The following is a 56078-nucleotide window of genomic DNA, read 5'->3' on the forward strand; positions in this document are numbered from 1 at the left end:
ACTGCAGGGGGGACCCTGTGGGAGAGTAGGACGCCGCCGAACTATTATTAACGGGAAACCCCCGCACCCTCTGGGTGCGGGGGTTTTCTGCGTTCCAGGCCCCCGCAAGGGGGCTTTTCTGCGTTTAGGGTCGAGTTATGCGATACGACCTGGTCATCTTCGACAATGACGGCGTCCTTGTGGACAGCGAGCCGCTCTCCAACACCATCCTTGCCGCCTATCTGACGGAGCTCGGCCACCCCACCACGTACGAGGACTCCCTGCGTGACTACATGGGGGCCGCCGTCCATCGCGTACACGACCTTGTTCTCGAGCGCAGTGGGCAGCGGTTGCCCGGGGATTTTGATGTGACCTTCCACGCTCGTGTCTTCGCCGCCTTCGAGCGGGAGCTGGAGCCCGTGGCGGGGGCGGTGGGCGTACTGGAGGAGTTGGTGGCCGACGAAGTGCCCTACTGCCTGGCCTCGTCCGGGAGCCATGAGCGGATCCGGGTCGGACATCGGCGGACCGGGCTCGATCGGTGGTTCGACGACGAGCGGATCTTCAGCTCCGAGGACGTGGGGCGGGGGAAGCCGGCGCCGGATCTCTTTCTGTACGCCGCCGAGCGGATGGGAGTGGCGCCCGAGAAGTGTGTGGTGGTCGAGGACAGTCCGCTGGGGGTGCGGGCCGCTGTGGCGGCGGGGATGGACGTCTACGGGTTCACCGCCATGACGCCGGCGGAGCGGCTCTCGGAGGCCACTGAACTCTTCGGGGACATGGGGGAGTTGGCTGACCTGCTCGTATGACGGGGGCCTGGGGTTCGGGCTGACATTTGTCACTGCCAGGTCCGGACGATCGTTTCTGTCGGCCGATGGGTGGTCGCGGCGAAGCTGAGTACGTCGAGAACGAACGGGACGACGCACACAGTGACAGAGCCAGTGACAGAGCCGACGGAGGACCGATCACCATGAGCCAGCTCGCCGCCACCGCCACCAGGACCACCAGCACCGCCACCAGGACCACCAGCACCGCCACCAGTACGACGGACACAGCAGCAGCCCGGCGGTCGCGCTGGGAGTCGCTGAAGCCGCTCGTGCTCGACGCGGTGGTGCCCACAGCCTCGTACTACCTGCTCAGCAAGGGCTTCGGTATGGGCACGATGGCGGCGCTCGCCTGGAGCAGCGTGGTGCCCGCGGGACGGACGGCGTGGAGCGTGGTCAAGGACCGGCGGGTCAACGGGCTCGCGGCGCTCATCCTGACCGCCAATCTTGTCGGGCTGCTGCTCAGTCTCCTTGCCGGTGACCCGCGGCTGATGCTCGCCAAGGACAGCGGGATCACCGCGACGATCGGTATCGCCGTGCTGGTGTCCGTGGGCGCCGGGCGGCCGTTGATGACCGCCGGGCTCAAGCCCTGGGTCACCAAGGGGAACGCGGCGCGGACCGCGGTGTGGGAGCGGTTGATCGCCGAGCGGGGGCGGTTCGCGCGGATGGAGCGGATGTTCTCGGTGATCTGGGGCGTGGCGCTGTTCGGCGAGGCAGTGGCGCGGGTCCTGGGGGCCTACACGCTGCCCGTCGACACCATGGTGTGGCTCGGTGGCGCGATCGCCGGGGTCACCATCACGGCGACGGTCCTGATGAGCGGTCGCCTGGTCGTCGCCCCGATGGAGGAGATGGTGAGCGAGGAGGTCACCGCGCTCGGGCGGTGACGGGGAGCCTGCCGTGCGCCCCCTTGCGGGAGAGGCGTAGGAAATTGAATGGGTGATCTATCTACCCACCGGTAGTCAGGGGTCCTACGCTCAGCAGCCATGACAGATGAGCTGCGGCGCGGCAGGGCCTCTTTGGCGTTCAGCTTCCTGGTGCAGGGCGTCACCTTCGCGTTGCTGGTGACGCGGATCCCCGCCATTCAGGATCAGTACGGGATATCCGACGGCCTGCTGCCCGTCTTCCTGGCCGCCGTGCCGATCCTCGCCGGCGTCGGGAGCGTGGGCACGGAGTGGCTGGTCAAGCGGGTGCCGCCCAGCCGTGTGCTGCGGTGGGCGCAGCCCGTGGTGCTCCTGGCGCTGCTCGGGGTCGGCGCGGGCGACACCCTGTGGCAAGTGGCTGTGGCGCTCGGATCGTTCGGGCTTGCGGTGGGGGCGCTCGACGCCTCCATGAACATGCTCGGGGTGAGTCTGCAGCGGACGTACGGGCGCAGCATCATGCTGGGGTTCCATGCGGCGTACAGCCTGGGCGGGATCGCGGGGGCTTCGCTCGCGTGGGCGGGGGCGCACTGGGATCTTTCGCTCTTCGTGTCGTATCTGCCGGTGGTCGTGGTGCTCCTTCCGACCGCGTTGGTGGGGAGTCGGTGGTACGTCGATGCCGGGTCCTCCCGTGTTGAGGACAGTGACGGCGGTGCGGGGCAGGGCGGGACCGTCGTCTTCAAGTTGCTCCTGCCGCTCTGCCTGGTGATGACCTTCGCGTACATCGGGGACTCGACGGTCTCCAACTGGAGTGCGAAGTATCTGCAGGACGTGCTCGGGAGTTCGGAGGAGGTCTCGACCGTCCCCTATAACGTCTACATGGTCATGACCCTGCTGGGGCGGGGCCTCGGGGACCTGGGTGTGCGGCGGTTCGGGGCCGTGGCGGTGGTGCGGGTCGGGTCGGTGGTGGCCGCTCTCGGGTTCGCGGTCGTGGCGGTGGCGCCCGGGGCGTGGACCGGGATTCTGGGCTTCACGGTGCTCGGGCTCGGTCTCTGTGTGATCGTTCCGCAGACCTTCGCCGCGGCGGGGCGGCTCTTTCCCGGGGCGTCGGACGCCGCTGTCGCGCGGCTCAACGTCTTCAACTACGTGGGGTTCCTGATCGGGTCGCCGCTCGTGGGTGCGCTCGGGGACGCCTGGAACTACCGCGCGGCGATGCTCGTACCCATGGTCCTTGTGCTCATGACCTTGTTGTACGCCCGCTCTTTCGCTCCGGAAGCGGACCGATACGGTGACGGGCATGAGCGGCCGCGCACAGCTGATGTGGGACGAGGCAGTAACGGGCTATGACTTCGGTCCTGAGCACCCCATGGACCCGGTCCGGCTCGCGCTGACCAGAAGTCTGGTCAGCGCCTTCGGGCTCGACCGGGATCTCGACGTGGTCGCGGCCAAGCGTGCCGGTGACTCGACCCTGCGGCTCGTGCATCGCGAGGACTATGTGGAGGCGGTCAGGGCCGCGTCCGCCGATCCGGCGTCGGCGGACGGCAGCTATGGCCTGGGGACCACGGATGATCCCGCCTTCGCGGGGATGCACGAGGTGTCCGCGCTGATCGCCGGGCAGTCGGTGGGAGCGGCCGAGGCGGTGTGGCGCGGGGAAGCGCTGCACGCGGTGAACTTCGCGGGCGGACTGCACCATGCGATGCCGGGGTCCGCTTCGGGGTTCTGTATCTACAACGACGCCGCGCTTGCCATCGCGCGGCTGCTCGAACTGGGCGCCGAGCGGGTCGCGTACGTGGATGTGGACGTGCACCACGGGGACGGGGTGCAGGCGGCCTTCTGGGACGATCCACGGGTCCTGACGATTTCGCTGCACGAGCATCCGCGGACGCTGTTTCCGCAGACCGGGTGGCCCGAGGAGACGGGTGCGGCCTCCGTGGCGGAGGGGTCGGCCGTCAATGTCGCGCTGCCTGCGGGGACGGGGGACGCGGGGTGGTTGCGGGCGTTCCACGCCGTGGTGCCCGAGCTGCTCGCGGACTTCCGGCCGCAGGTGCTCGTCTCGCAGCACGGTGCCGATACACACTTCGAGGATCCGTTGGCCCATCTTGCTGTTTCGCTTGATGCGCAGCGGGCCGTGCAGGTGGCCTGCCATGAGCTGGCGCACTCGTACGCCGATGGGCGGTGGGTCGCGTTGGGCGGGGGTGGGTACGCCGTGGTGGATGTGGTGCCTCGGTCCTGGACCCATCTGACCGCCATCGCCGCGGGGCGGGAGGTGCTGCCTTCGGCGGACATCCCTGAAGCCTGGCGGCAGGAAGTCTTCGCGCGTACGCGGCAGTTGGCGCCTGCTCGGATGAGTGACGGCAGGTGGCCTGTCACCTGGGCGGACTGGTCCGAGGGGTACGACCCCGCTGATCGGCTTGATCAGGCGGTGGTCGCGGCGCGGCGGGCGGCGTTTCCGCTGCGGGGGCTGTTGCCGTAGGCGCGGCGATGACCCGGGCTGAACAGCTGTAGCCCCGTTAGCCCAACTGTGGGGCATTTCCGGGGTTTTGGGGGCACGGAACGTTTCTCTGCGGCACGCTCACAGCGTGTTGAGCACCGGAGCATTGCGTGCGCATCTGTTGGCCGCCCGGCTTGCCGGGCCCGTGGCCACCACGCGGGAAGAGAGCCTGCGGAGCTATCGGCTCTTCGCGGCCCGGGATCCGCGGATACTGCTCGGGCTCGATCCCGAGTGGAGCTGGGGCTGCGGTGACTTGCTGGGGCTCATGGCGGACAAGTGCGGGGTATCCGCCGACCCTCGGCACACCCAGGGGGCCGATGTCATCGACCCCGAGCGGACGTTGGCGGCGCTCGACGCCTATGCCGAGAGGCTCGCGGACGCGGCCCGGAGGCGGCTTCCCGTGCTCTTCGGGACGGGGCATCCGCACCGGCTACTCGGCTTCTACGCCGCTCTGGCGGACGCTTTGTCGGCGGCGGGGTGCACCGTTCTCACCCCTGCGCAGGGCAACAGTGTCGACATAACGACCCGGTTCGGTCTACGCACGTACAACCTTGACTACGTACAGGGAGTCGCGCTGGTGCGGGAACCCGGCGCACGTCCGACCGGGAGTGAGACCGGCGCACACACCCATTCCCCGCTCCCGGTTCGAGCCGCGCTCGCAGCCGCAGCGGAGGGTGAGGGACCGCTTCCCGAGCTTGTCATCGGGGACCACGGATGGGTGTGCGGGGCAGGTCAGCTGGGGTTCGAGGCGATCGGCCTCGCGGATACGGACGATCCCGCGCTGTTCGTCGGAGAGGCCGAGGGGCAGGTGTCCGTCGTCGTTCCGCTTGATGACGCTGTGCGGTCTGATTACTACCGACCGCTTACTCGCTATGTACTCAATCGAGCGTGTCTGTCACAGTAGGCGGCCGATCGCTACTCCTCTTCCCCACTCGCATCATCCGCCCCTAGTCTGGGGAGTGAGCGCGCAGAGACGAAGAGTCACCGGAAGGGGAAGCCGGTGCCCGTCATGTGCGGAAGGTTCAGGTGGGGTGTCATGGCTGCAGACCAGAGGCCGCTGAACGAGGTTCAGTTCTTGACCGTGGCGGAAGTCGCCTCGGTGATGCGAGTGTCCAAGATGACCGTGTACCGCTTGGTGCACAGTGGTCATCTGCCCGCCATCCGGGTCGGAAGGTCCTTCCGGGTTCCGGAGCAGGCGGTTCACGAGTACCTCCGCGAGTCCTATGTAGGAGTCGAGGCGGGCTGATCGGAGCCGATCGATCCCCCTCGATTACGTCCCTCACCCAGGGGCGGGTAGGCTAGGGCCGACGTAGGTCGTGTGGGCCCAGTCAGCTGCCCCGCACCGAGTGAAGAGAAGTGAGCGAGGGTAGTCGTGGGCTCTGTTATCAAGAAGCGGCGTAAGCGGATGGCCAAGAAGAAGCACCGCAAGCTGCTGAAGCGCACCCGCGTTCAGCGTCGTAACAAGAAGTAAGCGACAGCTGGATTGCGCGTCCCGAAGCCCTCCCGTCATCCGACGGGAGGGCTTCGGTGTTTTCCGGGTACCCGCCGTGGTGGCTTCCGGCCGGTTTTCGGGCTCTACCGGACCGCTCGGGGGCTTGTTTCGAACGTACGCTCTGGGCAGGATGTGCGTCCCGATCCGGCGTACGTCCTGGTCTGGGCATAGGGCCAGGTCCGTGCGCGTGCGTCGTGGCTGTCGTCACTTGCTGCATCGGGCGGTCATCACAGCGCAACATCGACCCGCTAGCGTGTGCCGGGAGGGACATGATGGGGCGCGGCAGGACTTCGAGGGCTGGGGAAGGCAGGCGCTGATCTTGGGCAAGGTCGTGCTCGTGACCGGAGTGGCCCGTCAACTGGGCGGGCGGTTCGTCCGACGCGTGCTGAGGGACCCCGAGGTCGACCGGGTGGTCGCCGTCGACGCGGTCCCGCCCGAGCACCATCTGGGCGGCGCCGACTTCGTCCAGGCGGACATCCGGCAGCCCGCGATCGCCAAGGTGCTCGCCGAGTTCTCCGTCGACACGGTCGTGCACATGGACGTCACGGGCACCGCGCTTGCCGGCGGAAATCGCGGCTCGCTCAAGGAAACCAACGTCATCGGCACGATGCAGCTGCTCGGCGCCTGCCAGAAGTCGCCGACGGTCAGGCGGCTCGTGGTGAAGTCGAGCACCAATGTGTACGGCTCCGCGCCGCGCGACCCCGCGGTCTTCACCGAGACGACGCCGCCGAAGTCGCTGCCCAGCGGTGGCTTCGCCAAGGACACCGTCGAGGTCGAGGGATACGTACGCGGATTCGCGCGCCGCCGCCCGGACGTGGCGGTCTGCGTGCTGCGCTTCGCGAACATCCTGGGTCCCGCCGCGGACTCGCCGCTCGCCGAGTACTTCTCGCTGCCGGTCCTGCCGACGGTTTTCGGCTACGACCCGCGGCTGCAGTTCGTGCACGAGGACGACGCGATCGAGGTTCTGCGGATCGGGGCGCGCGACCCGGAGCGCGGGACGCTCAACAGCGGTACGTTCAACATCGCGGGTGACGGTCTGCTGCTGCTCTCGCAGTGCTCGCGGCGCCTCGGGCGTCCGACGCTGCCGGTGTTCATGCCCGCGGTCACCTGGGTCGGCCAGGCGCTGCGCACCCTGGGCATGACGGACTTCTCGCCCGAGCAGATCAGGCTGCTCACCCATGGCCGGGTCGTGGCCACCCGGCAGATGCGCGAGACACTGGGCTTCAGCCCCAAGTACACGACCGCGGAGACCTTCGCGGATTTCGTACGCAGTCGGGGTCCGGGACTTCTGCCGCCGCAGGCCGTCGCGGGGGTCATCGACCGGATCGCCACGCTGCCCTTCGCGGGCAACCAGAGCGTTAACTGAGGAGAGCGTCAACGATGGCGGACGCCAAGGTCATTCCGTTCGATGACGACCGGTCGCGCGCGGGTGCGCAGCGCCCGGCGCGGCGCAGGGGCGCGGCCCGGCGCAAGAACGATCCGGCAGCGGTGCGTGAGGTCACGGCCATGCCGGGCAAGCAGGACGGGGATCCGCAAGTGGAGAGGCCCGAGCCGCAGGCTTCGCGGCAGGGGGCTGCCGGGACGGGGGCGGGCGCCGGGGGCGTACCGCAGCCGCGGGACGGTGGCGGGGGCCTGGAGCGGCGTATCGCGGGTGGTCTCGCGTTCCTGCGCCGGCGGCTCACGGGTGACTACGAGGTCGACGACTTCGGTTACGACGAGGAGCTCACCGACCAGGTCCTGATGTCCCTTTTCCGGCCGCTGTACGACAAGTACTTCCGCGTCGAGGTGAAGGGCATCGAGAACATCCCGTCGGACGGCGGGGCGCTGATCGTCTCCAACCACTCCGGGACGTTGCCGCTCGACGGCCTGATGATGCAGGTCGCCGTGCACGACAACCACCCCGAGGGGCGGCATCTGCGGCTGCTCGCGGCGGACCTCGTCTTCATGCTGCCGGTGGTCAATGAGCTGGCGCGCAAGGCGGGGCACACGCTGGCGTGCGCGGAGGATGCCGAGCGGCTGCTCGAGCGGGGTGAGCTGGTCGGGGTGATGCCGGAGGGGTTCAAGGGCATCGGGAAGCCGTTCAGCGAGCGCTACAAGTTGCAGCGGTTCGGACGGGGCGGGTTCGTCTCCACCGCGTTGCGGGCGGGGACGCCGATCGTGCCCTGCTCGATCGTGGGGGCGGAGGAGATCTACCCCATGATCGGGAACGCGAAGACGCTGGCGCGGGTGCTCGGTATCCCGTACTTCCCGATCACGCCTACGTTCCCTTGGCTCGGGCCGCTCGGGGCGCTGCCGTTGCCCACGAAGTGGACGATTCAGTTCGGGGAGCCGATTCCCACGGACGGGTATCCGCCTGAGGCGGCCGAGGATCCGATGCTGATGTTCAACCTGACCGATCAGGTGCGGGAGCAGATTCAGCACACGCTGTACAAGCTGCTTGTGCAGCGGCGCTCGGTGTTCTTCTGACTCGGTGTTCTTCTGAGACGAGCACATATTTCTTGGGCATGAGGGAGGGGCCGGATCCGAGGATCCGGCCCCTCCCTCATGCCGTACCGCTACTTCGCGTCCTCTCCGTCGATCCCCAGGCCCGGCAGCAGGCCGGGGAGGATCGGAGGCACCGTGACGTCCGGCTTCGCCGGTGGGGACTGCTTGTCGGACGAGTCGTCGTCCGACGGGCTGCTCGGGTGGGTCGTGTCGGACTTCGGGGGGTCCAGGAGGCCGCCCGTGTTGCCGCCGAGCAAGCCGTCGCTCTCGCCCTTGTCCGGTGCCGACGGGTGGGGTTTGCCCTTGTCGGCGCTCTTGCCGTCCCTCGGCGACGAGTCCGGGGCCGAGGGGCTGTCCGGTGCCGAGGAGCCGGAGGAGCTGCCCTGGCTCGGTCGGCCGGGGGCGTCGCCCTTCTCCGGGGCGCGGGGGAAGAGGGAGCGGAGGGGGTCCACTTCCTGGTCCATCGCGTCGAAGACCGAGTTCACCTGCTCGCCCACGTCGCCGAGCTGGACGGGCAGCCTGCTCTGCAGGTCGCGCCAGCTTCTGCGGTGCGACTCCGAGAAGGCGGACAGGGTCTGCATGGGGCCGAGCGAGCCGTCCCGCTCATACGCCTCGTGCAGCAGACGGTGGCCTTCCGATGCGTCGTACCGCATGCCCGAGAGGGCCCGCCTGATCTCGCCGAGGGATTCGTGGTCGAGGTCGCCGGAGCGGCCCCGCTCCATGAGGCGACGGGCTTCGTTCAGGCGCGTCGAGGCGTGGTCGAGATAGATCCCGCCCTTGTCGCTCTCGCCGTCGGCCATGCCGAGCTTGAGGTCCTCCATGCCGCGCTTCAGGCCGTACAGCGAATCGCCCGGCAGCGCGTCGGAGCTGGCCGCGGCCACCCCGCTGAACGCCCCGGCGGCCACACCGACGGTGAGCCCGCCCGCGGCGATGCCCTTCGACAGTCTGGAGCGTGGCTTCAGTCTGTGCAGTCCCGTGGCCCGGTGGGCGCCCTTGCGGGAGCGCTGTTCGGGCACCGAGGTGCCGATGGTCCCAGCGCCCGCGGCCGTGCCCTCGAGGAGCATGGCTTCCATGGCGGCTACGAGCTGGGCCCGCTGGACCACTTTGACCTCGGGATCCAGCTCCGGCTTCGGCAGCTCGCCGAGTTCGGTCGCGAGGGTCAGCATCCGGTCCGGGGCCGTCTGTTCGGACGGCCCGGAATCGGGTGTGACGGAACCTTCGGACTGCTCGGCCGCCGGGTCCTGGTCGGATCGCTCCTCCAGGTCCTGGGCGAAGGCGTTCGCCCGCCGGTGTGCCGATACGTTCGCGATCACTGGCGGCACCTCCTCTCGTCATGACGATCGACTCCCTAGGGGGTCCTGAGGGTTGCACGACCTGAGTACTTCCACACGATCGAGTGAGCGGAGGTGTTCAGGGGCGACCACAGGGAGCCTGCATCCCGCACAACGAGCGTCGCGGCACTTGGGTTACGGACGGAGGATGATCGGACCGCCCTAATTCCGCGACGGCCATCTGGCCGCCACGGAGGGTGAGTTGAGGACTCCGCACGGCTACAGAGGGCTATCGACGGTGCGCGGCGCTAGCGCGCGTCGTCCGGCAGGAGCCGGGCGAGTGTGCGGACCGCGCGGTACTGGAGGGTCTTGATCGCGCCCTCGTTCTTGCCCATCACCCGAGCGGTCTCGGCGACCGAGAGGCCCTGCAGGAAGCGCAGGGTCACGCACTCCTGCTGCTGGGGGTTGAGGCGCCGCACGGCGTCCAGCAGTGCGGCGTTCGAGAGGGACTCCAGGACAGAGTCCTCGGGGCTGCGCTCGACCTCGTTGGCGTCGAGCATTTCGCCGGTGGTCACTTCGAGGCGGAAACGGCTCGATTTGAAGTGGTCGGCGACCAGGTTGCGGGCGATCGTGACAAGCCAGGCGCCGAAGTCGCGGCCCTGCCAGGTGAACGTGCTGATGCGGCGCAGGGCGCGCAGAAAGGTCTCGCTCGTGAGGTCTTCGGCGGTCGCTTTGCCGCCGACGCGGTAGTAGATGTAGCGGTAGACCGTGTCGCTGTACTGGTCGTAGAGACGGCCGAAGGCGTCGGACTCGCCCGCTTGGGCGCGTTCGACAAGATCCATCATGCGGGCGCTGTCGCTGTCCGCGGCGGGACGGCGATGGGTGGGGGTTGAGGTAGCGGTAGAGGCGGAACGAGCCCGTCTGCTGACCGCCGCGCCGCTGTCCGCCAGGGCATAGACGGGCCCGGCGGGTGTGGGGACGGCAAATGCGGGGACGGCGGGGCCGGCGTACGCGGTGGGGACGAAGCCGCGCAAGCGGTCAGCGACCGTTGCGCGCAGCGTAGCCAGGCCCGAGGCGTCAACCCCGACGTGTGGGTACACGGGACTCCCAGAGGCAGAGCTTCCATCACGTGCAGTGCGGAACCGTTCACCCGTCGTAGCGACGTGTGGGGTCCGTAATGCGTCTGAGGAGAATAACGCTTCGTACAGGCAGCACTACACCCAGTTGCTCAAATCACCGATTACGTCGCTTCTGTAGCCGGACGATGCCCGTTCAAGTAGCGGACAGTGATCAGTTGTTGATCGAAATGGTTCACATTCCGGCTAAGCGCGAGGCGTGTTGTGGTCGGGTGCTACCAACGTGACTGGCGGGAGCCCGGGCGGGGTATGACCGAGAGAATGTTCAGTGGCGGCGGCGGTGCAGGGCGATGGCCGCAGCCGTACCGCCTGCGAGGGCTCCCACGCCCGCGGCGGCCGGGATGCCCACCTTGGCGGCCTTGCGGCCCGTGCGGTAGTCCCGCAGGCGCCAGTCCCGCTCGCGTGCGTGCTTGCGCAGTTTGGCGTCGGGATTGATCGCGTAGGGGTGCCCGACGAGCGAGAGCATCGGGATGTCGTTGTGCGAGTCGCTGTACGCGGCGCAGCGGGCCAGGTCCAGGCCCTCGCCCGAGGCGAGCGCGCGGACCGCCTCGGCCTTCGCGGGGCCGTGCAGGGGTTCGCCGACGAGCTTTCCCGTATAGATGCCGTCCACGGACTCGGCGACCGTGCCGAGCGCGCCGGTCAGGCCGAGGCGCCTGGCGATGATCGTCGCGGTCTCCACCGGGGCGGCCGTGACGAGCCAGACCTTCTGGCCCGCGTCGAGGTGGGCCTGGGCCAGGGCGCGCGTCCCCGGCCAGATGCGCTCGGCCATGTACTCGTCGTAGATCTCCTCGCCGATGGACATCAGCTCGGCGACCCGGTGGCCCTTGACGATGGACAGGGCGCTGTCGCGGGCGTCCTGCATGTGCTCGGGGTCCTCGACACCGGCCAGTCTGAACCACGCCTGCTGCCAGGCGAATCGGGCCAGCTCCTGGCGCTCGAAGAACTTCCGCTTGTAGAGGCCGCGGCCGAAGTGGAAGATCGCGGCGCCCTGCATCACGGTGTTGTCGAGGTCGAAGAAGGCCGCGGCCTTGTCGTCGCCGACGACCGGGAACTCGGGCTCCTCCGGTTCATCGGGCGCGGCCTGAGCCGCCAGATCGTCCAGTGCCTCCATTTCCTGCGAGGACTTGCGCGCTGCCTCAGCCGAGGCCTCGCCTGCCAGCACGCTCCGCGCGGTGGCGGAGCGCCTACGGGGTGTGAGCCATCCGAGAGCGGCCATGTCGTGAGCATAGCTAGTTCGTTCGGTCGATCCGGAGTCGGCAGGATTCGACGCTGTGAACTCTCCGCGACCACACCGTTAAACAGGCGGGTACTCGGGCCGGTACTCAGGCGGCCCGCGCGGCGCGTCGAGGGGGCGAGAATGGGGTCATGAGCCCGATTTTTCGCCGTACGGAGAAGAAGAAGCCCCAGGACCGGACGGTCACCTTGATCGGTAAGCCCGGCTGTCATCTGTGCGATGACGCACAGCTGGTGGTCGAGAAGGTCTGCGGCGACCTGGGAGTGCCCTGGGAGAAGAAGGACATCACGCGGGACGAAGAGCTCAACCGCGCCTACTGGGAACAGATTCCGGTGGTTCTGGTGGACGGTGAGCAGCACACGTTCTGGCGCGTCGACGAAGATCGACTGCGCCGCGAGCTCGCCCCGTAGTCCGAATCGAGACTGACTGAGTAGTCCAAGTGGCCCGAATGGTCCCTTAGGATCGTGGGCGGTTTGGTCTCGGGGGCGATGATCGTGAGGAGAGTGTGCGGTTTTGCCCCCTTCAACTGAGCAATGCCGCTGCCTGCGCGCCGGTTCCAGGAAAGCGCGCCGGGGGCGCGTGACCCCGGTCACGTTGGGCGGGCAAATCGGACACCATCTTTGTGCACGCGTTCACAAAGACATAGCCTGCAGGAGACGGGGCGGTCTGGGGACGTGTGACCGCCTGCAGCCCCGCTCTACCCGCAGGAGCACCGTGGCAACTGGCCGAACTCACCGACCGGCGACCCGCAGCCGAGGGATTCCCGAGGCCACCGTCGCCAGGCTTCCGCTGTACCTCCGAGCCCTCACCGCTCTGTCGGAGCGCTCGGTGCCCACGGTCTCCTCCGAGGAGCTCGCGGCCGCCGCGGGGGTCAACTCCGCGAAGCTGCGCAAGGACTTCTCCTACCTCGGTTCCTACGGGACGCGCGGTGTCGGCTACGACGTCGAGTACCTCGTCTACCAGATCTCACGCGAGCTCGGCCTGACCCAGGACTGGCCCGTGGTGATCGTCGGTATCGGTAACCTCGGTGCGGCTCTTGCCAATTACGGCGGGTTCGCCTCGCGCGGCTTCCGTGTCGCCGCGCTGATCGACGCCGACCCGGCGATGGCGGGCACGCCCGTCGCGGGGATGCCGGTGCAGCACACGGACGACCTCGAGAAGATCATCAGCGACAACGGCGTCTCCATCGGCGTCATCTCGACCCCGGCGGGCGCCGCCCAGCAGGTCTGCGAGCGGCTCGTCGCCGCCGGTGTGACCTCGATCCTGAACTTCGCGCCCACCGTTCTCTCCGTGCCCGACGGCGTCGACGTACGCAAGGTGGACCTCTCCATCGAGCTGCAGATCCTCGCCTTCCACGAGCAGCGCAAGGCCGGCGAGGAAGCGGCGGCCGACGAGGTCGCGCCGCCCGTCGCCGCCAAGCAGCAGCGGAAGGGACCCGACGGGGACGTCCCCGCCGTGATGCCGGCATGAGTCTCCTCGTCGTAGGGCTGAGCCATCGCAGCGCTCCGGTGAGCGTGCTCGAGCGGGCCGCCCTTGCCGCCGACGCGCAGGCCAAGCTCCTGCAGGACGCCCTCGCGGCCGAGCCCGCGGCCGAAGCGGCCGTGCTCGCCACCTGCAACCGCATCGAGCTGTACGCCGACGTGGACAAGTTCCACGCGGGCGTCGCCGAGCTTTCGACCCTGCTCGCGCAGCACAGCGGCGTGGGTCTGGAAGAGCTCACCCCTTATCTCTACGTCCACTACGAGGACCGGGCCGTCCACCACCTGTTCTCGGTGGCCTGCGGCCTGGACTCGATGGTCGTCGGCGAGGGGCAGATCCTCGGCCAGATCAAGGACACCCTCGCGCGCTCCCAGGAGCTGCACACCGCGGGGCGCCTCCTCAACGACCTCTTCCAGCAGGCCCTGCGGGTCGGCAAGCGCGCGCACTCGGAGACCGGCATCGACCGGGCCGGTCAGTCGCTCGTGACCTTCGGACTCGAACAGCTCGCCGGGCGCGAACCCGTCGAGACGTGGGCCAAGGGCAAGCGCGCCCTGGTCATCGGCGCCGGATCCATGTCCTCGCTCGCCGCGGCCACGCTCGCGCGGGCCGGGGTCCACGAGGTCGTCGTCGCCAACCGCACGCTCGACCGGGCACACCGTCTCGCGGAGATCCTCTCCGAAGGGGGCACGGGCACCATCGCGCGCGCCGTGCCGATGGACGAAGTGACGGCCGAACTGACACGTGCAGATGTCGCCGTGTCCTGCACCGGCGCCACCGGACTCGTCCTGACCGCCGACGCCGTCGCGGCCGCCGTCGAGGACCGTGCGGGCCTGCCCGTCGCGGTGGGCGCACCCCGCGCAGCGGCGGCAGGTTCCTCGGCTGCCTCCACTTCGTACGACACCGCCCCCGACACCGACGAGGCCTGTCCGCTCGGGCTCTCCGGCGACGGAGCCGCCGTACCCCGCGGGGTCGGGTTCTCCGTCATGGGTGAGGACGCCGTGGCCGGGATGGACGCCGCGACCCTGGAGCAGCACGCCGCCTGGGTGGACAACGCGCCCGCCGCGCGCCGCGACGACCCGCAGAGCGAGGCCGACACCATCGCCGCGCTCGCCGCGGCCGTGGCCGCCGGCGCGCGGATGCCGGACGAGCGCCGCCGCCGTCCCTCGATCGTCGAGACCGGCAACGTCCTGCTCGCCCTGCTCGACCTGGCCATGCCCCGCGACATCGACGGCGCCGCGCACCGCATCGACGGCGTACGCCTCGTCGACATCGAGTCGCTCGCCGACGCGTCCGCCGACGCCCCGATGGCCGACGACGTGGAGCAGGTCCGCGGACTCGTCTCCGACGAGGTCGCCGCCTTCGGCGCGGCGCAGCGGGCCGCACACATCACGCCGACCGTGGTCGCCCTGCGCACCATGGCCGCCGACGTCGTCGCGAACGAGATCGCGCGGCTCGACGGACGGCTCCCCGGACTTGCCGAGAAGGAGCGCGCGGAGATCACCCAGACCGTCCGCCGCGTCGTCGACAAGCTGCTTCACGCACCCACCGTGCGGGTCAAGCAGCTGGCGGGCGAGCCCGGCGGCGCCGGGTACGCGGACGCGCTTCGCACCCTCTTCGACCTCGACCCGCAGACGGTCGCCGCCGTCAGCAGGGCCGACAAGCTCAATGACTCCGAATCCACCGATCAGAACGCACCGCAGATCGCACAGCAAACAGACCCGAAACGAGGCCGGGCATGACCGAGAGGGCACTCAGGCTCGGGACACGGCGCAGCAAGCTGGCCATGGCCCAGTCCGGGCAGGTGGCAGACACAGTGAGCCGCGTGACCGGCCGCCCCGTAGAGCTCGTGGAGATCACGACGTACGGCGATACGTCCCGTGAGCAGCTCGCACAGATCGGCGGCACCGGCGTCTTCGTGACCGCCCTGCGCGACGCGCTGCTCGGCGGTGAGGTCGACTTCGCCGTGCACTCGCTGAAGGACCTGCCGACCGCGCAGCCGGACGACCTGGCGCTGGCCGCCGTGCCGCTGCGCGAGGACCCCCGCGACGTACTCATCGCACGCGACGGGATGACGTTCCCGGAGCTGCCGGGCGGCGCGCGCATCGGCACGGGTTCGCCACGGCGCATGGCGCAGCTCAACGCCTACGCACGCAACCACGGGCTCGCCATAGAGACCGTGCCGATCCGCGGGAACATCGACACCCGCATCGGATTCGTGCGCAAGGGTGAGCTCGACGCCGTCGTGCTCGCCGCCGCCGGACTTCACCGCGTCGGCAGGATCGACGAGGTGACCGACTTCCTGTCGGTCGACACAGTTCTGCCCGCCCCCGGCCAGGGGGCACTGGCGATCGAATGTGCCGCGTCCAACGCGTCACTGACCGCCGCGCTCGCCGAGCTCGACGACCCGTACACCCGGGCCGCCGTGACCGCCGAGCGATCCCTGCTCGCCGCCCTGGAAGCCGGTTGCAGCGCGCCTGTTGGCGCGCTGGCCGACTTGCTGGCCGACGGGCAGATTGTCAAGGAAATGCGCCTGCGCGGCGTCGTCGGGGCAACCGACGGCTCGACGCTGGTGCAGCTGTCCACCACCGGTCCCGTGCCCGAGACGCATGACCAAGCCTTGGCGCTCGGCCGTGAACTCGCTGCCGAGATGCTTGCCAAGGGCGCGGCCGGTCTGATGGGGGAGCGAGCACTTTGAGCCCCACCTCGAACCTTGCCGGCCTTCCCGCACACGGGCACGTCACCTTCCTGGGTGCCGGACCCGGAGATCCGGGACTACTAACGCTGCGCGCCGTAGAGGCGCTGGCCCGAGCGGACGTGTTGATCGCCGAGCCTGATGTGCTCGACGTCGTACGCGCGCATGCCAGGGGAGGTGTGGACACACCTCGGCCAGGGACAGTTGACGACGCGTCAGCGATCGCCGAAGCGTCGTCGTTGCGAGCTGCCACCAATCTTGTCATGGAGGCGGCGAGGGGCGGCAAGCGGGTCGTACGAGCCGTCAGCGGCGACGTGGGCCTCGACACCTACGCCGCAGAGGAGATGCTCGCCTGCGCCGCGGACGGCATCCCCTTCGAAGTCGTGCCCGGCATCGCGGCGGCGGTCGGTGTGCCCGCCTACGCGGGTGTTCCGCTGCGCGACGCCCACGGCACGGACGTGCGTTTCATCGACGCGCGCACCGCGTCCGACCGCTGCTGGAGCGAGGTGGGGGCGTCCGACGGAACTCTGGTCGTGTCGACCGCCCTGGACTCCGTGGCCTCGGCCGCCGGTGAACTCGTCTCCTGCGGGCGCAAGCCGGACACCCCGATGACGGTGACCGCCGCCGGTACGACGACACGTCAGCGCACGTGGACGGCGACCCTGGGCACCATCGCGCAGGTCCTCAAGCAGGCGAAGGTCCTCCCGTCGCCCGAGGGGGGCCAGCCCGTCATAGCCGTGGTCGGCGAGCGGTCCGCAGCCGCCCAGCGCGACCAGCTCTCGTGGTTCGAGTCGAAGCCGCTCTTCGGCTGGCGGGTGCTCGTTCCGCGTACGAAGGAGCAGGCGGCCTCGCTCTCCGACCAGTTGAGCTCCTACGGCGCGGTGCCTCACGAGGTGCCGACCATCGCCGTGGAGCCGCCCCGCACGCCCCAGCAGATGGAGCGCGCGGTCAAGGGACTCGTCACGGGTCGCTACGAGTGGATCGCCTTCACCAGCGTGAACGCCGTCAAGGCCGTACGCGAGAAGTTCGAGGAGTACGGGCTCGACGCGCGTGCCTTCGCCGGGATCAAGGTCGCGGCGGTGGGCGAGCAGACGGCCGCGGCGCTGATCGCCTTCGGCGTGAAGCCCGACCTGGTGCCCAGCGGTGAGCAGTCGGCCGCCGGTCTCCTTGAGGACTGGCCGCCGTACGACCCCGTCTTCGACCCGATCGACCGGGTCTTCCTGCCCAGGGCCGACATCGCCACGGAGACGCTGGTCGCCGGGCTCATCGATCTCGGGTGGGAGGTCGACGACGTGACCGCCTACCGGACGGTGCGTGCGTCGCCGCCCCCGGCGGACACGCGTGAGGCGATCAAGGGCGGCGGCTTCGACGCCGTGCTCTTCACGTCGTCGTCGACCGTGCGGAACCTCGTCGGTATCGCGGGCAAGCCGCACAACGTGACCGTCATCGCGTGTATCGGCCCCGCCACCGCCAAGACGGCGGAGGAGCACGGGCTGCGGGTGGACGTGATGGCTCCGGAGCCTTCCGTCCACAAGCTGGCGGAGGCGTTGGCAGAGTTCGGTACGCGGCGCAGACTCTCCGCCCTGGAGGCGGGGGACCCCGTCACCAGGCCGAGCGAGCGTCGGCCCGGATCACGCAGGCGGCGTGCGGCACCCTGAGGGTGCCGGCACCGTTGAGCTAGTTACTCCCTGGCCCCGGCTGAGATCCTTCAGCCGGGGCCGGATTCTTTCGTGAGGTGAGAGAGACAGTGACCAAGTACGGATCGTTCCCCGGGGCGCGGCCCCGCCGCCTTCGCACCACGCCCGCCATGCGGCGCATGGTCGCCCAGACGCGGCTGCATCCCGCCGACCTGATCCTGCCCGCGTTCGTGCGCGAGGGAATCAGTGCGCCCGTGGAGATCGGCGCCATGCCGGGCGTCGTCCAGCACACCCGCGACAGCCTGAAGAAGGCCGCCGTCGAGGCGATGGAGGCCGGGGTCTCCGGGATCATGCTCTTCGGGGTGCCGGAGGAGGACAAGAAGGACGCCGCGGGGACCGTCGGCACCGATCCGGACGGGATTCTCCAGCTCGCCCTGCGCGATGTGCGCGCCGAGGTGGGCGACGACCTCATCGTCATGTCCGACCTGTGTCTGGACGAGTTCACCGACCACGGCCACTGCGGTGTCCTCGACTCGCAGGGGCGCGTCGACAACGACGCCACTCTGGAGCGGTACGCGGAGATGGCGCAGGTCCAAGCCGACGCGGGCGCCCATGTGGTGGGGCCGAGCGGCATGATGGACGGTCAGATCGGTGTCATCCGGGACGCGTTGGACCAGGTCGGGCACGAGGACGTCTCCATCCTCGCCTACACAGTGAAGTACTCGTCCGCTTTCTTCGGCCCCTTCCGCGAGGCCGTCGGTTCGTCCCTCAAGGGCGACCGCAAGACCTACCAGCAGGACCCGGCCAACGCCCGGGAGTCCCTGCGGGAGCTGGCGCTCGACCTCGAAGAGGGCGCCGACATGGTGATGGTGAAGCCCGCGGGGCCCTACCTGGACATCCTCGCGAAGGTCGCGGACTCGGTCGACGTGCCTGTCGCGGCGTACCAGATCAGTGGCGAGTACTCGATGATCGAGGCCGCCGCCGAGCGCGGCTGGATCGACAGGGACAAGGCGATCATGGAGTCGCTCACCGGCATCAAGCGTGCGGGCGCGAACATGATCCTCACGTACTGGGCGACCGAGGTGGCGCGACAGCTCTGAGGCTCTGCCCGGGGTCCCGGTCAGGCTTGCGGTTTGACCTCAAGCTTGGTTGAGGTCGCAGAGTGGTGTGCATCGACGTTCCGACGTTCTGAGGAGCACACCATGCACGCTGTCGTCCTGCACGAGTTCGGGCCCGCCGAGAACCTGACGTACGAGACCTTGCCCGACCCCGTAGCGGGGCCGGGCCAGGTGCGGATCGCCGTGCGGGCGGCGGGAGTTCACTTCGTCGAGACCGTCATGCGGCGGGGCGCGTCGAGTGACATGGCGCCGCCGCTGCCCGAGCTGCCCGCCGTCCTCGGCGGGGAGGTCGCCGGGGTCGTCGACGCGGTGGGGCACGGTGTGGATCCCGCGTGGCTCGGCCGGGCCGTCGTGACTCCGCGCAGTGAACCCGGCGGGTACGCCGAGCTGGCGGTCACCGAACTCGCGCAGCTGCACGAGGTGCCGGACGGGCTCGGGTTCGAGGCCGCCGCGGCCATGGTGATGACCGGGGCGACTGCCATGGGCCTCCTGGACGCCGCTCGACTCACGTCCGACGACGTGGTGTTGGTGACGTCCGCCGCCGGTGGTGTCGGGCGGCTCGTGGTGCAGTACGCCGTCGCGCTCGGGGCGGTCGTGATCGGAGCCGCCGGTGGGGCCGACAAGGTCGAGGCCGTCCGGGGTCTCGACGCCGACCTCGCCGTCGACTACAACGAGCCCGGCTGGGCGGACGTCGTGCGCGAGCGGCTCGGTGGGCGGCAGGTGAGCGTCGTACTCGACGGGGTGGGCGGAGAGAAGTCCGCCGCCGCGTTCGGTCTCATCGGCGAGGGCGGGCGCTACGTGGTCATCGGCTGGTCGTCGCAGGAAGGGTTCGAGCCGGACGCGGGTGTGGTGGAGGAGCGGGGGATCACCGTCACCAACGCCCTGCTCGAGCTGATCGCACGGCCCGAGGGCGGGGCCGATCGTGAACGGCGGGCTCTGGAGGCCGCCGCCAAGGGGGAGTTGGCCCCCGCGGTGCAGACGTTCCCGCTGGCCCAGGCGGCTCGGGCCCATGCGGCCATGGAGCGGCGCGAGACCACGGGGAAGGTCCTGCTCGTGCCCTAGCTCTGCTTGAGCAGCTCCGCGAGGCGCGAGAGGCCGTCGGCCGCGTGACCCTCGGCGATCGCGCGGTCCAGGAGCCCCTGGAGGGGCTCGAACAGGGCGCCGCTGATGCCCTGTTCGGCGTAGGCGCTCAGGAAATTGGGCAGCGCGGCCTGATTGACGGCGAGGCTGGACACGTCCGTGAGGTGCTGCCCGGAGTCGAGCGCCTCGGCGGTGCCCGGCACGAGGCTCTGCGTCATGGCGACGACGAAGTCGGTCAGGAGCGGCGCGAACTCACGGGCGGGGATGCCCTCCGTGCCGATCAGCGCGTACGCCTGCGCGACGCCCATCACCATCCCGTACATCCCGGTCAGCAGGGACAGGTCGTACAGCGCGGCGAGGCCGGGGTCCTTGCCGACCCACTTGGTGTCCGCCAGTGCCCGCAGCGTGGGGCGGTGCGTCTCGAAGGCGGCCTCGTCGGTGCCGCTGTAGAGGATGTACGCGCCGGGCGTCGCGATCATCTGGGGTACGGCCATGATGCCGCCGTCGATGTACGTGATGCCGTGGGCCGCCGCCCAGTCGGCGAGCTCCCTGGCCTGGGAGGGCGAGCCGTTCGTGAGGTTGACGAGCGTGCGGCCCGCGAGGGCGTCGGCCTCCGGCTCCAGGAGGGCGCGGACGTCGTCGTTGGTGGTGAGGCAGACGAGGGTGAGCGGGCTCGCCGTGACGGCGTCTCGCGCGGTGTCCGCCGGGGTCGCGCCCTGGGCTGCCAGGGGGCCCGTCTTGGCGGCGGTGCGGTTCCACACGGTGGTGGGGTGGCCCGCCTTGAGGAGCGCGGCGGCGAGCGCGCTGCCCATGAGGCCGAGACCGAGGACGCTTACGGGGGGCTGCACGGGCTGTGCGGGCATGGCTGGGAGACTCCGATCGGAGGCGTGTGGTGGGGACGCCTCCGATCCTTGCCGTGCACGGAGAAGCGGACAAGTACCTACTTTTTTGTGCGTACTTACCGGGAGGTTGGTGAGGGGCGCGGCACAGGCGGGGTTTCCGGCGTCCCAGAGCGATGTTCCAGGGCAGCGGAATTCGCGCAGGTCAGATGGGTGGAAGCGTTCCAGCGTTCCAGATCGGCCGAGGTTCCTTGTACGGGTCGGGCAGGGGCTGTTTCGCTTTTGGCCGTGCCGCCGCCGCGGCACGGCCATTCGCACCACAGTCTTTCCTGACCCCGGGGGCTCCACTCTCATGAAGTTCACGCGCACCACGACCCGTTCGATCCTCGCCGGCCTCTCCCTCGTCGCCGCGCTCTCGCTCACCGCGTGCAACGACGACGACGGCACCGGAGTGAGGGACTCCTCGTCCTCTGCCGCGTCCGAGCCGTCGTCGAGCGGCGGTTCGGAGCAGGGCGGCGGTTCGGAGCAGGGCGGCGACAAGGACTCCGGTTCCGGCTCCGACGAGGGCGGCGAGCTCGGCAAGTGCCGCGCCGACGACCTGGACATCACGGCGCAGGACAGCACCATCGACGGCGACAACGACCGCACCGTCGCGGTGACGCTGACGAACGGCAGCGGCAAGGAGTGCGCGATCTCCGGGTACGCGGGCGTCGACCTGAAGACCAGCGAGGGCGACCTGTCCGCCGAGCGCACCGGTGAGCAGCCCACCCCGGGCACCCTCAAGGACGGCGAGTCGGTGTCCTTCGGCGTCAACTACCCGATGAACGACTCGGGCGGCTCCGGCGTCAGCGTCACGAGCCTGGTGGTGACCCCGCCGGACGACACGAAGTCCGTCACCCTCGAATGGCCGGGCGCCAAGACCCTGCCCGTCACCGACGGCGCTGGCTCCCCGGTCAAGGTCGGCCCGATCGGCAGCGCGGGACAGGGCGAGTCGAGCTGACCCGCCCCTGACCTGGCTCCCTCCAGCTGCCCCCGGCCTCGTTGTGCCCCCGCACGAGGCCGGGGGCGTTTGTCGTTCCCGGGGTTCTTCCCGGGGCCCCGGCCTCGCGGTCAGCGGCCTGCGCTCACCACATCAGCGCGTCCGACGCCGACGTCTGCCAGTACGTGACGAACGCCGAGTCGTCCAGGTACACGCCGCCCGCCGGCAGCTTGGCCGCCGCCGTGCCGCCCGCGCCGCCGTTCATCCCGCGGTTGGAGAAGGTGACGCCCAGCTTGTCGGCCTGGTAGCCGTTCGAGCCCTCCGGCGACGACGTGGCGATGCCCGCGTACGCGCTCTGGCCCGGCTCCAGCGTGACGACCGCCTGCGGCACGCTGTCGTCCAGCCACTGCGTGGCGGCCTGTGCGTCGTCGAAGCGGAGGTACGGGGCGCCGTACGCGTAACAGGCCTTCGTGCCGGTGTTCTTGGCCTTCAGGAGCAGGTGGTTGATGGGGTTGCTCACCTGCTCGACGGTCACCTTCGTGGTGGCGGCGGTGCAGGTGACCGGCGCCGACTTGGCGGCGGGCGTCGCGGCCGACGCGGCGCTGCCGAGCGCGGTGAGCGAGAGAGCGGCGGTGAGGGCCGCGGCGGCGGCGGTTGCCTTGGTGGTGAGTCGCATGGCTTGTCTCTTTCGGTGTGACGCGGGAGACGTGAGTCGCGCCCGAAGGCTCCCGGATGCGGCGTGCTTGGATGACCCAGAGCTTGTGCGGGGTTCTGTCCCGGCGGCCAGCGCGGCACGGCAGTTGGGGACGTCGGGACGTTCCTACGGCTGTGGTCTGCGAAAACTCCGTTCCTCGGAACGGATGGACGGGATGGGAGAGAGCGTGGGGGCGGGTGATCTCGCGGAGTTGCTGCGAGAGCTGAAGGAGAGGTCGGGGCTCAGTTACGGGGCACTGGCCAAGCGATTGCATGTGTCGACGTCGACTCTGCACCGATATGTGAGCGGTTCGGCCGTACCGACGGAGTTCGCTCCGCTGGAGCGGTTCGCCCGGGTGTGCGAGGCCTCGCGGGAGGAGATGGTCGAGGTCCACCGGCGGTGGATCCTGGCCGACGCGTCGAGAGGCGAGCGCAAGGAGGGCGAGCAGTCATCGCCCGCCGCGACGCCCGACCCCGTGGTCGCCCCCGACCCCGTCACCCCGGCCGCCGACGCCGCGGCGCCCGGCATCGTGATCGGCGCGGCACCCACGGCGGGGCGGCGCGAGGGGAGAAGGCTGCCCAGGGCGCGTGTGCTCGTCGCCGCCGGAGTCGTACTCGCGCTCGGAGCCACCGCCGTCGCCGTACAGGCCGCCGACGACAAGGGGGGCCGCGACCACGTGGCCACCGACACCCCGAGTGCTTTCGACGGCGGGGAGGAGGGCCCGGACGGCGCCAAGTCCGCCTCGCCCTCCGGGAAGAAGTCCGCGAAGGAGTCCGAGAAGGGCAAGGCGGGCAAGGAGGCGACGGGCTCCGACAAGCCGGAGGGCGATGAGGGCAAGGGCTCCGGTGGCGAGACCGGGGCCCCCACCACCGGGGACGGCGGCAAGGGCGGGGCAGGCGAGGGCGGTGTCCCGGTGACCGTCTCCACCCAGGCCCAGTACTGGGACGAGCCCTGCGGCCACCCCTACCTCGTCGACAAGGACCCCGCCGGCCTCTCCCCGCCCCCCAACGAGCAGGACGCCCCCGGCTGGGTGTCCGCGAACGGCGCGGTCTCCGCACGGGACCAGACCGTGAAGCTGACCGTCCAGGGCACGGGCAAGGACACCGTCGTCCTGGAGTCCCTGCACGTCCGCGTCGCGGGAACCAGCGCGCCGCTCGCGTGGAACAACTACAAGATGGGGTACCTCGGCGTCGGCTGCGGCGGCAAGGTGCCCCAGCACTCCTTCGGCGTCAACCTGGACGCGTCGGTGCCACGGCCGACCCCGCTGGAAGGGGACAGCGGCTTCCCCTACACGGTGAGCGCGAGCGACCCCGAGGCGTTCTACATCAACGCGACCGCCAACACCCGCTACGTGCGCTGGTACTTGGAACTGGAGTGGTCGAGCGGCTCCCGGCACGGCACGGTGCGCATCGACGACACGGGCAAGCCGTTCGCCACGAGCGGCGACAAGGGCCGTTCCGTCTACGCGTTCTCGCTCAACAGCAAGAAGTGGACGAAGACGAATCGGGACAACGACAACGTGCCTGACCCGCCTGCGTAGAGGCGGGGTGTAAGGGCGGGACGTCCGGTCACGTCCGGTCACGTCCGGTCACGTCCGTATCCCGGAATGATGCTTGTAAGCGGCATACGGTTCCTTACGCTGCCGGGAAGCAAAGGAGCCGCAGATGACCTTCACCGACGCCCCCGTTCCCACAGCCGGGGGAGAAGAGCAGGAACAGGCCCAAGCCCCGGCCCCCGTCCCCGCGTTGGCGGCCCGCGCCGCCGCCGTCGGGGGCTCGCCCGTAAGGGAGATCCTCGCGGTCACCGCGCGCCCCGAGGTCATCAACTTCGCGGGCGGGCTCCCGGCGCCCGAGCTGTTCGACGCGGCGGGGGTCGCCGCCGCGTTCCAGGCGGTCCTGACGTCGACGCCCGGCACGGCGCTGCAGTACTCCACGACGGAGGGCGAGCCCGCTCTCCGTACCGCCATCGCCGCCCGGACAGCGGCGCGCGGGCTGCCCACCGACGCGGACGACGTGCTCGTCACCACCGGCTCGCAGCAGGCGCTCTCGCTGCTCGCGACGGCGCTCGTCGAGCCCGGCGACACCGTTCTCGTCGAGAGCCCCTGCTACCTGGCGGCACTTCAGGCCTTCGCCTTCGCGGGCGCCCGCGTGGTGCCCGTGCCGTGCGACGAGGCGGGCATCGACCCTGCCGCTCTCGACGAACTCGTCGCCGCGCACCGGCCGAAGCTGCTCTACACCGTCCCCACCTTCCAGAACCCGACGGGCCGCACGCTGCCCGCGGGGCGGCGCGCGGAGATCGCCGCCGTGGCCGCGCGGCGCGGACTGTGGATCATTGAGGACGACCCGTACGGGGAGCTGCGGTTCGAGGGCGAGCGGGTGCCGTGGATCGCGACGTACCCGGGGGCACAGGACCGCACCGTCCTGCTCGGCAGCTTCTCGAAGGTGATGGCGCCGGGGCTGCGGCTCGGCTGGCTGCGGGGGCCCGCGGCGCTGCTGCGGGCGTGCGCGGTGGCCAAGCAGGCGGCGGACCTGCACACGCCCACCGTCAACCAGCTCGCCGCGGCGCGGTACTTGGCGGACAACGACCTGGATGCGCACGTGGCCCGCGTCGCGGGGGCGTATCGCGAGCGGCGTGACGCGTTGCTCGCGGGGCTCGGGGAGGCGCTTCCCGAGGGGTCACGGTGGATTCGGCCCGAGGGCGGCATGTTCGTCTGGGCGACGCTGCCTCAGGGGTACGACACCGGGGCCCTGCTGCCCGAGGTCGTCGAGCATCTCGTGGCTTACGTGCCCGGGGCGCCGTTCTACGCCGGTGAGCCCGACCCCGCCACCCTGCGGATGTGCTTCGTGACGCAGTCCCCCGACGAGATCGCCGAGGGACTGCGGAGGCTCGGGGGCGCACTGGTGGGCTGAGACCTGCGGGCCGTGTGTGGCTGGTCGCGCAGTTCCCCGCGCCCCTTACGGGGCGCCCCTGACGGGGCTTCAGAGGCGCTCGGGGGTCCTGATGCCGAGCAGGGCCATTCCCTGGTGCAGGGTGCGGGCCGTGATGTCGCAGAGGAACAGGCGGTTCTCGATCTGGGCCGGGGTGTCCGCCTTCAGGACCGGGCACTTGTCGTAGAACGTCGTGTAGAACGACGCCAGTTGGTACAGGTACGCGGCCAGCTTGTGCGGTGCGTACTCCCCGGCGACCTCGGCGACCGTCTCCGCGAACTGGTCGACGTGCAGGCCCAACGCCCGCTCGGCGGGGGCCAGTTCGAGCTCCGGGTGCGCCTTCGGCCGTACGTCGCCCGCCTTGCGCAGGATCGACTGGATACGGGCGTACGCGTACTGGAGGTACACCGACGTGTCGCCGTTCATCGACACCATCTGGTCCAGGTCGAACTTGTAGTCGCGCACCGCCGACGTCGACAGGTCCGCGTACTTCACCGCGCCGATGCCCACCTGGGCGCCGCGCTCGGCGATCTCCTCGTCGGAGAGGTCCTGGGCCTTCTCGCGGACGATGGCCGACGCCCGCTCGATCGCCTCGTCGAGGAGGTCGATGAGGCGTACGGTCTCGCCCTCACGCGTCTTGAACGGCTTGCCGTCCTTGCCGAGCACCGTGCCGAAGCCGAGCTGCACCGCCTTGACGCCGTCCGTCAGCCAGCCCGCCCTGCGCGCCGTCTCGAAGACCATCTTGAAGTGCAGGGACTGCCGCGCGTCGACGACGTACAGAAGCGTGTCCGCCTTGACGTTGAAGACACGGTCGCGGATCGCGGAGAGGTCGGTGGCCGCGTACCCGAAGCCGCCGTCGGACTTCTGGACGATCAGCGGGGACGGGTTGCCGTCCGGGCCCTTCACGTCGTCGAAGAACACGCACAGCGCGCCGTTCGAGCGGACCGCGACGCCGGACTCCTCCAGCATGCGGCAGGTCTCCGCCAGCATGTCGTTGTAGCCGGACTCGCCGACGATGTCCTCGTCGCGGATCTCGACGTCCAGCTTGTTGAAGACCGAGTAGAAGTAGACCTTCGACTCGTCCACGAACCGCTGCCAGATCGCGAGGGTCTCGGGGTCGCCCGCCTGGAGGTCGACGACCCGGCGCCGGGCCCGCGTCTTGAAGTCCTCGTCGGAGTCGAAGAGCACCTTGGACGCCTTGTAGACGCGGTTGAGGCCGGACATGGCCTCTTCGCCCGCCGCCGTGTCGTCGTCGGAGCCGTCCGCGGCCTTGTGGCCCAGCTCGTCCGGGTGCTCGATGAGGTACTGCACGAGCATGCCGAACTGGGTGCCCCAGTCGCCGATGTGGTGGCGGCTGACGACCTTCTCGCCGGTGAACTCGAGGATCTTGACGACGGAGTTGCCGATCACCGAGTTCCGGAGGTGGCCGACGTGCATCTCCTTGGCCACGTTCGGCTGAGCCCAGTCGACGACCGTCGTACCGGCCTTCTCCGCGAACGGCACGCCGAGCCGGTCGCCGTCGGCGGCGCGCGCGGCGAGGTTCTCGGTGATCGCCTTGTCGGTGACCGTGACGTTCAGGAAGCCGGGGCCCGAGACCTCGACGTCCTTGATCATGCCGTCGTCGGCGGGCAGAGCGTCCACGACCTTCGTCGCGAGCTCGCGCGGGTTCGCCTTCGCCTTCTTGGCGAGGGCCAGGATCCCGTTGGCCTGGTAGTCGGCCCGGTCGCTTCGTCGCAGCAGCGGGTCGGCGGAACCGGCCTCCGGCAGGGCAGCCGAGAGGGCGTCCGCGAGGCGCTGGTGGACGGAGGCGGTGAGGGACGTGACCGAGGCCATGGAGTGGATGCCGTTCTCCTCGAGGTGCAGATAGACCCGGCAAGTATCCCATGCAAGGAAAAGCGGTTTTCGCGGTTGCGGGTGGAGCTGGGAGAATGGGTCCGTCAAGCGGGTACCAGCGGTACTCACGTAGAAGAAGATCAGAAGAAGAGAGAGGCGTGCCGATCGTGGCTCAGAGCACCGATACCACCGACTGGGTCTCCCGCTATGCGGACGAGGTCATCTCCGAGTCGGAGCGTCGTGCCCCGGGCAAACCGGTCGTCGTCGCCTCCGGTCTCTCTCCTTCGGGCCCGATCCACCTGGGCAACCTCCGCGAGGTCATGACCCCGCACCTGGTCGCGGACGAGATCCGGCGGCGCGGTCTTGAGGTCAGGCACCTGATCTCCTGGGACGACTACGACCGGTACCGCAAGGTCCCGGCCGGTGTCCCCGGCATCGACGAGTCCTGGGCCCAGCACATCGGCAAGCCCCTCACCTCCGTGCCCGCCCCGGCCGGTTCCGCGCATGCGAACTGGGCCGAGCACTTCAAGGCGGCGATGACCGAGGCGCTCGACGAACTCGGCGTGGAGTACGACGGGATCAGCCAGACGGCGCAGTACAACGCGGGCGTTTACCGCGAGCAGGTCCTGCACGCGATGAAGCACCGCGGTGACATCGACGCGATCCTGGACCAGTACCGCACCAAGAAGGCCCCCGGGAAGGGCGGCCAGAAGCAGTCGCAGAAGCCGGTCGACGAGGCCGAGCTGGAGGCCGCCGAGGGTTCGGGCGCCGCGAGCGAGGACGACGGCAGCGGCGGCGGCAGCGGGTACTTCCCGTACAAGCCGTACTGCGGCGCGTGCGAGAAGGACCTGACCACCGTCACGTCGTACGACGACGAGAGCACCGAGCTCTCGTACGTGTGCGCGGACTGCGGTCACACCGAGACGGTCCACCTCAACGAGTTCAACCGCGGCAAGCTGGTCTGGAAGGTCGACTGGCCCATGCGCTGGGCGTTCGAGGGCGTCATCTTCGAGCCGAGCGGCGTGGACCACTCGTCTCCCGGGTCGTCCTTCGTGGTCGGCGGGCAGATCGTGCGCGAGATCTTCGACGGCGTGCAGCCGATCGGCCCGATGTACGCGTTCGTGGGGATCTCCGGGATGGCGAAGATGTCGTCCTCCAAGGGCGGCGTGCCGACCCCGGCCGACGCGCTGAAGATCATGGAGGCGCCGCTGCTCCGCTGGCTCTACGCCCGCCGCAGGCCGAACCAGTCCTTCAAGATCGCCTTCGACCAGGAGATCCAGCGGCTCTACGACGAGTGGGACAAGCTGGACGCGAAGGTCGCCGACGGGTCCGCGCTGCCCGCCGACGCCGCGGCGCACTCGCGTGCGGTGCGCACGGCTGCGGGTGAGCTGCCTTCTACGCCTCGTCCGCTGCCGTACCGGACGCTGGCGTCCGTCGCGGACGTCACGGCGGGTGCGGAGGACCAGACCCTGCGGATCTTGCGCGACCTCGACCCGTCGGACCCGATCTCGTCTCTCGACGAGGCGCGGCCTCGGCTCGACCGCGCCGAGAACTGGATCACCACCCAGGTCCCGGCCGACGCCCGCACGATCGTGCGGGCGGAGCCGGACACGGAGCTTCTCTCGTCCTTGGACGAGGAGGGGCGTGCGTCGCTGCGGCTGCTCATGGAGGGCCTGGACTCGCACTGGTCCCTCGACGGTCTTACGCACCTGGTGTACGGCGTGCCGAAGGTGCAGGCCGGGTTCTCCCCGGACGCGACGGCCAAGGAACTCCCCCCGGAGATCAAGGTCGCCCAGCGCTCGTTCTTCGCTCTCCTGTACCGCCTCCTCGTGACCCGGGAGACGGGGCCGCGGCTGCCCACGCTGTTGCTCGCCGTGGGCGCGGAGCGGGTACGCAAGCTGCTTGGCGCGTAGCGCTTACGCAGATGGGGGCGCCGTCCAATTACTTGGGCGGCGCCCCTTTTCGCGTGCCGCGGACTGAACCGCCGCTTCGCGGCGGATGTCTCCCACCCACCCACCCGAGTACCCCGGGTAATCGGGTGGGTGGGCGGGGAAAAATCCGCCGCGAAGCGGCGGGCTTGTCGGGGGCGGCATGAGCTACGTCGCGAAGCAAGGGGCGTAAGGGAGAGGGCGGCGAGGGGCAGCTTCAGGCCGCGCGGCGTGGGGCGGCGAGGGCCCGGGTGGAGGGGCGCTGCATCCTTTGGATTACAGGGGGATCACTCCGGGGCAGGATGAACAGCGCCCCGGGGCGAGTGATCGTGGACGTATGAAGGAAATCATCTCCATCGTCGGATGGGTCGCCGGAATTCAGGGGGCCCTTGGCGCCGGCGGGCGCATCTTCGGGGACAAGCCGTGGGGCCTACTCCACAAGTGGTGGGACATCCCCACCCCCGGATACCTCGCCCTGTTCATCGTCGGCGCCGCCCTCGCCATCTGGGGCGAGAGCAGCAAGAGCCGCGCCCGCAGCAGCGGCTAAGTGCTGTACTCCGAGTCCAGGTCCTCCTGGTAACGCCCCCGGAAATCACGCAGGTACGGGCGCAGCGTGCTCTCTGCGGGAGGGCCGCCCGCCTGGCCGGTGATGCCGTACAGGTCCATCAAGTACAGGCCGAACTGGCGGGCGTTGGGATAGCCCCCAAGCTCGCTCACGTACTTGCGGAACGCGGCGAAGTACGCTTCCTCGCGCGTGACGTCGTCCGGAAGGCCGGACGACTCGGGCAGCGGCCCCAGCTCCTCCGGCCCGTCCTCCTGGGTCTGGCCCTCGGGAGCCTGCTCCTCGCGCGGACCCGGAATCAGGTGCTGACCGCCGAGCGGGCGCGTGCGGCCGGGCCCCGCGGGGACCTGGAACTCGGACTCGGGAGGAGCAGGCGCAGGGTTGCCGTGCTCGTCGAAGTACGCCTGCTGCTGCTCCAGATAGGCCTGCTGGTCGGCATAGGCCTGCTGATCCGCGTACGCCTGCTGGTCCGCGTACCACTGGTCGTGCGGCTCTTCAGGAACGTACGAAGGCTGCTGAGCCGCGAACCAGGGGTTCACCTGCGCCGCCTCGGCCTCGGCCTCGGCGTCGGGGGCGTGCTGCTGCTCAGGCTGGGGCACCTGCTGCTCGGCCTGCGGCGGCACAGGCACCTGGGCAGGCGCCGCCGCCAGCTCCGGCTGCTGAGACTCCGCGGGCGCCGCCACCGGCACCGGCACCGGCACCGGCGCAGGCGGAAGCAGCGCGGGTTCGATCCCCGCCGCCGCGAGCCCCGCGGGCGCGGTCTCCGCGAGCGGTACGCCGAAGCGCGCCAGGCGCAGCGGCATCAGGGACTCCACCGGGGCCTTGCGGCGCCAGTTGCGGCCGAAGCGGGCCTGGAGGCGGGCCTGGTAGATGAGGCGGTCCTGCTCCAGCTTGATGACCTGCTCGTAGGAGCGCAGCTCCCACAGCTTCATGCGGCGCCACAGCTTGAACGTCGGTACGGGGGAGAGCAGCCAGCGCGTAAGGCGTACGCCCTCCATGTGCTTGTCGGCCGTGATGTCCGCGATCCGGCCCACCGCGTGCCGCGCCGCCTCGACGGAGACCACGAACAGGATCGGGATGACGGCGTGCATGCCCACGCCCAGCGGGTCCGGCCAGGCCGCGGCGCCGTTGAAGGCGATCGTCGCCGCCGTCAGGAGCCACGCCGTCTGGCGGAGCAGCGGGAAGGGGATGCGGATCCACGTCAACAGCAGGTCGAGGGCCAGCAGGACGCAGATGCCCGCGTCGATGCCGATCGGGAAGACCACCGAGAAGCCGCCGAAGCCCTTCTGCTCGGCCAGGTCACGCACGGCCGTGTACGACCCCGCGAAACCGATCGCGGCGATGACGACCGCACCGGCGACGACCACGCCGATGAGTATTCGGTGCGTGCGTGTCAGCTGCATCGCGGCCACCCGCGAACCCCTCCCTGTTCGGTTTGTTGCGAGCGACAGCCTGGCACACGCATGCGGAACACGGTGTGCCGGTACGGCAGGAGCCCGGCCGCCAGAGGGGCCGGGCTCCACAACTGCCTTGGCCGCGCAGCGAGTTGCGCGCGCCCGGCGTCAGCTCTTGGGCTTGTCGCTGGACTTGGAGTCCGACTTGGGGTCGTCGGACTTCTTGGAGCTGTCGGACTTCTTGGAGTCGTCCGACTTGGAGTCGTCCGAGCCCTTCGAGGGGGAGGAGGAGGCGCCGCCCGCCTTGTTCGCGGAGACGACCGCTTCCGAGGCCTCCTTCGCGGCCTTCTCGGCGGACTTGGACAGGTCCTTCGAGCTCGGCGCCTTGTCGCCCGCGAGGCCCGCGCCGTTGTAGTCGATCGTGACGACGGCGTTCTCCACGCGCGTCACGACCGTCTGCTGCTTGAAGTTCTCCTTGTCCTTCTTCAGGTCGTAGTGCACGACCGTCGTCTGGTCGCCCATCCCGGGCACCGGCTCCGTCTTGACGCTCTTCGCGCCGTCCGTCGCCTGCGCGTCCGCGACCTGCTTGGCGAAGTTGTTCTGGGCGCGCTTGGCGCCGCTGCCGAGGGACGCGTCCGAGTCGAAGCGCATCAGCGAGACGCGCAGCCAGCGGAACTGCGAGCCGTCGACGCCGTTGTTCTCCAGGCTGTCCCAGGAGCAGGTGCCGCGCGCGGACGTGTCGTCGGACGTGCCCGCCTTGCCCGACTTGTCCTTGGCCTTCGGGACGAGGTCGTCGAGCGACTTCTTCGACAGGACCTCGCAGGGCTCGGGCAGCTTGCTGAACGCCGCCTTCTCCACGCTCGCGGCCTTGTCCTCGCCCTTGCCCGAGGCCGAGGCGGAAGCCTTCGAGCCCGAGTCCTTCTTGGCCCCGTCCGAGCCCGAGTCGGAGTCGGAGGAGCAGCCGGAGGCAATGAGGATCACCGGTACGGCGGCTGCGCAGGTGAGTATGCGGGTGAGTCGCTGTGCTGGTCGGTGCATGGTTCCTTCACTCAAGTCGCTCAAGACGGCTGTCGTCGGTTCGATGGGCCACGGTACGCCGTGCCCGACGCGGACGACTCCGCTTCCAAAGAGCCGGGCACCCCCCGAAATCGTCCCTAATCGCTGAACCTGTCGGCCAGCTTTCCGGCCAGTTCCTGCGCCTTGTCCTGCATTTCCTTGCTGTCGGGGATGTCTGTGCGACGCCCCGGCTGCTCGTCGTACTCGACGGTCACGATGACGTTCGACGTGCGGAACACCACAGTCACGGTGCGGTGCCGGGTCGCGGACGCGGACGTGGTCAGGGCGTCGTCGAGGAAGGCGGCGTCGCCCAGGTCGTCGAGGATGCGGGGCTCGAGGCCGAGGGGTGTGACGGCGTCTTGCGGGGATTCTCCGGAGGCGGCACTGTCGCCCGCGTCACCCTTCCCCTTCCCCTTGCCTGGGCCCTTTTCGTCACCCTTGCTGGACTTGTCCGTACCTGACTCGGTCTCCGACGGCGTGTCCCCCTCGGAGGTCGCGGTGCCGGAGGGCGCGGACAGATCGGCCTTCTGCGCCTTGGAGGAGTAGACCTCCGTCGCGCGGGTGTCGTCGCTCACGGAGGTGTCGTACGAGACGACGCGCTCGAAGTCGACGAGCAGATGGTGGGTGGCGTCCGACGACTCCACCTTCCAGCGGCAGCCCACGCGCCGGTCGGTGTCGTACGTGACGGTCGGCACACCCTCGTACGCCTTCTCCTGCTGACTCTCGTCCGTCATCTCCTTGATGCCGGGCAGCATCGAGTCGAGCGAGCCGGAGTCGACCTGGCTGCAGGGCTCGCGGAGCGTGCGGTACTTGCCGGGCTCGGCGGCCGCTGTCGTGCCGCCGGTGTCGCCGGGCTTCGAGTCGTCCGGCTCACCGCCGAGCGCGCCCCCGCCCGTGCAGCCGGCGAGCAGCGCCGTGAGGAGGGCTGCGATGCCCGGTACGTAGGCCTTCCGCTGCACCGTGTGGGCTCCTTCTGGCCGGGGATATTCGGTTGCCGCTGGTGGGCGACCGGTGGACACAATGTGTATCGCACGCAATGCCGTGGACGCCGGTCCGTCGTCCCTTTCATGGACCTTGGCTCCGGTATTTGCGCTAAGAGACTTTGAGAACTTCTGTTCAACTACGGGGGAATGAGGACGTTATGTCGTACGTGGAGGTCCCAGGGGCAAAGGTACAGATCCGCATGTGGACGGATCCGGCCTCGGTCGAGGACGTGGCACTCCAGCAGCTCCAGAACGTGGCGACCCTGCCCTGGATCAAGGGCCTGGCCGTCATGCCGGACGTCCACTACGGCAAGGGCGCGACGGTCGGTTCGGTGATCGCCATGAAGGGTGCGGTGTGCCCCGCCGCGGTGGGGGTCGACATCGGCTGTGGCATGTCGGCGGTCAGGACCTCCCTGACGGCGAACGATCTGCCGGGCGATCTGTCGCGGCTTCGGTCGAAGATCGAGCAGGCGATTCCGGTGGGGCGTGGGATGCATGACGACGCCGTTGATCCGGGGCGGCTGCACGGGTTCGGGACGTCCGCTTGGGGTGACTTCTGGTCGCGCTTCGACGGGATCGCCGATGCGGTCAAGTTCCGTCATGAGCGGGCGACGAAGCAGATGGGGACGCTCGGAGCGGGCAACCACTTCGTAGAGGTTTGCGTGGATACAGCCGATTCGGTGTGGCTCATGCTGCATTCCGGGTCCAGGAACATCGGCAAGGAGCTCGCGGACCACCACATCGGCGTCGCGCAGAAACTCCCGTTCAACCAGGGCCTCGTGGACCGTGATCTCGCGGTGTTCGTCTCGGACACCCCGCAGATGGCGGCATACCGGAACGATCTCTTCTGGGCTCAGGAGTACGCCAAGTACAACCGCTCGATCATGATGGCGCTCCTGAAGGACGTGGTCCGCAAGGAGTTCAAGAAGGCGAAGCCGTCGTTCGAACCGGAGATCAGCTGCCATCACAACTATGTGAGCGAGGAGCGGTACGAGGGCATGGACCTGCTGGTCACCAGGAAGGGCGCGATCCGGGCCGGCAGCGGTGACTACGGGATCATCCCGGGATCCATGGGCGCGGGCTCGTACATCGTGAAGGGCCTCGGCAACGAGAAGGCCTTCAACTCGGCCTCGCACGGCGCGGGGCGGCGGATGAGCCGTAACGCGGCGAAGAAGCGCTTCTCGGTGCGGGATCTGGAAGAGCAGACGCAGGGCGTCGAGTGCCGTAAGGACTCCGGCGTCGTGGACGAGATCCCCGGTGCCTACAAGCCGATCGAGCAGGTCATGGAGCATCAGCAGGACCTCGTCGCGGTCGTGACCAAGCTGAAGCAGGTCGTCTGCGTCAAGGGCTGAACCGAGAACCCGCCCGGACATGAAGATGTAGATCGTGATCTACATCTTCATGTCCGGGCTCACAGGGCCGAGGGCCTTTCGAGGGCTTGCAGCGTTCCCGCGGGCAGCCGGTCGTCGCCCCAGCTGCGCTCGATGTAGCCGATGATCCGCGCGATGTCCTCGGCCGGTACCTGCTCCGGTTCGCCGTGCTCCAGCGGATCGGCGTGGAAGATGTAGAGCCGCGAGGCGAACTGGTCGAACGGCAGTGAGGCCTCGCCGAACCGCTCGCCGTTGCCCGCGGTGGAGACGACGACGCCGTCGCCCCAGTCCTGGCCGCTGTCGTTGTTCGGGTTGAAGAAGTACACCCGCATGACGTCCTGCGGGTCCGGCGCGGCCCGCAGGATCGTGATCGCGTGCCAGCCGACGTAGCGGGCCGCGCTGTCGGTGACGGCGACGCCTGCCGGCTGCGGGTGGATCAGCGGCTGCCCGCCGTTGTAGGCCGGGTGGTAGCCGGCGTGGAACTGCCGCAGGAACTCGTCGAGGTCGACCAGGTTGCCGGTCGCGACGTCGACGTTGATGTGGAACCCGCGGCACGCCCACCAGCCGTGGAACTCGGGGTTGATCCACCGGTGCGGGTCACCCGGCCGCGCGGCGCAGTGCCGTCCCATCTCGGCGTAGATCCGGTCCAGGTGGGGCACCACGAGCAGCGACACGGGGTCGAGGTCCATCGGCAGCGTGCTCGCGACTCCGGACACGCTGTCCTTCGACGAGATCGGCTGACCCTCGAAGTGCATGAGGATCTCGTCGTCGCGGGCCGCCCAGACCACCATCTGCAGCAGGTAGTCCGGGTCGTTGTAGGACCACATCGAAAGGGCGCGGGCCGACTGGCAGGTGGGGTTGTCGCCCTGACCGACGCCGAGCGGCTGGCCCAGCATCGAGAGCACTCCCGCGACAAGACGCGCCCGCGGCCCCGGCACCTCGCCGAAAACGGTCGTCAACCGCTCCCGCGCGACCGGGGAGAGCTCGAGCGACAGCTGGCGCCACAGCGCGGGCACCAGCGGCGGCTCGTAGAGGATGCCGCGGTCGAGCAGCAGCGCGAGGCCGTAGACGCTCTGCGCGGTCTGCGGGTGTACGGCCACCTCGATCAGCCGGTGCACCAGTTCGCTGTAGCGCAGCATGCAGTTCCGGCCGGTGTCGGAAAGCCCGAGCGCCTCACCGACGAGGTAGTCGCTCTCGCGCAGGAGGAACCTGAGCAGTTCCGCGTGGTACGGCGACACCAGGCCGGTGTCGTGCATCGCCCGCGCGAACCCCGTCGCCTCGTACTGCAGGCCGCCGGTGTCCATCGCCTCTAGCCGGGAGCGGAAGACGTCGACGCCCGGGTCGTCCCGGCACGCCTCGGTGGTCCCGAACAGGCCCGTGATGAGCCGGTCGATGCCCTGCCCCGACGACACGCCGAGAGCGACGTCCGGGTCGTTGCGGTAGACCGAGATCCGGGTGATCAGTGCCTGCACCGCCTCGACCTGTATCGGACGCTGGCGCAGGATCCGCCAGATCTCGTCGACCAGGTCGTCCAGGACGCTGTCGTAACCGATCTCGTCGCCGAGGCGGCGGAACAGGTCCCGGACGAGCTGCGCGGTCCGGCCCTGCTGTACTCGCTCCGCCTCACTGGGCGAGCTGAACAGCAGCTCCAGGTTGGCCGCAAGGACCTGGGACAGGAACTGGCGGGCGTCATCGGCGGGCAGCGTCGGGTGTGCGAAGTCGCCGCGGGCCACGGCGAGCATCCGCAGCTCGCTGGTCGCCTCCATGACGACGGTGTCCGCATCTCCGCTGTGCAGGCTGCCGCTGACCAGCGCCGGGACAAGGATCTCCGGTGACGCCCAGTCCGTTCCCAGGAAGAGCCCGGCCTCCTCGATGGCCTGCGCCCTGGCCTGGACCGCCGCGACGCCGCCCGGCTGCGTGAGCACCCGGCGCAGTGCTTCCAGGACCCGCCGCAGCTTCGTGTGCTTGCCGAAGTCGCGGGTTTCGGCCATGGCCAGGATGGCGTCGTCGAGTGAGGTCACGCGCTTGTCCAGCGTCGTGGCCTCACCGTTGACGTCGACGGTCGGTTTCAAAGGGTTTCCCTCGGGTTGGCCTTCTGCGTCGACGGGGTCGTCAGACGTAGAAGTCGAGCTCTTCCTGCTTCTTCAACAGGTCGCGCATCCGGTAAGGGTCATCACCGAAGAAGTACACCAGGCCCCAGTGGGTGCCGAACGCCGTCCTCTTGGTGACAGTCTCCTCAAGTGGTGTCGAGAGGTCGTGCGACTCGTAGTAGTCGTCGTCCTCGGTCTCCTGCGGGATCTCCAGCTCGCTGACGACGCGGCGGCGCGGGTAGACGCCGAAGCAGCCCGCGACCCCGGACGCGTCGACGACCTCGCGCGGGAAGAAGGCATCGATCTCCTCCTCGGTCGTCTTCGGGTCGAACGCCAGCACCAGCGCATGGTAGGCGTTGAAGCCGTAGGCCCGTTCGAGCAGCTCGAACACCTTGAAGCCCGGCGGCCGGTAGGCGACCTCGCCGAAGTACATCTCGCCGTCGCTGGTGACGAAGTACTCCGGGTGCACGAAGCCGAACTCGATGTCGAACGTCTTGATGAGCTTCTCGATCTGCGCCGTGATCTGCGGGCGGTACTGCTCCAGTTCCGGGGTCGCAGGGACGAACACCGAATATCCAAGGGTGACGTATTCGGAGATGTTGAGGAACTTGATCTTCCCGTTGTGTACCCACGCCTCGACCGCGAACTCCCAGCCGTCGAGGTGGGATTCCATGAGGACGGGGAATTCCTCGTCCGGAATCGTGTCGACCTCGTCCGGGGTGCGGATGACGCGGTGCCCGAGGCAGCCTGCCTTGTCGAACGCCTTGAGGTGGATCGGGTCGTTCGGGTCGCCGTCCAGCTTGAGCAGGGTCTGGTTGACGCGCTTGAGGAAGCGGGTCACGTCGTCCCGGTCGTGGGCTTCCTCGAAGATTCCGACCCGGATGCCGCCGAGTTGCGCGCGGCGCTTCATCAGCGCCTTGTCCCGCAGCAGCAGGGCCTGACCGTACAGCCGCGGGTTGTCGAGGAGGACGGAGTTGATCGCCCCCGCCCATTCGACCGTTTCCTCGTACAGCGGGATCGCGACGTCGACACCCTCGTCCCGAAGGGTCTCGGCGATCTCCACGGAGCGGTCGTTGAGCCGCTCGAAATTCCACGGCACGTAGGGAATGTCGTGTTCTACGCAGTACTTTTCGGCCCACTCCGGGGCCACGACGACGTATCGCCGGTCGAATCGGTCGAGGGCTTCCACCGCGTTGAGACTCCAGCCAAGAAGCGCTACATAGCCTTTGTCCGGGTTCCTGGTGGCTGGTTCGCCCTGTGTCATAGGCCGTTACTCCTTCGGCGCGTGCGCCCGTCGACGGCGTGACTGGCACGACCGTGCCCGGCGAACTGCCGCGCAACCAGCCCCTGCCCGCGCGCGAGCACCTCATGCCCCGCGCCCGGGGGTCACAGCTCCCTGTGGACCTTCGTGTTCGAGGCCTGGGCGCGGGGGCGGACCACCAGGAGGTCGATGTTGACGTGGGGCGGGCGTGTCACCGCCCAGGTGATCGTGTCCGCCACGTCGTCGGCCGTGAGGGGGGCGGCCACGCCCGCGTAGACCTTCGCCGCCTTCTCCGTGTCGCCGCCGAAGCGGGTCGTGGCGAACTCCTCCGTCTTGACCATGCCGGGCGCGACCTCGATGACGCGGACCGGGGTGCCGACGATCTCCAGGCGCAGGGTCTCGGCGAGGACGTGCTCGGCGTGCTTGGCGGCCACGTAGCCACCGCCGCCCTCGTACGTGCCGTGGCCCGCCGTGGAGGAGAGGACCACGATCGTGCCGTCCTCGCTGGCGGTGAGCGCGGGGAGGAGGGCCTGGGTGACGTTCAGGGTGCCGATGACGTTCGTCTCGTACATCTGGCGCCAGTCGGCGGGGTCGCCGGTGGCGATGGTGTCGGCGCCGAGCGCGCCGCCCGCGTTGTTGACCAGGACGGCGACCTTGCGGAAGGCGGTGGCGAACTCGTCCACGGCCGTGCGGTCGGTGATGTCGAGCGCGTACGCCATCGCGTCGTGGCCCGCGGCCGTGATCTCGGCGGCGAGGGCCTCGATGCGGTCCTTGCGGCGGGCGGTGAGGACGACGCGGTAGCCGGCGGCCGCGAGTCCGCGCGCGGTGGCGGCGCCGATGCCGCTGCTCGCGCCGGTGATGATCGCGATGCGGGTGGCGGCGGGCGCGGCGGTCATGGTTGCTCCTTGGACGTGCGTACGTTCCTGGCCTGTCCCGCCAGGATAGGTCGCCTGCCTAGCGAGCCCGTGGCGCGTACATGATGACCGCCATTCCGGCGAGGCAGATCAGCGCCCCCGTCACGTCCCAGCGGTCGGGCCGGTAGCCGTCGGCGACCATGCCCCAGGCGATCGAGCCCGCGACGAAGACCCCGCCGTACGCGGCGAGGATGCGGCCGAACTCGGCGTCGGGCTGGAGCGTGGCCACGAAGCCGTAGACGCCGAGGGCGATGACGCCCGCGCCGATCCACGCCCACCCTTTGTGCTCGCGCACGCCTTGCCAGACGAGCCAGGCGCCGCCGATCTCGAAGAGTGCGGCTACGGCGAAGAGGGCTACGGAGCGGGTGACGGCGAGCATGAGGAGATCGTGGCACGGGCCGAGCGCGTGCCGGGCACGTGCCGGGCGCGTGCCGGACCCGTCAGGTGCCCGGACGGCTTTCCCGGGCCCGTTGTCAGACCCTCGCCGTACCGTGGCGGGCATGGAGAGATCGCCGTTGGCAGGTCCGGTTCTGGTTCCCTGGTCGGAGGGTGACTTCGATCTTCTGGTCGCTTGCAACTCCGCTGAGATGACCGCGCATTTGGGCGGCCCCGAGACACACGAGCAGTTGGTGTCCCGGCACCGCCGCTATCTGGCGCTCGAGGAGCGGGGGCGCATGTTCCGGATAACGCTCGGCGATGACGCCGTCGGGTCCATCGGGTACTGGGAGACGACCTGGCAGGGGGAGTCCGCCTGGGAGACGGGGTGGGGCGTGCTGCCCTGGTTCCAGGGGCGGGGCATCGCGGCGATGGCCGCGCGCCTCGTGGTGGAGGAGGCGCGGGCCGCCGGGCGGCACCGGCGGCTGCACGCCTTCCCCTCCACGGACCACGCGGCTTCCAACGGGGTGTGCCGCAAGGCCGGGTTCACGCCGGGGGGCGAGCACGACTTCGAGTATCCGAAGGGGCACTGGATGCGGTGCAACGACTGGAGCGTCGACCTGGACGCCGACCCGGGTGCCGACCTGAGCCTCAGTGCGGAGAGTAAGCCGTAGGGGGCACCCCCACCGTCGCCGTGAAGTCCCTGATCAGGTGGGCCTGGTCGGCGTAGCCCAGCGTCGCAGCCAGGTCCGCCCAGTCCACCTCCGTGTCCTGCTCCGCCCGCTCAAGCGCCTCATGGATCCGGTGGCGCAGGATCAGCCACTTCGGTCCTACGCCTACGTACGCCGAGAAGAGCCGCTGCAGCGCCCGTACGGACATGCCCTCCGCCCGGGCGAACTCGCTGACCCGGCGGATCCCGCGGTCCGTGCCGATGCGTTCGGCGAGGGCCATGGCGAGGTCCGCCTGTGGGTCGGGCGTGGGGCCCATGGCCAGGAGGAAGGCGTCGAGTGCCGCCACGCGCGCGTGCTCCTCGTCGGGGGAGAGCACCGCGTCGAGCGCGCCGTCGGGGACCTCCCCGAAGACCTCGTCCAGAGGCAGCAGCCGCCGCCCCGTCCACGCGGACACCGGCGCCGATGGGGCGAACGGCCGGAAGCCGCCCGGCCGGAACTTCACCCCGCACACCCGCCCCCGCCCCTCCAGCTTCTGCGTGAAGAGGCCGAGCCCGATGCCCGCGACCTCGGCGAAGGGCTGCTGCCCGGGGAGTGTCTGGAAGACGACGTTCACGGACGGGTGCGGAACGATGTGCGAGGCGTACGGCTCGGTCAGGTCCCAGTCGATCAGCCAGTACTGCTCCACGTAGGGGTGCAGGGCGGCGGCGCCCGGCGCGAGGCGGCGGAAGCGTACGCGGGCGAAGAGCCCGGCGGCGTCGACGATGCCTTTGGTGTCGCTGCGCGGGGCGGAGGCGTCGGCCATGGCTGGATCGTATGCCGGGGTCTGCCGCCTGTCCCCGTGCTCCGTGTCGCGTTTCTTCAAGCCGCGGGAGCACTCGCCGCCATACCGTCGTGTCATGACCGAGAACAGCATTGCCGACCTTCTGAAGGCGGCCACGGCCCACGCCGTCCCGGTGGTCCGCGCCATCCCCGACGACCGCCTCTCCGCCCCCACACCCTGTGCCGAGTACGACGTGAAGGCCCTGGTCAACCACCTCGTTCAGGTGATCGTCCAGTTCCAGGCGCTGGCCGCCAAGCGGAACTCCGAGTTCGGTGCCGAAGCCCCTGATTTCGTGGGCGAGAACCCCGACTGGCGCGACCGTTTCGCCGACGAGGCCGGAAAGCTGGTCGCCGCCTGGGCCGCGCCCGGCGCCGAAGAGGGCACCACGGGCGCGATGGACATGCCCGCTAGGACCGTCGGCTGCATGGTGCTGCTCGACCTGACGGTGCACGCCTGGGATCTGGCCCGCGCGACGGGTCAGGAGTACGAGGCCGCCCCCGAGAGCAGCGGCGTGGTCGACGCACTGCGGGAATCGGTGGCGGGCCTGGGTCCGACGGCCCGGAAGATGGGTGTCTTCGGGGAGCCGGTCGCCGTGCCCGAGGGGGCCGCTGAGCTGGAGCGACTCCTGGCCGAGACGGGCCGCGACCCCCGCTGGACCCCGTAGGGCGGTGAGGCCCGAAGCCACCCGGGAATACCCCCTGGCACCCCACCGTTCCGTAGGTATAGTTGAAGCATCAACAACCTGCGGAGAGTGAGTCAGCCATGCAGTCCGGATCCGGCATGCAGTTCGGGATCTTCAGCGTCGGCGACGTGACGCCGGACCCCACTACGGGCCGCACCCCCACCGAGCACGAGCGCATCAAGGCCATGGTGGCCATCGCGCTGAAGGCCGAGGAGGTCGGGCTCGACGTCTTCGCGACCGGGGAGCACCACAACCCGCCGTTCGTCCCCTCCTCGCCCACCACGATGCTCGGCTACATCGCCGCCCGCACCGAGAACCTGATCCTCTCCACCTCCACGACCCTCATCACGACGAACGACCCGGTGAAGATCGCCGAGGACTTCGCGATGCTCCAGCACCTGGCAGGCGGCCGGGCGGACGTGATGATGGGCCGCGGCAACACGGGCCCGGTGTACCCGTGGTTCGGCAAGGACATCCGGGAGGGCATCAACCTCGCCGTCGAGAACTACGCCCTGCTTCACCGCCTGTGGCGCGAGGACGTCGTGACGTGGGAGGGCAAGTTCCGTACGCCCCTGCAGTCGTTCACCTCGACGCCCCGCCCGCTCGACGGCGTCGCGCCCTTCGTCTGGCACGGCTCCATCCGCTCCCCGGAGATCGCGGAACAGGCCGCGTACTACGGAGACGGCTTCTTCCACAACAACATCTTCTGGCCGCAGGAGCACACCAAGAAGATGGTCGACCTCTACCGCCGCCGGTTCGCGCACTACGGGCACGGCAGCGAGGAGCAGGCGATCGTCGGGCTCGGCGGTCAGGTGTTCATGCGGAAGAACTCCCAGGACGCGGTGAACGAGTTCAGGCCGTACTTCGACAACGCGCCCGTCTACGGACACGGGCCCTCGCTCGAGGAGTTCACGTCCCAGACGCCGCTGACCGTCGGCTCCCCGCAGCAGGTGATCGAGCGGACACTGTCCTTCCGCGACAGCGTCGGCGACTACCAGCGGCAGCTGTTCCTGATGGACCACGCGGGCCTGCCCCTCAAGACCGTCCTGGAGCAGCTCGACATCCTCGGCGAGGAAGTCGTCCCGGTCCTGCGCGAGGAGTTCGCGAAGAACCGCCCGGCGACGGTCCCGGACGCACCCACCCATGCCGCACGCGTCTCGGCCCTCCAGAGCGAGAAGGGAGTCACCGCATGAAGCCCGTGAAGTCCATGAAGCTCGTCGTCGTCTCCGCGGGGCTCAGCGTCCCCTCCTCCACCCGTCTCCTCGCCGACCGTCTCGCGGCGGCCACCGGACGCCACGCCGACGTGGAGCTCCAGGTCGTCGAACTCCGCGACCTGGCCGTGGAGATCGCGCACAACTTCGTCACCGGTTTCCCGGGGCCGGAGCTGAGCGCGGCGGCACAAGCGGTGAAGAGCGCGGACGGTCTGATCGTCGTCACGCCGGTCTTCTCCGCGTCGTACAGCGGATTGTTCAAGTCGTTCTTCGACGTGCTGACCGTCCTGGACAAGGACGCGATCGCCGGTACGCCGGTCCTGATCGCGGCGACCGGCGGCACCCCACGGCATTCGCTGGTCCTGGAACACGCGATGCGTCCGCTGTTCGCCTACTTGCGTGCTGTGGTCCTGCCGACGGCCGTGTACGCGGCGTCCGAGGACTGGGGCGCGGACGGCCTGGACGAGCGCGTCGAGAGGGCCGCGGCCGAACTGGCCGGAATCATGCGGCCCGTGCCGACAGGAGAAGAGGGGCTGATCGAGGAGTTGATCCCCTTCGAGCAGCAACTGGCGGCGCTACGCCAGGAGTAGACCCGGCACGCAGAACCGGCACGCAGAAAGAGACGCGGGGCTCAGGCAGGCTCACGGCCACACCAGGCAGTACGCCTGATGCCCCGCGTCATGCAGCCGGTGGCTGAAGTCCTGCCATTCGTGCAGCAATTGATAGACGTTGAACGCGTCGCGCGGGCCGCCGCGGTCGGGGACCGTGGACCAGATGAACGCCGCAGCGCCGACCGACTCCTCGCCGATGCCGCGCAGTGGGTCGACGACCGTCATGGGGAGCTTCACCACGGCGTAGTCGGGGTGCAGGACGACCAGTTCGAGCGGGGGCACCTTGGACAGGGGTATGCCCTCGATGCCGGTCAGGACCATCGCGGCCACCGTCTCCGGCTTGATCTTCGTGAACATGCCGTTCATGCCGAGCTCGTCACCGCCGAGCTCTTCAGGGCGCATCGAGATGGGCACTCGGGCGGCGGTCGCGCCGTCCGGGGCTCCGAAATACTTGTAGGTCACCCCGCCCACCCGGCCACTCCTGGTTCCCGCCCCGTCCTGCTCCGTCTCGCCCCGTGCCAGAGCCGCCGCCTCGGCCGCTTCCGCCTCGCGCCGGTGCCTGCCGATCCGCCGGGCACGCCGCGGACCCAGGCCGTCGGTCCCCTCGCCCAGTCCGCCACCGCGATGCATATCTCCACCCGACTGCTTTTCCCAGGGCGCCCGCCCCTGCTTTTCTAGGCCTCGCGGCCCCCGCCGCGCAACCCGATCATCGTGTCAGTGACCTCCCCCACGGTCACCGGCTAAAACGTGGAGTGAAACACCTGTCCGCAGGATGTCCGAAGCCTCTGACACCATGGTTCATGTGAGCTTCCCGTATAGCGCCCCAGTTTCGCAGACTCTCTTCGACCGTGCGGCGGCCGTGACGCCCGGCGGTGTGAACTCTCCCGTGCGCGCTTTCCGCGCTGTGGGCGGTACGCCCCGCTTCATGGTGTCCGGTACCGGTCCGTACCTGACGGACGCCGACGGCCGTGAGTACGTCGACCTCGTCTGCTCGTGGGGGCCGATGATCCTCGGCCACTCCCACCCCGATGTGATCGCTGCCGTCCAGGAGGCCGTCTCCCGCGGCACGTCCTTCGGCACGCCCGGCGAGGGCGAGGTCGCGCTCGCCGAGGAGATCGTCGCGCGCATCGCGCCCGTCGAGCAGGTGCGGCTCGTGTCCAGCGGCACCGAGGCGACGATGTCCGCGATCCGTCTCGCGCGCGGGTTCACCGGCCGCGCGAAGATCATCAAGTTCGCCGGGTGCTACCACGGTCACGTGGACGCGCTGCTCGTCGCGGCGGGCTCCGGTCTCGCCACCTTCGGGCTTCCTGACACCCCGGGCGTCACCGGCGCCCAGGCGGGCGACACGATCGTCGTCCCGTACAACGACCTGGATGCCGTGCGTGCCGCGTTCGCCGCGAACGCCGGTGAGGTCGCGTGCGTCATCACCGAGGCGTCGCCGGGCAACATGGGCGTCGTACCGCCGGGTGAGGGCTTCAACCAGGGGCTCGCCGACCTGTGCCGGGAGAACGGCGCGCTGTACATCTCGGACGAGGTGATGACCGGCTTCCGTACGTCGAAGGCGGGCTGGTTCGGCGTCGACGGTGTGCGGCCCGACCTGATGACCTTCGGCAAGGTCATGGGCGGCGGCTTCCCGGCCGCCGCTTTCGGCGGCCGTGCGGACGTCATGGAGCACCTCGCCCCGACCGGTCCCGTCTACCAGGCGGGCACGCTGTCCGGGAACCCGGTCGCGACGGCCGCGGGCCTCGCGCAGCTGCGGCTGCTCGACGACGCGGCGTACGCGAAGGTGGACGCCGTCTCCGAGCAGCTGCGCGGCCTGGTCACCGAGGCGCTCTCCAAGGAGGGCGTCGCGCACCGCCTGCAGAACGCGTCGAACATGTTCTCCGTCTTCTTCACCGACGGTGACGTGCGCAATTACGACGACGCGAAGACGCAGGAGTCGTTCCGCTTCACCGCGTTCTTCCACTCGATGCTGTCGCAGGGCGTGTATCTGCCGCCGTCGGCCTTCGAGTCCTGGTTCGTGTCCACCGCCCATGACGAGCAGGCGATCGAGAAGATCGCCGCGGCCCTGCCCGCTGCGGCGCGCGCGGCCGCCGAAGCCACTGAGTCCACGGAGGCCACCGCATGAGCGCGGGCAGCGAGCTCACCGTCGTCCACCTGATGCGCCACGGCGAGGTGGAGAACCCGGAGGGCATCCTTTACGGGCGCCTCCCCGACTACCACCTCTCCGAGCTGGGCCGGCAGATGGCCGACCGGGTCGCCGAGCACCTCGCCCCGCGTGACATCACGCACGTCGTGGCATCGCCGCTGGACCGCGCGCAGGAGACGGCGACGCCGATCGCCAAGGAGCACGGGCTCGCGCTGGCGTCGGACGGGCGGCTCATCGAGGCGGGCAACGTCTTCGAGGGCAAGACCTTCGGCGTGGGCGACGGCGCCCTGAAGAACCCGGAGAACTGGAAGCACCTGGTCAACCCCTTCAAGCCGTCCTGGGGCGAGCCGTACGTGGAGCAGGTCGTGCGGATGATGGGCGCCCTGGACGCGGCGAAGGACGCCGCCCGCGGGCATGAAGCGGTGTGCGTCAGTCATCAGCTGCCGATCTGGATCGTGCGGAGCTTCGTGGAGAAGCGGCGCCTGTGGCACGACCCGCGCAAGCGGCAGTGCACGCTCGCCTCGCTGACGACGTTCACGTACCGCGGCGACAAGATCGTGTCGGTGGGATACACGGAACCGGCGCGGGATCTCGTTCCCGCGCATCTCCTCGCGGGCGCCAAGCCGGTGAAGGGAAAGGCCAAGGCGTTCGGCGCATAACCCGCCCGTCCGGGGTGCGCTTAACCGGCCCCGTCCGGGGTGCACCTTCGATTCGTTGCCCACGTCGAGTAATTGCCCGGCGACTGAATGTCCACCGAATGTCCACTCTTGGTAACAGGCGCTAAATATGTGACTGTTGCCAGGAACCCCATTGTTCGTCACGCCCTCTAAGGGGGCGTCCATCGTGCATGGACGACGAGCGCGACGAATGGGGATGGAATGCGCGACTTCAGTCGCAGGGGAATGCTCGGCCTCGGAGTCGGGTCCGCGGCCGCTTTGGGACTCGCGGGCTGCGGCACGGGCGGCAGCGGTAACTCGGGCGGTTCCACGGGCCAGGGTCAGGGTCAGGACAAGGGCGCGGGCAAGCGTCCGGGGAAGCCGATCGGCGACGGTTCGACCTCGTACACGGGGAAGCAGCCGAAGCAGCCGGCCAAGCCCGTGCCCCTGGAGCCGGGTGAGACGCCCCCGCAGTTCGTGGTCTTCTCCTGGGACGGCGCGGGCGAGGTCGGCAACGGCCTCTTCCCGCGCTTCCTGAAGCTGGCCGAGGAGCACGACGCGAAGATGACGTTCTTCCTCTCCGGGCTCTATCTCCTTCCCGAATCCAAGAAGCGTCTCTACAAGCCGCCGAACAACGGAGTCGGCGCCTCCGACATCGGTTATCTCACCGACGGCCACATCAAGGAGACGTTGAAGTACGTCCGGCAGGCCTGGCTCGAAGGCCATGAGATCGGCACGCACTTCAACGGGCACTTCTGCGCGGGCAGCGGCACGGTCGCCAACTGGACGTCCGCGCAATGGCAGAGCGAAATCGACCAGGCCATCTCGTTCGTGAAGGAATGGCGCACGAATACGGGCTGGACCGACCTGCCGTCGCTGCCTTTCGACTATGACAAGGAACTCGTCGGCGGCCGCACCCCCTGCCTCCTCGGCCAGGACAACCTGCTGCCGACGGCGAAGAAGCTCGGCTGGCGTTACGACGCCTCGTCGCCCGGCGGCCGTCAGCGCTGGCCCGAGAAGAAGATGGGCGTCTGGGACCTGCCGCTGCAGGCGATGCCGTTCCCCGGCCACACCTTCGAGGTCCTGTCCATGGACTACAACATCCTGGCCAACCAGTCGAAGAACTCCACGAAGGCCCCGCCGGCCAACTACCCGGGCTGGCGCAAGCAGGCCGCCGAGTCCTACATAGCCGGATTCAAGCGGGCCCACGAGTCCAACCGCGCGCCGTTCTTCGTCGGCAACCACTTCGAGGAGTGGAACGGCGGCATCTACATGGACGCCGTCGAGGAGGCCCTGAAGCACATCGCGGGGCAGAAGGACGTACGCCTCGTCTCGTTCCGGCAGTTCGTCGACTGGCTCGACGTCCAGGACCCGAAGGTCCTCGCCGACCTGCAAGGTCTCGAGGTGGGCCAGGCGCCGACAGCCGGTTGGAAGGGACTCGGAAAGGCCGTCTGAAATGGGACTTTCCGCAACCCCGGGGGGTGCGGAAGATCCCCGAAACAGACATGCGAAACTTTTCACATGAGTGCCGCCTGCCGCGCCCCACACAGCACGAACCGCAGCCGTAGCCGCAGCCGCGCCGTCCTTCTGGGCGCTGGGGCCGCGGTCGCCGCGCTGACCCTGTCGGCGTGCGGCTCCGGCGGGGCATCGGGCGGTTCGGGGAACACCAACTTCATCACCGGGACCGACGGCATCTCCACCGTCGACAAGGGCGACCGCAAGGACGGGCCCAAGATCGACGGGAAGACCCTCGAAGGCAAGCAGCTCAGCCTCGACGACTACAAGGGCAAGGTCGTCGTCCTCAACGTCTGGGGCTCCTGGTGCCCGCCCTGCCGGGCGGAGGCGCCGAACTTCGTGAAGGTCGCCGACGCCACCAAGGACAAGGGCGTGCAGTTCGTCGGGATCAACACCCGCGACACGGACAAGGGCCCCGCGCTCGCCTTCGAGGAGAACTACAAGGTTCCCTACCCGAGCCTGCACGACCCGATGGGCAAGCTCATGCTGCGCTTCCCCAAGGGCACGCTGAACCCGAACTACATCCCCTCCACGATCGTCATCGACCGGGACGGGAAGGTCGCCGCGCGCTCGCAGCAGCCGCTGGACGAGAAGAAGCTGCGCAAGATGATCGACCCGCTGGTCGCGGAGAAGTGATGTCGAGCCTGGTCACCTCCGGGGGTCTTGCCACCCTCGCCGCAGTCGGTGAACCGAACCAGACCGTACTGAACGGAGCGCTCCTCATCGCGCTCCCCGTCGCCCTGCTCGGCGGCCTCGTCTCCTTCTTCTCGCCGTGCGTACTGCCGCTCGTGCCGGGCTACCTGTCGTACGTCACGGGGGTCGGCGGCACGGATCTCGCGGAGGCCAAGCGGGGGCGGATGGCCGCGGGCGCCGGGCTCTTCGTGCTCGGCTTCACCGCCGTCTTCGTCTCCACCGGCGCCCTCTTCGGCTATGCCGGGCAGAACCTGCAGCAGTACCAGAGCGTCATCACGAAGGTGCTCGGCGGACTGATGATCGTCCTCGGCATCTTCTTCATGGGGCTCATGCCCTGGCTCTCCCAGCGCGAGTTCCGCTTCCACAAGAAGCCCGCCGCCGGGCTCGCGGGCGCTCCGGTACTGGGCGCGCTGTTCGCCGTCGGCTGGGCGCCCTGCGTCGGGCCGACACTCACATCCGTCAACACTCTGGCCCTCGACCAGGCGAGCGCCGGGCGCGGGGCCATACTGAGCGTCGCGTACTGCGTGGGGCTCGGTGTTCCGTTCATCCTCGCGGCGATCGCCTTCCGCAAGGCGCTAGGCGCTTTCAGCTGGGTCAAGAAGCATTACGTCTGGGTCATGCGCATCGGCGGCATCATGATGATCGCGACCGGACTGCTGCTTGTCACCGGCGTCTGGGACAGCATCGTGCAGCAGATGCAGGTCTGGTCCAACGGCTACACGGTGGGAATCTGATCCATGAGCAAGACCGAAGCCCCTGAAGAGCAGAACGAGCTGGGTGCCGCGGGCTCCCAGCTCTCCACCGCGCCCGTGGACCGGGCGATGCCCGGATCCTTCGGCGGGAAGCGTGCCCCCGGCGCCGTCGGGTGGCTCGTCTGGTCCGGCCGCGAGGTCGTCGGCTGGGTGCGCTGGATGTGGCGGCAGCTGACCTCGATGCGGGTCGCGCTCCTGCTGCTCCTGCTGCTCTCGCTCGGCGCGATCCCGGGCTCGCTGATCCCGCAGACCAGCATCGACGAGCTGAAGGTCGCCGACTTCAAGAAGGCGCACACCACGCTCGGGCCGATCTACGAGAAGTTCCAGCTGTTCGACGTCTACAGCTCGGTGTGGTTCTCGGCGATCTACATCCTTCTCTTCGTCTCCCTCATCGGCTGCATCGTGCCCCGCACCTGGCAGTTCGTCGGCCAGCTGCGCGGACGCCCGCCGGGCGCCCCCAAACGCCTCGACCGGCTGCCCGCGTACACCACGTGGCGCACCGATGCCGAGCCCGAGAAGGTGCACGAGTCCGCGCTCTCGCTGCTCAAGGGGCGCCGCTTCCGGGTGCACACCACCGGCGGCCAGGGGACGTCCAAGACGTCGGTCGCCGCGGAGAAGGGCTATCTGCGTGAGGCGGGCAACCTCTTCTTCCACATCTCGCTGATCGTGCTCCTGGTGGCCTTCGCCGTCGGGGCCCTGTTCAAGTCAGAGGGCGGCAAGCTCGTCGTCCAGGGAGACGGGTTCTCCAACACCCTGACCCAGTACGACAACTTCAAGTCCGGCAGCCTCTTCGACACCGAGGAGCTACCGCCGTTCAGCTTCAAGCTGGACAGCTTCGACTCGACGTTCGAGCGCAAGGGCCCCGAGAAGGGGACGGCACGCACCTACCGTGCGAACGTCACCTACAGCGAGGGCCCCGACGGCGCGGAGAAGAAGAAGGCCATCGAGGTCAACAAGCCGCTCGAGGTCGACGGCTCGAAGGTCTACCTCATCGGCCACGGCTACGCCCCGACCGTCACCGTTCGCGACGGCAAGGGCAAGGTCGTCTACAAGGCGTCCGTGCCGTTCCTTCCGATCGACTCCAACGGCACGGCCACCGGCGCCGTCAAGGTCCTCGACGGCTACCGCGACAAGAGCGGCAAGAAGGAACAGCTCGGCTTCAACGCCTTCTTCGTGCCGACGTTCGCTGGCGAGGGACACGGCCAGATGTTCTCCCAGTTCCCCGCCCTGGACTACCCCGTGCTCGCGCTGTCCGCGTACCACGGGAGCCTCGGTGTGGACTCCGGCCTTCCGCAGAACGTCTACCAGCTGGACACCAGCAAGATGGACAAGTTCAAGGACTCCAAGGGCGACCTGCTCAAGAAGCGGATGCGGCCCGGCGAGACGATGACGCTGCCGAACGGCGCGGGATCGATCACCTTCGAGAAGGACATCAAGCGCTGGGCGACCTTCCAGATCTCCCAGCAGCCCGGCAGCATGTGGGCGCTGATCGGAGCGATCTCCGCCATCGTCGGCCTCGCCGGATCGCTGTTCATCCAGCGCCGCCGCGTGTGGGTGCGGGCCGTCCGGGGCGCTGACGGCGTCACCGTCGTCGAGATGGCCGGGCTCGGCCGCAGCGAGTCCGCCAAGCTGCCCGAAGAACTCGGCGACCTCGCCGCGCACCTTCATGAGAAGGCGCCGAGCGCGCCCGATCCAGACCATGCCGATTCCACCCCCCAAGTTGTTCCTGCCGAAGGGGCTGAGAAGTGAATCTCGCCACCACCCTCGCCGCCGAACCGAACGAGAACCTCGCGAGCATCAGCAATGTGCTGATCTACTCCGCGATGGCCGTCTATCTTCTTGCCTTCTTCGCGCACATGGCCGAGTGGATCCTCGGCAGCCGCAGCAAGGTCGCCCGCACGGCTTCCGCGATCACCGCGAAGACCGACGCCGCCGTCGAGGCGCCCGCGGTCACCGCCAAGGCCAAGGGCGGCACCGCCGTCCTCGACCGGCCGCAGACCGCCCCCAAGGTCGTCACCCGCTCCGCAGCCGGACGCCGCGACGTTCCGGACGGTCCCGGCGCCGCGGCCGGTGACGAGAAGGGGGACCTCTACGGCCGTATCGCCGTGTCCCTCACCGTGCTCGGGTTCCTCGTCGAGTTCGGCGGTGTGCTCACCCGCGCCCTCTCGGTGCAGCGGGCGCCGTGGGGCAACATGTACGAGTTCAACCTGACGTTCTCCACGATGGCCGTCGGCGTGTACCTCGTGCTCATGGCGCTGAAGAAGAACGTCAACTGGCTCGGCCTTCCGCTGATCACCACGGTCCTCCTCGACCTCGGTCTCGCCGTCACGGTCCTGTACACCGCGAGCGACCAGCTGGTCCCCGCCCTGCACTCGTACTGGCTGTGGATCCACGTCTCCACCGCGATCTTCTGCGGGGCGTGCTTCTACGTCGGTGGCGTCGCGACGGTGCTCTACCTCTTCCGGGACAGCTACGAGGCGAAGCTGGAGCGCGGCGGTCAGCCCGGCAAGTTCGCCACGTCCGTCATGGAGCGGCTGCCCGCCGCGGCCTCGCTCGACAAGTTCGGCTACCGCGTGAACGCCGCGGTCTTCCCGCTGTGGACGTTCACGATCATCGCGGGCGCGATCTGGGCCGGCGACGCGTGGGGCCGCTACTGGGGCTGGGACCCCAAGGAGGTCTGGTCCTTCATCACCTGGGTCGCCTTCGCCTGCTACCTGCACGCGCGCGCGACGGCGGGCTGGAAGGGCCGCAAGGCCGCCTACCTGGCCCTGATCGCCTTCGGCTGCTGGCTGTTCAACTACTACGGCGTGAACATCTTCGTCACCGGCAAGCACTCGTACGCCGGGGTCTGACACCCTGAAGGCCGCCTGAAGGCCGGTTCCTGTGACTCACGTCACGGGAACCGGCCTTCGTCGTACGGACAGTCAGAGGGTGTGGAGACGAACCAGGGGGAACTTCAGGCCCGCCGGAGAGCGCTGCGCGCCCGCATCAGGGACGGGGACGCCGACGCCTTCGGCGAGGTCTTCGACGCGTACGCCCGCTCCGTCTACAACCACGCCTACCGCCTGACGGGGGACTGGTCGACGGCGGAGGACATGGTGTCGCTCACCTTCCTGGAGGCCTGGCGGCTGAGGGGCAAGGTCGACGAGGACGGCGGATCCCTGCGGCCCTGGCTGCTCGGCGTCGCCACGAACGTGACCCGCAACGCGCGGCGCGCCGCCCGGCGGCACGCGGCGGCGGTCGCACGGCTGCCGCGCGACCAGACCGTGGCCGACTTCGCCGACGAGGTAGCCGAGCGCATCGACGACAAGGAGCAGCTCGCTCTCGTACGGGCCGCCCTGGCGACGCTGCGCCGTGCCGAGCGCGAGGTCCTCGCGCTGTGCGTGTGGTCGGGGCTCAGTTATGCGGCGGCGGCAGAGGCACTGGGAGTGCCGGTCGGGACCGTACGCTCCCGGCTGTCGCGAGCCCGTACAAAACTCGCGAAACATAGGGAACCGCCTTCCGGGCGCGGACAGATGAGAGGTGACCGCACCACCGCGGTCAGGCCCATCAGGGAGGGAAACCGATGAGTGAATTTCCCGAGCGCGACCTTCCGCCGGGCCGTCATCACCTGCTCAGGGAGCACCTGTTGACCGAGATCCGGCAGAGCGAGAAGCAGCCCCAGAAGTCCCCCGCGTCCGAGAGGACCCAGAAGCGCTGGTTCCGTCCCGCGCTCATCGCGGGAGCGGTGGCGGCGGCCGTCGCGGCGGGCGTCATCGTGGCCTCGCCGTTCGGCGGCCAGTCCGCCCAGGCGGCGCCTTCGGCGGAGACCGTGCGCACGCTGAAGGAGATCGCGGCGGCGGCCGAGCGGCAGCCTGCGCAGAAGAACATCAGGGACGACCAGTTCGTGTACATCAAGAGCAGGCTCGGCTACAGCTCGCAGACCGAGGGGGAGCCGCCCAAGGTCGACCCCGTCCACCCGAGGGAGTTCTGGCTCTCGGTGGACGGCACACACGCGGATGTGCTCAACGAGCCTGCCTCCGACTTCGACATGGAGCGACTCGACCCGGAGGTCAAGCCGGGCGAGCCCCTTCCGGACTCGGCGGCCAACTACCGCAACCTGGCGAAGCTGCCGACCGACCCGGTCAACATGCTGGACTGGCTCCACAAGGTGAGTGACGGCGGCAAGAGCGAGGACCAGAACACCTTCGTGCTGGTCGGCGATCTCTCCTACGAGTCGCTGATGCCACCGAAGCAGGCCGCCGCTCTCTACCTCGCCGCGTCGAAGATCCCGGGCGTCGAGCTGATCGACGACGTGGCCGACGCGGAGGGGCGCCGTGGCGTCGCGATCGCCCGTGAGGACGACGGAGTCAGGGAAGAGCTGATCTTCGACAAGGAGACCAAGCAGTTCCTCGGGGAGCGGGAGGTCGCGACCAAGGACGCGTACGGCTTCAAGAAGGGCGACGTCACCGGCCGCAGCGCCATTCTGGAGCGGGTCGTCGTCGACAAGGCGGGGCAGCGGCCGTGAGCGGTCAGCCCGCGACCCGCAGCAGCAGCTTCCCCGTGCTCGTGCGCGCGCCCATCAAGCGGTGGGCCTCGGAAGCGTCCGCCAGCGCGAACTCCGCCGTGACCGGCAGCTCCACCGTCCCGTCGGCCACCTTCGCGAAGGCCCGTGCGGCGACCTCGCGCAGGGCCTGCGGCGCCGACTTGGCGAGGGAGAGGATGGAGAAACCGAAGACGCCGAGCGCCGTCCCGTACAGCTCGGGCTGACCCACCTGCCACGGCTCCGCCGAGCTCGCGTTGCCGAAGGAGACGAGCCGGCCGAACACGGCGAGCGCGGCGAGGCCGTCGCGGAAGGCGTCGCCGCCGACCGGGTCGAGGGCGAGGTCCACCCCGCGTCCTCCGGTGGCGGCGCGGACCTCGGCAGCGAAGCCGTCCCCGACGAACACCTCGTCGTACCCGTGCTCCCGCGCGTACTTCGCCTTCGCCTCGCTCGACACGACGCCGTAGACCGTGCCCGCGCCGCCCGCCTTCGCCAACTGGCCCACCACCGTGCCGATCCCGCCCGCCGCGCCCTGCACGAGGACGCTCTCGCCCGCGCGCAGCCTGCCCACTTCGTGGAGCAGCGCGTGCGCGGTGGGCAGGACCGTGGGCAGGGTGGCGGCCGTGCGCAGGTCCACGCCGCTGGGCAGGGCGAACACCGTCGTGGCGTCGGCGACCGCGACCTCCGCGTACGCGCCGCCCTCGGTGAGCGCGGCGACCTCCTGACCGACCTCGAACCCCTCGACGCCCGCGCCGGTCGCCCGCACGTGGCCGGAGACTTCGAGGCCGGGAACGTAGGGGAGCGAGGGCACGCGGTAGCCCTCGCTGCGGGCCTTGAGGTCGGCGAAGTTCACGCCGGTGTAGGCGACGTCGACGGTGATCTGGCCGGGGCCCGGCTCGGGGGTGCTCGTCTCCACGGCCTTGAGGACCTCGGGACCGCCGTACTCCTGGAACTGGATCGCGCGCATGGTGGACATGACCGGCACCCTTCGAGTGTTCCTGGTGATCTGAGTGTTCAACGGGAAGCGAACACTCGGAGTGTATGGTTTTCATCGAACACTCTGCAAGGGGTCGAAGAGGGGAAGGGAGGGGTCGGCCGTGGTGAACACTCACCACCGCGCGGCGCCGGTGCACGTCCACCCGGACGAGGTGCCCGTACTGACCGCGCTCACCGCGCTCGCCGATCCCGTACGCATGGAACTGGTAAGGGAGTTGGCGTCGTCCCCCGACTGGACCCGCTCCTGCGGCAGCTTCGACGTGCCCGTCGGCAAGGCGGCCCTGAGCCATCACTTCGGGGTGCTGAGGGGGGCGGGCCTCGTCGAGCAGCGGGACGAGGGGCCACGCCGCGTCAACAGGCTCCGCCGGGAGGAGTTCGAGGCACGCTTCCCCGGGCTGCTCGCCCTGGCCCTGCGGCCCGACTAGTACCCCGTCACACTCCCCGGCGGCGGGTCATCGTCCCGGCCGATGACCCCATCGGCAGGACGCCCCACTGGCTCGTGGACCAGGGCATACGTCCGCTCGTAGCTTCTTGGGCATGACCTCCATGAGCTCCATGACCGCAGAGAACAAGGGCACGGCCCAGCTCACCGCCGCGATGATGCTCTCCGGCACCCTCGGCATCTTCGTCGTCGAATCCGGTGCGTCGGCGTTCAACGTCGTGTTCTTCCGGGTGCTCTTCGGCGCGCTCGCCCTGGGCGCCTACGCCTTCGCCCGCGGCTACTTCCGCGACCACGGCATCACCCCGAAGAAGCTCGGACTCGCCGCGCTCGGCGGCGCGTTCATCGTCTTCAACTGGGTGTTCCTCTTCAAGGCGTACGAAGCCACCTCGATCTCCCTGGCCACCGTCGTCTACCACACGCAGCCGTTCCTGCTCGTGCTGCTCAGCGCGGTCATCTTCCGTGAGCGTCTGACCCGGCATCAACTCATCTGGCTGGCAACCGCGTTCGCCGGTCTCGTCCTCGTCTCCGGGGTGCGCCCCGGAGACCTCGGCTCGCTGACCGGCATCGGCTTCGCGCTCATCGCCGCGCTGCTCTACGGCCTCTCCACGCTCGTCACCAAGCGCATCACCGGCGTACGCCCGCACCTCATCGCCCTAATCCAAGTCCTCGTCGGCATCCCGCTGTTGCTGCCCTTCGCCGACTTCGGCGCGATGAGCGGAACGGGCGCCGGATGGGGCTGGCTCGTCGGACTCGGCATCATCCACACCGGCCTGATGTACGTCCTGATGTACGCGGCGTACGCGAAGCTGCCCACCGCCAAGATCGCCGTACTCGCCTTCACGTACCCGGCGGTCGCGATGGTCGCCGACTGGGCCGTCTACGGGCACCACATCGGGCTCGTCCAGGCGCTCGGCGTCCCGCTGATCGTCCTCGCGAGCCTCAAGGTCAACCGGGCCAAGTCGCCCAAGGTGGTCACGAGTTCGGTGACTCCGCTGCCTGCTCCCGCACCAGCCGTACCGACTGCTCGATGAAGAGCCGCACATGAGCGGGCAGCCGCTTCCCCGAACGCCACGCCAGCTGCGTGTGCAGCACGAACGGCGGCTCCCACGGCAGCGCGACGAGCACCCCCGAAGCCAGCTCGTCCCGCACCGCCATCCGCGGAAGCAGCGCCACCCCGAGGCCACCGGCGACACCCCGCTTGGTGGCCTCGATCGTGCCGAACTCCATGAAGGGCGGCGGGCCGCCGTTGCGCACCCGCAGCTCGTCCTCGAACAGATCCCGGTAGGGGCAGCCCGGCTCGGTGCCGACCAGCTGCACCGCCGCCAGATCGCCCGTTTCGAGCGAATCCGCCCCGTGCCCGGCCAGCGGATGCGTCGGCGCGCAGA

54 protein-coding genes (1 of these 54 running past the window's edge) are annotated in these 56078 nt (G+C 69.4%); 37 read left to right on the plus strand and 17 right to left on the minus strand.

Annotated features, from left to right (window positions below):
- The first annotated feature begins 137 nt into the window (after positions 1-137).
- The 9 genes from ACWFRJ_RS26350 (at position 138) to ACWFRJ_RS26390 (ending at position 8103) form a co-directional block, all read left to right on the plus strand.
- Positions 138-782, plus strand: a complete 645-nt coding sequence (locus ACWFRJ_RS26350; protein WP_453535759.1) for an HAD family hydrolase — start codon at positions 138-140, stop codon at positions 780-782.
- Between the two features lie 161 nt (positions 783-943).
- On the plus strand, positions 944-1681 hold the full coding sequence (locus ACWFRJ_RS26355) for a VC0807 family protein (protein ID WP_453535762.1): 738 nt from the start codon (positions 944-946) through the stop codon (positions 1679-1681).
- 99 nt (positions 1682-1780) lie between these two features.
- The gene (locus tag ACWFRJ_RS26360; protein WP_453535765.1) at positions 1781-3001 is read left to right on the plus strand and encodes an MFS transporter; all 1221 of its coding nucleotides are present in this window, start codon (positions 1781-1783) and stop codon (positions 2999-3001) included.
- The gene (locus ACWFRJ_RS26365) at positions 2952-4127 is read left to right on the plus strand and encodes an acetoin utilization protein AcuC (protein WP_453535768.1); all 1176 of its coding nucleotides are present in this window, start codon (positions 2952-2954) and stop codon (positions 4125-4127) included. Before ACWFRJ_RS26360 ends, ACWFRJ_RS26365 begins: the two co-directional genes overlap by 50 nt.
- 106 nt (positions 4128-4233) lie before the next feature.
- Positions 4234-5049: a phosphatase gene (locus ACWFRJ_RS26370; RefSeq protein ID WP_453535771.1), complete on the plus strand. Its 816-nt coding sequence runs from the start codon at positions 4234-4236 to the stop codon at positions 5047-5049.
- A 132-nt stretch (positions 5050-5181) separates the two neighbouring features.
- Positions 5182-5391, plus strand: a complete 210-nt coding sequence (locus ACWFRJ_RS26375; protein WP_157869005.1) for a helix-turn-helix domain-containing protein — start codon at positions 5182-5184, stop codon at positions 5389-5391.
- Positions 5392-5517: 126 nt separating this feature from the next.
- Positions 5518-5616, plus strand: a complete 99-nt coding sequence (locus tag ACWFRJ_RS26380; protein WP_003948845.1) for a 30S ribosomal protein bS22 — start codon at positions 5518-5520, stop codon at positions 5614-5616.
- 340 nt (positions 5617-5956) lie between these two features.
- The gene (locus ACWFRJ_RS26385) at positions 5957-7003 is read left to right on the plus strand and encodes an NAD-dependent epimerase/dehydratase family protein (RefSeq protein ID WP_453535775.1); all 1047 of its coding nucleotides are present in this window, start codon (positions 5957-5959) and stop codon (positions 7001-7003) included.
- Positions 7004-7017: 14 nt separating this feature from the next.
- Positions 7018-8103 (plus strand): lysophospholipid acyltransferase family protein, encoded by a 1086-nt coding sequence (locus tag ACWFRJ_RS26390; RefSeq protein ID WP_453535778.1) that lies wholly within the window; start codon positions 7018-7020, stop codon positions 8101-8103.
- An 89-nt stretch (positions 8104-8192) separates the two neighbouring features.
- Here ACWFRJ_RS26390 and ACWFRJ_RS26395 read toward each other — a convergent pair whose 3' ends face one another.
- From ACWFRJ_RS26395 to ACWFRJ_RS26405, 3 genes are all read right to left on the minus strand, one after another.
- Entirely contained in the window at positions 8193-9434 is a 1242-nt protein-coding gene (locus ACWFRJ_RS26395) for a DUF5667 domain-containing protein (protein ID WP_453535781.1), read from the minus strand.
- Positions 9435-9700: 266 nt separating this feature from the next.
- The gene (locus ACWFRJ_RS26400) at positions 9701-10492 is read right to left on the minus strand and encodes an ECF subfamily RNA polymerase sigma factor, BldN family (RefSeq protein WP_383280827.1); all 792 of its coding nucleotides are present in this window, start codon (positions 10490-10492) and stop codon (positions 9701-9703) included.
- A gap of 301 nt (positions 10493-10793) precedes the next feature.
- Positions 10794-11744, minus strand: a complete 951-nt coding sequence (locus ACWFRJ_RS26405) for an HAD family hydrolase (RefSeq protein ID WP_453535785.1) — start codon at positions 11742-11744, stop codon at positions 10794-10796.
- A 149-nt stretch (positions 11745-11893) separates the two neighbouring features.
- On the opposite strand from ACWFRJ_RS26405, the gene ACWFRJ_RS26410 reads away from it, so the two are divergent.
- The 7 genes from ACWFRJ_RS26410 to ACWFRJ_RS26440 all read left to right on the plus strand — a co-directional run bounded on the left by ACWFRJ_RS26410 (position 11894) and on the right by ACWFRJ_RS26440 (position 19750).
- The gene (locus tag ACWFRJ_RS26410; RefSeq protein WP_453535788.1) at positions 11894-12172 is read left to right on the plus strand and encodes a glutaredoxin family protein; all 279 of its coding nucleotides are present in this window, start codon (positions 11894-11896) and stop codon (positions 12170-12172) included.
- 304 nt (positions 12173-12476) lie between these two features.
- On the plus strand, positions 12477-13232 hold the full coding sequence (locus tag ACWFRJ_RS26415; protein WP_383280819.1) for a redox-sensing transcriptional repressor Rex: 756 nt from the start codon (positions 12477-12479) through the stop codon (positions 13230-13232).
- The gene (locus ACWFRJ_RS26420; protein ID WP_453535791.1) at positions 13229-14980 is read left to right on the plus strand and encodes a glutamyl-tRNA reductase; all 1752 of its coding nucleotides are present in this window, start codon (positions 13229-13231) and stop codon (positions 14978-14980) included. The genes ACWFRJ_RS26415 and ACWFRJ_RS26420 overlap by 4 nt, the downstream gene beginning before the upstream one ends.
- Positions 14977-15936: a hydroxymethylbilane synthase gene (gene hemC / locus ACWFRJ_RS26425; protein WP_389912766.1), complete on the plus strand. Its 960-nt coding sequence runs from the start codon at positions 14977-14979 to the stop codon at positions 15934-15936. Before ACWFRJ_RS26420 ends, hemC begins: the two co-directional genes overlap by 4 nt.
- Positions 15933-17591: a uroporphyrinogen-III synthase gene (locus tag ACWFRJ_RS26430; protein ID WP_453535795.1), complete on the plus strand. Its 1659-nt coding sequence runs from the start codon at positions 15933-15935 to the stop codon at positions 17589-17591. The genes hemC and ACWFRJ_RS26430 overlap by 4 nt, the downstream gene beginning before the upstream one ends.
- 89 nt (positions 17592-17680) lie before the next feature.
- Positions 17681-18670, plus strand: coding sequence for a porphobilinogen synthase (gene hemB / locus ACWFRJ_RS26435; protein ID WP_453535798.1), 990 nt, complete (start codon positions 17681-17683; stop codon positions 18668-18670).
- Between the two features lie 102 nt (positions 18671-18772).
- Complete coding sequence (locus ACWFRJ_RS26440; protein WP_453535801.1) at positions 18773-19750, plus strand: zinc-binding dehydrogenase; 978 nt, start codon at positions 18773-18775, stop codon at positions 19748-19750.
- Here the strand turns inward: ACWFRJ_RS26440 and ACWFRJ_RS26445 are convergent.
- On the minus strand, positions 19747-20631 hold the full coding sequence (locus ACWFRJ_RS26445; RefSeq protein WP_453535804.1) for an NAD(P)-dependent oxidoreductase: 885 nt from the start codon (positions 20629-20631) through the stop codon (positions 19747-19749). The two genes, ACWFRJ_RS26440 and ACWFRJ_RS26445, sit on opposite strands and share 4 nt — an antisense overlap.
- A 328-nt stretch (positions 20632-20959) precedes the next feature.
- Here ACWFRJ_RS26445 and ACWFRJ_RS26450 point away from each other — a divergent pair, with 328 nt between their 5' ends.
- Positions 20960-21607, plus strand: coding sequence for a DUF4232 domain-containing protein (locus tag ACWFRJ_RS26450; protein WP_453535807.1), 648 nt, complete (start codon positions 20960-20962; stop codon positions 21605-21607).
- Between the two features lie 124 nt (positions 21608-21731).
- Here ACWFRJ_RS26450 and ACWFRJ_RS26455 read toward each other — a convergent pair whose 3' ends face one another.
- A complete protein-coding gene (locus ACWFRJ_RS26455; RefSeq protein ID WP_453535809.1) occupies positions 21732-22262 on the minus strand; it encodes a DUF4232 domain-containing protein in 531 nt (176 codons plus the stop codon).
- A gap of 193 nt (positions 22263-22455) precedes the next feature.
- Here ACWFRJ_RS26455 and ACWFRJ_RS26460 point away from each other — a divergent pair, with 193 nt between their 5' ends.
- A complete protein-coding gene (locus tag ACWFRJ_RS26460; RefSeq protein ID WP_453535812.1) occupies positions 22456-23820 on the plus strand; it encodes a helix-turn-helix domain-containing protein in 1365 nt (454 codons plus the stop codon).
- Positions 23821-23944: 124 nt separating this feature from the next.
- Complete coding sequence (locus ACWFRJ_RS26465) at positions 23945-25189, plus strand: aminotransferase-like domain-containing protein (RefSeq protein ID WP_453535815.1); 1245 nt, start codon at positions 23945-23947, stop codon at positions 25187-25189.
- A 69-nt stretch (positions 25190-25258) separates the two neighbouring features.
- On the opposite strand, the gene argS is transcribed toward ACWFRJ_RS26465, so the two are convergent.
- Positions 25259-27040, minus strand: coding sequence for an arginine--tRNA ligase (argS, locus tag ACWFRJ_RS26470; protein WP_453535818.1), 1782 nt, complete (start codon positions 27038-27040; stop codon positions 25259-25261).
- A 158-nt stretch (positions 27041-27198) separates the two neighbouring features.
- Between argS and lysS the strand changes: the two genes are divergently transcribed.
- Together lysS and ACWFRJ_RS26480 are read left to right on the plus strand one after the other, a co-directional pair.
- Positions 27199-28953, plus strand: coding sequence for a lysine--tRNA ligase (gene lysS, locus ACWFRJ_RS26475; protein ID WP_453535821.1), 1755 nt, complete (start codon positions 27199-27201; stop codon positions 28951-28953).
- A 352-nt stretch (positions 28954-29305) separates the two neighbouring features.
- Positions 29306-29515 carry a hypothetical protein gene (locus ACWFRJ_RS26480; RefSeq protein ID WP_453535824.1) on the plus strand — a complete coding sequence of 70 codons (210 nt, stop codon included), beginning with the start codon at positions 29306-29308 and terminating at the stop codon, positions 29513-29515.
- Here the strand turns inward: ACWFRJ_RS26480 and ACWFRJ_RS26485 are convergent.
- The 3 genes from ACWFRJ_RS26485 to ACWFRJ_RS26495 form a co-directional block, all read right to left on the minus strand.
- Complete coding sequence (locus ACWFRJ_RS26485; RefSeq protein WP_453535827.1) at positions 29512-30942, minus strand: DUF2637 domain-containing protein; 1431 nt, start codon at positions 30940-30942, stop codon at positions 29512-29514. The genes ACWFRJ_RS26480 and ACWFRJ_RS26485 overlap by 4 nt on opposite strands.
- A gap of 150 nt (positions 30943-31092) precedes the next feature.
- Positions 31093-31962 (minus strand): DUF3558 domain-containing protein, encoded by an 870-nt coding sequence (locus tag ACWFRJ_RS26490; protein WP_453535830.1) that lies wholly within the window; start codon positions 31960-31962, stop codon positions 31093-31095.
- A gap of 116 nt (positions 31963-32078) precedes the next feature.
- Positions 32079-32939 (minus strand): DUF3558 domain-containing protein, encoded by an 861-nt coding sequence (locus ACWFRJ_RS26495; protein WP_453535833.1) that lies wholly within the window; start codon positions 32937-32939, stop codon positions 32079-32081.
- 182 nt (positions 32940-33121) lie between these two features.
- Between ACWFRJ_RS26495 and ACWFRJ_RS26500 the strand changes: the two genes are divergently transcribed.
- Positions 33122-34315 carry an RtcB family protein gene (locus tag ACWFRJ_RS26500; RefSeq protein ID WP_453535835.1) on the plus strand — a complete coding sequence of 398 codons (1194 nt, stop codon included), beginning with the start codon at positions 33122-33124 and terminating at the stop codon, positions 34313-34315.
- A gap of 59 nt (positions 34316-34374) precedes the next feature.
- Here the strand turns inward: ACWFRJ_RS26500 and ACWFRJ_RS26505 are convergent, their stop codons facing one another.
- From ACWFRJ_RS26505 to ACWFRJ_RS26520, 4 genes are all read right to left on the minus strand, one after another.
- Positions 34375-36405, minus strand: a complete 2031-nt coding sequence (locus ACWFRJ_RS26505; protein WP_453535838.1) for a hypothetical protein — start codon at positions 36403-36405, stop codon at positions 34375-34377.
- 40 nt (positions 36406-36445) lie between these two features.
- On the minus strand, positions 36446-37687 hold the full coding sequence (locus tag ACWFRJ_RS26510; RefSeq protein WP_453535841.1) for an ATP-grasp domain-containing protein: 1242 nt from the start codon (positions 37685-37687) through the stop codon (positions 36446-36448).
- A gap of 122 nt (positions 37688-37809) precedes the next feature.
- Positions 37810-38580, minus strand: coding sequence for an SDR family NAD(P)-dependent oxidoreductase (locus tag ACWFRJ_RS26515; RefSeq protein WP_453535844.1), 771 nt, complete (start codon positions 38578-38580; stop codon positions 37810-37812).
- Between the two features lie 58 nt (positions 38581-38638).
- On the minus strand, positions 38639-38977 hold the full coding sequence (locus ACWFRJ_RS26520; protein WP_453535847.1) for a YnfA family protein: 339 nt from the start codon (positions 38975-38977) through the stop codon (positions 38639-38641).
- A gap of 121 nt (positions 38978-39098) precedes the next feature.
- On the opposite strand from ACWFRJ_RS26520, the gene ACWFRJ_RS26525 reads away from it, so the two are divergent.
- A complete protein-coding gene (locus ACWFRJ_RS26525; RefSeq protein WP_453535850.1) occupies positions 39099-39647 on the plus strand; it encodes a GNAT family N-acetyltransferase in 549 nt (182 codons plus the stop codon).
- Here ACWFRJ_RS26525 and ACWFRJ_RS26530 read toward each other — a convergent pair.
- Positions 39625-40446 (minus strand): AraC family transcriptional regulator, encoded by an 822-nt coding sequence (locus ACWFRJ_RS26530; protein ID WP_453535853.1) that lies wholly within the window; start codon positions 40444-40446, stop codon positions 39625-39627. The genes ACWFRJ_RS26525 and ACWFRJ_RS26530 overlap by 23 nt on opposite strands.
- A 94-nt stretch (positions 40447-40540) precedes the next feature.
- Between ACWFRJ_RS26530 and ACWFRJ_RS26535 the strand changes: the two genes are divergently transcribed.
- The 3 genes from ACWFRJ_RS26535 to ACWFRJ_RS26545 all read left to right on the plus strand — a co-directional run bounded on the left by ACWFRJ_RS26535 (position 40541) and on the right by ACWFRJ_RS26545 (position 42947).
- The gene (locus tag ACWFRJ_RS26535) at positions 40541-41128 is read left to right on the plus strand and encodes a TIGR03086 family metal-binding protein (protein WP_453535856.1); all 588 of its coding nucleotides are present in this window, start codon (positions 40541-40543) and stop codon (positions 41126-41128) included.
- A 116-nt stretch (positions 41129-41244) separates the two neighbouring features.
- A complete protein-coding gene (locus ACWFRJ_RS26540) occupies positions 41245-42339 on the plus strand; it encodes an LLM class flavin-dependent oxidoreductase (RefSeq protein WP_453536678.1) in 1095 nt (364 codons plus the stop codon).
- A 14-nt stretch (positions 42340-42353) separates the two neighbouring features.
- A complete protein-coding gene (locus tag ACWFRJ_RS26545; protein WP_453536681.1) occupies positions 42354-42947 on the plus strand; it encodes an FMN reductase in 594 nt (197 codons plus the stop codon).
- A 51-nt stretch (positions 42948-42998) separates the two neighbouring features.
- Here the strand turns inward: ACWFRJ_RS26545 and ACWFRJ_RS26550 are convergent, their stop codons facing one another.
- Positions 42999-43439, minus strand: a complete 441-nt coding sequence (locus ACWFRJ_RS26550) for a hypothetical protein (protein ID WP_371750165.1) — start codon at positions 43437-43439, stop codon at positions 42999-43001.
- A 322-nt stretch (positions 43440-43761) separates the two neighbouring features.
- Here ACWFRJ_RS26550 and hemL point away from each other — a divergent pair, with 322 nt between their 5' ends.
- The 9 genes from hemL to ACWFRJ_RS26595 all read left to right on the plus strand — a co-directional run bounded on the left by hemL (position 43762) and on the right by ACWFRJ_RS26595 (position 53240).
- Entirely contained in the window at positions 43762-45096 is a 1335-nt protein-coding gene (hemL, locus tag ACWFRJ_RS26555) for a glutamate-1-semialdehyde 2,1-aminomutase (protein ID WP_453535859.1), read from the plus strand.
- Positions 45093-45776 (plus strand): histidine phosphatase family protein, encoded by a 684-nt coding sequence (locus ACWFRJ_RS26560; RefSeq protein ID WP_453535862.1) that lies wholly within the window; start codon positions 45093-45095, stop codon positions 45774-45776. The genes hemL and ACWFRJ_RS26560 overlap by 4 nt, the downstream gene beginning before the upstream one ends.
- Positions 45777-45995: 219 nt before the next feature.
- Positions 45996-47228, plus strand: a complete 1233-nt coding sequence (locus ACWFRJ_RS26565) for a hypothetical protein (protein ID WP_453535865.1) — start codon at positions 45996-45998, stop codon at positions 47226-47228.
- A gap of 66 nt (positions 47229-47294) precedes the next feature.
- On the plus strand, positions 47295-47924 hold the full coding sequence (locus ACWFRJ_RS26570; RefSeq protein ID WP_453535868.1) for a TlpA family protein disulfide reductase: 630 nt from the start codon (positions 47295-47297) through the stop codon (positions 47922-47924).
- Entirely contained in the window at positions 47924-48715 is a 792-nt protein-coding gene (locus ACWFRJ_RS26575; protein ID WP_453535871.1) for a cytochrome c biogenesis CcdA family protein, read from the plus strand. The genes ACWFRJ_RS26570 and ACWFRJ_RS26575 overlap by 1 nt, the downstream gene beginning before the upstream one ends.
- A gap of 3 nt (positions 48716-48718) precedes the next feature.
- The gene (resB, locus tag ACWFRJ_RS26580; RefSeq protein WP_453535874.1) at positions 48719-50482 is read left to right on the plus strand and encodes a cytochrome c biogenesis protein ResB; all 1764 of its coding nucleotides are present in this window, start codon (positions 48719-48721) and stop codon (positions 50480-50482) included.
- Positions 50479-51585 carry a c-type cytochrome biogenesis protein CcsB gene (gene ccsB / locus ACWFRJ_RS26585; protein ID WP_453535877.1) on the plus strand — a complete coding sequence of 369 codons (1107 nt, stop codon included), beginning with the start codon at positions 50479-50481 and terminating at the stop codon, positions 51583-51585. Before resB ends, ccsB begins: the two co-directional genes overlap by 4 nt.
- Positions 51586-51666: 81 nt before the next feature.
- The gene (locus ACWFRJ_RS26590; protein WP_453535880.1) at positions 51667-52302 is read left to right on the plus strand and encodes an RNA polymerase sigma factor; all 636 of its coding nucleotides are present in this window, start codon (positions 51667-51669) and stop codon (positions 52300-52302) included.
- Entirely contained in the window at positions 52299-53240 is a 942-nt protein-coding gene (locus tag ACWFRJ_RS26595) for a CU044_5270 family protein (RefSeq protein WP_453535883.1), read from the plus strand. The genes ACWFRJ_RS26590 and ACWFRJ_RS26595 overlap by 4 nt, the downstream gene beginning before the upstream one ends.
- A 4-nt stretch (positions 53241-53244) precedes the next feature.
- On the opposite strand, the gene ACWFRJ_RS26600 is transcribed toward ACWFRJ_RS26595, so the two are convergent.
- The gene (locus tag ACWFRJ_RS26600) at positions 53245-54222 is read right to left on the minus strand and encodes a quinone oxidoreductase family protein (protein WP_453536685.1); all 978 of its coding nucleotides are present in this window, start codon (positions 54220-54222) and stop codon (positions 53245-53247) included.
- A 130-nt stretch (positions 54223-54352) separates the two neighbouring features.
- On the opposite strand from ACWFRJ_RS26600, the gene ACWFRJ_RS26605 reads away from it, so the two are divergent.
- Positions 54353-54676, plus strand: a complete 324-nt coding sequence (locus tag ACWFRJ_RS26605; RefSeq protein ID WP_453535886.1) for an ArsR/SmtB family transcription factor — start codon at positions 54353-54355, stop codon at positions 54674-54676.
- A gap of 112 nt (positions 54677-54788) precedes the next feature.
- Positions 54789-55724: a DMT family transporter gene (locus ACWFRJ_RS26610; RefSeq protein WP_453535889.1), complete on the plus strand. Its 936-nt coding sequence runs from the start codon at positions 54789-54791 to the stop codon at positions 55722-55724.
- Here ACWFRJ_RS26610 and ACWFRJ_RS26615 read toward each other — a convergent pair.
- Positions 55666-56078: the final stretch of a LysR family transcriptional regulator gene (locus ACWFRJ_RS26615; RefSeq protein ID WP_453535892.1), read on the minus strand. 502 nt of this gene lie beyond the right edge of the window; 413 of the gene's 915 nt are visible here — the last part of the coding sequence; its start codon lies off the right edge, out of view; its stop codon occupies positions 55666-55668. The genes ACWFRJ_RS26610 and ACWFRJ_RS26615 overlap by 59 nt on opposite strands.

The sequence above is a fragment of the Streptomyces sp. NPDC055239 genome, from assembly GCF_053606205.1.

Coding starts and splice junctions, on each gene's coding strand:
- ACWFRJ_RS26350 (WP_453535759.1), top strand. CDS start 138: ATGCGATACGACCTGGTCATCTTCGACAATGACGGCGTCCTTGTGGAC.
- ACWFRJ_RS26355 (WP_453535762.1), top strand. CDS start 944: ATGAGCCAGCTCGCCGCCACCGCCACCAGGACCACCAGCACCGCCACC.
- ACWFRJ_RS26360 (WP_453535765.1), top strand. CDS start 1,781: ATGACAGATGAGCTGCGGCGCGGCAGGGCCTCTTTGGCGTTCAGCTTC.
- ACWFRJ_RS26365 (WP_453535768.1), top strand. CDS start 2,952: ATGAGCGGCCGCGCACAGCTGATGTGGGACGAGGCAGTAACGGGCTAT.
- ACWFRJ_RS26375 (WP_157869005.1), top strand. CDS start 5,182: ATGGCTGCAGACCAGAGGCCGCTGAACGAGGTTCAGTTCTTGACCGTG.
- ACWFRJ_RS26390 (WP_453535778.1), top strand. CDS start 7,018: ATGGCGGACGCCAAGGTCATTCCGTTCGATGACGACCGGTCGCGCGCG.
- ACWFRJ_RS26405 (WP_453535785.1), bottom strand. CDS start 11,744: ATGGCCGCTCTCGGATGGCTCACACCCCGTAGGCGCTCCGCCACCGCG.
- ACWFRJ_RS26410 (WP_453535788.1), top strand. CDS start 11,894: ATGAGCCCGATTTTTCGCCGTACGGAGAAGAAGAAGCCCCAGGACCGG.
- ACWFRJ_RS26420 (WP_453535791.1), top strand. CDS start 13,229: ATGAGTCTCCTCGTCGTAGGGCTGAGCCATCGCAGCGCTCCGGTGAGC.
- hemC (WP_389912766.1), top strand. CDS start 14,977: ATGACCGAGAGGGCACTCAGGCTCGGGACACGGCGCAGCAAGCTGGCC.
- ACWFRJ_RS26440 (WP_453535801.1), top strand. CDS start 18,773: ATGCACGCTGTCGTCCTGCACGAGTTCGGGCCCGCCGAGAACCTGACG.
- ACWFRJ_RS26445 (WP_453535804.1), bottom strand. CDS start 20,631: ATGCCCGCACAGCCCGTGCAGCCCCCCGTAAGCGTCCTCGGTCTCGGC.
- ACWFRJ_RS26450 (WP_453535807.1), top strand. CDS start 20,960: ATGAAGTTCACGCGCACCACGACCCGTTCGATCCTCGCCGGCCTCTCC.
- ACWFRJ_RS26455 (WP_453535809.1), bottom strand. CDS start 22,262: ATGCGACTCACCACCAAGGCAACCGCCGCCGCCGCGGCCCTCACCGCC.
- ACWFRJ_RS26460 (WP_453535812.1), top strand. CDS start 22,456: ATGGGAGAGAGCGTGGGGGCGGGTGATCTCGCGGAGTTGCTGCGAGAG.
- ACWFRJ_RS26465 (WP_453535815.1), top strand. CDS start 23,945: ATGACCTTCACCGACGCCCCCGTTCCCACAGCCGGGGGAGAAGAGCAG.
- argS (WP_453535818.1), bottom strand. CDS start 27,040: ATGGCCTCGGTCACGTCCCTCACCGCCTCCGTCCACCAGCGCCTCGCG.
- ACWFRJ_RS26480 (WP_453535824.1), top strand. CDS start 29,306: ATGAAGGAAATCATCTCCATCGTCGGATGGGTCGCCGGAATTCAGGGG.
- ACWFRJ_RS26490 (WP_453535830.1), bottom strand. CDS start 31,962: ATGCACCGACCAGCACAGCGACTCACCCGCATACTCACCTGCGCAGCC.
- ACWFRJ_RS26500 (WP_453535835.1), top strand. CDS start 33,122: ATGTCGTACGTGGAGGTCCCAGGGGCAAAGGTACAGATCCGCATGTGG.
- ACWFRJ_RS26510 (WP_453535841.1), bottom strand. CDS start 37,687: ATGACACAGGGCGAACCAGCCACCAGGAACCCGGACAAAGGCTATGTA.
- ACWFRJ_RS26515 (WP_453535844.1), bottom strand. CDS start 38,580: ATGACCGCCGCGCCCGCCGCCACCCGCATCGCGATCATCACCGGCGCG.
- ACWFRJ_RS26520 (WP_453535847.1), bottom strand. CDS start 38,977: ATGCTCGCCGTCACCCGCTCCGTAGCCCTCTTCGCCGTAGCCGCACTC.
- ACWFRJ_RS26525 (WP_453535850.1), top strand. CDS start 39,099: ATGGAGAGATCGCCGTTGGCAGGTCCGGTTCTGGTTCCCTGGTCGGAG.
- ACWFRJ_RS26530 (WP_453535853.1), bottom strand. CDS start 40,446: ATGGCCGACGCCTCCGCCCCGCGCAGCGACACCAAAGGCATCGTCGAC.
- ACWFRJ_RS26535 (WP_453535856.1), top strand. CDS start 40,541: ATGACCGAGAACAGCATTGCCGACCTTCTGAAGGCGGCCACGGCCCAC.
- ACWFRJ_RS26540 (WP_453536678.1), top strand. CDS start 41,245: ATGCAGTTCGGGATCTTCAGCGTCGGCGACGTGACGCCGGACCCCACT.
- ACWFRJ_RS26545 (WP_453536681.1), top strand. CDS start 42,354: ATGAAGCTCGTCGTCGTCTCCGCGGGGCTCAGCGTCCCCTCCTCCACC.
- hemL (WP_453535859.1), top strand. CDS start 43,762: ATGGTTCATGTGAGCTTCCCGTATAGCGCCCCAGTTTCGCAGACTCTC.
- ACWFRJ_RS26560 (WP_453535862.1), top strand. CDS start 45,093: ATGAGCGCGGGCAGCGAGCTCACCGTCGTCCACCTGATGCGCCACGGC.
- ACWFRJ_RS26565 (WP_453535865.1), top strand. CDS start 45,996: ATGCGCGACTTCAGTCGCAGGGGAATGCTCGGCCTCGGAGTCGGGTCC.
- ACWFRJ_RS26570 (WP_453535868.1), top strand. CDS start 47,295: ATGAGTGCCGCCTGCCGCGCCCCACACAGCACGAACCGCAGCCGTAGC.
- ACWFRJ_RS26575 (WP_453535871.1), top strand. CDS start 47,924: ATGTCGAGCCTGGTCACCTCCGGGGGTCTTGCCACCCTCGCCGCAGTC.
- resB (WP_453535874.1), top strand. CDS start 48,719: ATGAGCAAGACCGAAGCCCCTGAAGAGCAGAACGAGCTGGGTGCCGCG.
- ACWFRJ_RS26595 (WP_453535883.1), top strand. CDS start 52,299: ATGAGTGAATTTCCCGAGCGCGACCTTCCGCCGGGCCGTCATCACCTG.
- ACWFRJ_RS26600 (WP_453536685.1), bottom strand. CDS start 54,222: ATGCGCGCGATCCAGTTCCAGGAGTACGGCGGTCCCGAGGTCCTCAAG.
- ACWFRJ_RS26610 (WP_453535889.1), top strand. CDS start 54,789: ATGACCTCCATGAGCTCCATGACCGCAGAGAACAAGGGCACGGCCCAG.